Raw genomic sequence first — 51595 nt, forward strand, 5'->3', positions numbered from 1 at the left:
ATGCACAATCTTCCTTTTTTCCCTTTCGCTTAAACGCTCGTAAGGTTTTCGATTTTTGACCGTAACTTTCTTCCCTTTTGTTTTCATCCTGAGTTGCTTTAATGTAAAGCTATATCAGGACAATACATATTCTTAAAATTGAAGCAAGGCACGGTTGTTGCAAGTTGAATATTATAATACTCGTACTTGTGAAAAACGGTCTTTTATATACTGAGGAAGAGCTTGCTATTGGTCTAAAAGACAATGAGAGAACTGCTTATGAGTACTTCTATGACAGGTATGGACCTGCAATGTATGGGGTAATTTGCAGGTTAGTGCTTAAAGATGAAATTGCAAATACGGTTATGATTGAGGCGTTTTTAGAATTTAAAATAAAAATGTGTAAATGTGAGTACAAAAGCGGGTCTATCCTTTCGGTGGCCTTAAATATATCGAGGAATAAGGCCCATCAATACATGGAGATGCTTTTGATAAGTAATGAAGACGAATTATAGTAAACCCCTTATCAGCTAATTGCTCCTGGAAGTACTAAATGAAGAACCATTAGAAAATGATTTAAGTAATTAGAAATGGAAAAAACGACTATCTGTATGCTTATTGACGATGATGATGATGAACATGAAATTTTCAGGGAAGCCCTTAGTCAAACGCTCTTGCCGGTCAGATGTCTTTTTGCGTTCAACTGCCCTACGGCAATCAAATTAATAAGCTCTGACGAAAAATCAATTCCTGAGTTCATATTTATGGATTGGAACCTGGGCGGCATCCAGGGAATGGACTGCCTAAACCAATTAAACAGGGTAATACCTGATAACTGCCAGCTTATTGTATATTCTGGCCTTATTTCACAACAAACACTCGATGAGTTGAAACAATACAATTATCATTTCTTCCAAAAAACGGGATCAATAAAACTGTTGGCAAAGGAACTTAAATTAATCTTTGAAACAGCAAGCGCATGACTTCATCTTTAATTATTATTTACAAATCAGCAGGCATTTTACTAAATTGAATTGTGAACTTACTTCCCTTTTTAGGCGCACTCTCGACGGTAATGGTGCCACCTGATGCGTTGACTATCTTTTTGGCCAGGTATAGCCCAATCCCATGACCATCAATCTCGGTATGGAGCCTGCTATATTTATCAAAAATTTTATCTACATGACCATTATCTATCCCCATTCCGTTGTCCTGGACTGAAAGTATGGTTTGGTCATTTTCGTCTGAAATACGCACATCAATGATTGGCGAGCGTTCTGATCTGTACTTAATTGCGTTTGAAATAAGGTTGTAAAGTATACTTCGCAAGTTTTTTTTGGAAAATACGACATGTTTCACTTGAAGGTGCCTTTTAATTACTGCCCCGCTGGATTTGATCTTCTCACTCAGGCTCCACTCGATGTTATCCAACAGCTCATCCATGTCGACCAATTCGGTTAGCAAAGAATCGTTTTCAATTTTAGCCACTACGGCAATTTCACTGATCAGGGAACGGAATTTTTTCACCGAGGTGTTTATGATACGCAAAAATTCGTTAAGCTCCGGATCATTTACATTGATTGCATTCATCACGTTGATACTTCCTTCTATGCTGTTTAGCGGGTCCAGAAGATCGTGTGAGGCCGTATGGACAAAATTTTCAAGGTCAGAATTGATACGCATCAGGATCTCATTTTTTTTATCGAGTTGCTGCTGCGTTCTTTTAAGCTCAGTGATATCGTTGAATGTAATGATAGCCCCTGAGGTTTTGTTGCTGCTGTGACGGATATAAGGCATCGTCATGACCTGGTACCAGTTGCCATTTTGGGCTTCAATTTCTTTTGTTACCACCAGATCATCACTGGACAGTACCTGCCTGATATCTTCAATAATGGTCTCGATCCTGAAATTGGTAGAAATGTTGCCCAACGGCCTTCCGATATCACTGTCAACAAGGTTAATCAGTTTGACTGCGCCAGGGGAAAATTTTATCAGCCGAAGTTCACTGTCTATAAACAGCTGTCCGTTGATGTTGCTGCGGAAATAATTATTGAGATCGTCATTGAGCTCTAGAAGCTCCTTATTTTTAAATTGGTAATCGGAATTGATGGTGTGCAGCTCCTCATTGATTGATTGCATTTCTTCACTTGTACTCTGCATTTCCTCGTTTGCAGACAACAGCTCCTCATTAAATGACTGCATGTTCTCATTCATCGAGTACAATTTCTCACTCGAAACAGCAAGTTTTTCCTTTTGCTCCTTGTTTTCCTGCTCCAGGCTGAGTGTGTACTTATTAAGATAAACTTCTTCATCAAAAGCAAGATCGCTATCTGCGGTTAATTGATGTAATTTGTCCTGGTGGATACAGACTACCAAAAATCCATTGGGCCGGCCTTTAAAAATCATTGGGATGATCGACAAAGTCACTTCAACGATATCCTGGTCCTGTTTTATTTTTATTCCGTTAACACAGGAAGATTCTCCGGTTTTGATTACTTGATTGATCATTGTTTTATAAGCTATGGACAACGGACCTGGAAGCAGCTCCGTTAAATCGCTTGTCATGATTTTCTGAAGTAGGAATTTTGTATTATCCCCATAGAATTTCAGGACCCTTTCATTTTGATCAATACATATGACTAGCTCGTTCTGATTTTTGCTCAAAGTCTCGCTGACCGCATCGCCAAGGGTACGGTCCGGGCTTTTCAAAATTTCTTCTTGTGTAAAGGACGGATCAGCAGGTCTTTTATAAGAAAGTTCGGGCAATGAAAATGAATCAAACCTGATAGCCTGATTGGCTTCCAGGTTCTTATACACTTTTAATTTTTTATTTACCACTTCCAGGCTCTGCATGATCGGCAAGGGATTTTCGCTGGACCCCAAAAACAGGTAGCCATGTTGTCTGAGGCCAAAAAGCAGCATCAGGTATATTTTCTTTTGTAGTGCCGGTGTCATGTAGATCAAAAGGTTACGGCAGCTGACAAAATGCATATTGCAGTATGGTGGGTTTTTTACCAGATCATGCTGGGCGAAAATCACCATCTTACGAAGCTCAGGTTTTACCCTGTACTTATCGCCTTCCAGTAAAAAAAACCTTTCAAGACGGTCTTTTGATACATTGCCCATGATCCCGGAATGATACATCCCTTTACCAGCATGTGCCAATGCTCCATTATCGATATCGGTAGCGAAGATCTTGACAACACAATCATTGATTTTATCACCTAACTGCTCACTGATAAGCATAGCCAGCGAATAGGCTTCTTCCCCGGTAGCGCAGCCTGCTACCCACATCCTGAGCTCTTGTTGCGGTTCAAGGGCTTTAATAATAGCAGGAATTACCTGGGTTTCGATGAAATTAAAAGCCTCCGTATCGCGAAAAAAGCCTGTTACGCTAATTAAAAAATCTTTGGCAAGTGCTTCTAATTCCTGGGGATTTGCTTTAACAAATTCAATGTAGCTTTCCAGCTCGCCAAAGTTATTGGACGCTGCCCTTCTTTTTATTCTTCTCAGGATGGTGGACTGTTTGTAATCAGAAAAGTCAAGAGGTAACTGCTGATTGATCATTTCGATGATTTCGACCAGGTGCTGCTCATCATTAATACCCGAAGCCATTAAATCCAGGTCCCGTTTTACATAATCTTCTATTACCGCAGGCATGGATGCGGGGTCAAGAATAAAATCAACCATCCCGGTTGCGATCGCGTTAGCAGGCATGCTGTGAAACTCTGTACCTTCCGGCTCTCGGGCGATGACCAGGCCGCCCGCTTTCTTTATGGCCTTGATACCGTCGGTGCCGTCCGATCCCATTCCCGAAAGGATTACCCCAATTGCTTTTGGGCCATAATCTGCTGCCAGCGATGAAAAAAAAGTATTGATTGTCATATGGGGACTGCGGTCATTTTCTCTGCCCCTTAAAAAAAGACAGTGCCCTCGAACGGTCATAAACTTGTCATTTGGAATCAGATATACCTGATTGCCCCGTATTGACATGCCGTTTTCGGCCTGCTGGACGACGAGCTTACTATGCCTGGAAAGCAGCTCAACCATACGGCTTTTGAACTCGGCAGATAAATGCTGGACAATGACATAGGAAACACCATCGACTGGGGTATGGTCGAAAAAAGTATTAATTTCCTCGAGGCTGCCCGCCGAAGCACCTATTGCAATGATATGGTGTGGTTCTGGTGCAAACATATGGTAGGCGGATTGGTACAATATCTACAAGGTAGCCCTTAATGGCACCAAACTCTAATAAACGAAGGCATCAGGGTAGTTAAACCTAGAAAACAGCGTCTTGTGTTCAGTAAGTGGCAAAAACTATTTATACGATCAGAGTTGATAGCGGCCGCCGTTGCGGTTTCTTAGCGTATGTTTTCGCCCATTTGTAACGAAAACCTCATTTACTATTATGGACGGTTCGCCGCGCGTTTTAAAATGCATTGGTCATTTCCAAAACTGGCTTCCCTTTTGCGACTAGCCTAACGACGGCAACAATGCGCAACTCTCAGTATATACCGCTCCTGAAAGAGAATCAACTACTTGAATATAAGTTGATTGCGGATAACTAATATATTTCCACCGGGCAACAATATGTATCATTTTACCATCCAGGAACCTGAATTTTTCTTCAACCAAGTTATCGCCTAATCCCATACTATGAGAAGCTTCCGAAATACTGCGACCAACTGATCATCATCGTATCGGCGGCCCCCGTTATTACCTTAGGAATGATTGTTTTCTTTTCCATTGCAACACAAAATTAGTTTAGTGTGCGTTTTTGAAAGTGTCATTTGTCCAAGTAGTTTTGAAGAGAATAGTAATTACTCATATTTAAATAAATTATATGGACTTAAAATTACTACTCAGTGATCGTGCAATGACTATGCTTCTTGAGCATAGCTTTGAAGTTATATCATTGTTGAATGCATCTTTTGAAATATCATACAGAAGTCCCAATGCGGTTCGAATCACGGGTTGGGCTGACGAAGATATGCTAGGGAAAAACTTGAAAAATCTGATTCACCCCGAAGATGCAGCGGATATTATCCAGATACTTCACAATCTTTTAAAGACCAAGGGACTTTCAAAATCCACTGGTTTCCGGTTACTTGGACCTGGTGGAATTTATATCTGGATAGAGGCCACTTTTACAAATCTGCTTGAAGAGCCGGATGTACATGCTATGGTATGCCAATATCAGGATGTTTCTGCAATCAAAAAATCAAGTCAGCTACTCGATAAAAGCAACAGGGAGCTATACGCGTACAAATATGCCCTGGACGAATCGGCGATTGTCGCCGTTACAGACCAGAAAGGTATTATTAGGTATGTAAACGAGAATTTTTGTCATGTGTCGGGATATAGCGCTCATGAGCTTATTGGTCAGGATCACCGGATCATAAATTCTTCTTTTCATGATGAAGTTTACATACGTGATCTCTGGACAACAATCGCAAATGGGAAAGTATGGAAGGGAGAGCTCAAAAACCAGGCCAAAGACGGGCAGTATTATTGGGTTGACACGACAATTGTTCCTTTTCTGGACGAAAAACAAAAGCCTTATCAGTATGTGACAATCAGGTCTGATATTACCGAGCGTAAACTCGGTGAAGAAAAGCTTAGACAGGAAGCAAATCATTTACGGCTTCTCGAATCGGTCATCACCAATACCAAGGATGCCATTTTGATTACTGAAGCTGAACCGCAGGACGAGCCGGGTCCAAAGATTTTATTCGTCAATGATGCTTTTACAAAGATGACTGGTTACTGTTCGGAAGAAATACTGGGCAAAACACCCCGGATTCTTCAAGGACCAAAAACAGACAGGAAAGAGCTCGACAGGCTCAGGGGCTGCCTGAACAAATGGGAATCATGCGAAATCGCAGTTATTAATTATAAAAAAAATGGTGAAGAATTCTGGATCAACCTTGCAGTGACGCCCGTTGCCGATGAAAACGGCTGGTATACGCACTGGATTTCAGTGGAAAGAGATATTACTGAAAGCCGAAAACTCGAACAAGGGTACGATCAGATATTTCATCATGCTCCGGACATTATCTGTACTGTGGGAATGGACGGTTATTTTAAAAAGATCAATCCGGCCTTGTCGGAGTTGCTCGGGTACAGTGAAAAAGAGCTGATGGACAATCCCGTCGTGAAATTTATTCACCCCGATGACAAGTTCAAAGTAATGCGGGATTTGCAGACCAACAAAAACGGAGGGGGCTCTTTTTATTTTGAAAACCGTTGTATAACGAAGTCAGGGCAGGTCAAATGGCTTGCCTGGACTTCTACACCCGCGACTGAAAATGGTCAGATTTTTGCAGTAGCAAAGAATATTACCGAAAAGAAGGAGCAGGGAGAATTATTGGATAATGTGACCAGACTTGCCGTGATTGGTGGATGGGGAATAGATCTTGTAAAAGGGACCGTTTTCTGGTCTGCAATTACAAAGGAAATCCATGAAGTAGATACTGATTATGAGCCGGACATGGCATCCGCCATCAACTTCTATCGAGATGGCCCCAAGGCGGAAATTACCAAACAATTAAACCTGGCCATCGAAAAATGCTCATCGTTCGATATTGAAGCTCAAATAGTAACTGCAAAAAACAATGTAAAGTGGATACGGGTGATTGGGGAACCCGAATTTGAACTTAAAAAATGTGTCAGGATACGTGGTAGTTTCCAGGATATAAATGTTCGAAAGACTGCCGAACTGATAGCCATAAAAACATTAGCAGAGAAAAATAGCATTCTTGAAAGCATTGGAGATGCATTTTTTGCTGTAGATAAAGATTGGGTTGTAAATTACTGGAACAAAGAAGCCGCAAGGCTATTTGCGCAGCCAAAGGATCATGTCTTAAATAAAAAGCTATGGGACGTTTTTCCGGATGCGGTTGGATCTACTTTGTATAAGAAACTTACGCAGGCTGTAAAAACCAACGAGGCGGTTCATTTTGAAGATTTTTATCTTCCGTTTCAAAGGTGGTATGATGCCAGTGCATATCCGTCTGGAAATGGACTATCAGTTTATTTCAGAGATAATACCGAGCGCAGGAGAATCACTACTGCACTCGAAGAATCAGAACGTAATTATAGCTCATTGTTCCAGCTAAGTCCTTTGCCCAAGTGGGTTTTTGATTTACGAACCTTGCAATTTCTAGAAGTCAACCAGGCGGCAATTGCAAATTATGGATATAGCGCAGCGGAATTTTTGAATATGACGATCAACGATATCAGACTTTCTGAAGATTTGCCGCATTTACAGCAGGTACTCAATCTCAACAATATTACAGATGGAAATATGCAACAAGGTATTTGTCGGCATGTAAAGAAAGATGGCAGCGTTATTCATGTAGACATTCAAAGTAATCTCATTCAATTTAAGGGAAAACCTGCTAAACTTATGATTGCCCAGGACATGACTGAACGGTATCATTATGTCATGGCAATAGAAGACCAAAACAACAAATTACGTGAAATAGCATACCTGCAATCGCATGTGGTCCGCGCACCGTTAGCCCGAATTATGGGACTCGTGGCTATGTTACAAGATGGGGAGACCTTCATCGAAGACCGGGAGCAACTTCTGGACTATCTGCTCATATCAGCCAGAGAACTCGATGATGTAGTTAAAAATATATCTAACAAAACAAGGAGAGCATAAAAAAGCCTGGGGTCGATCCAGTTAAGCAGCCCTGGGTGTAAATTTTAACAATTTTTGGCCGGGTTTCTTCAAAATTAAATTGCCGAAATTAATTCAGTTACGAGTGTTCCCTAGGCCATTAATAGACACTTGCGGGCTGCTTCGACCACATCCTTACTAATAAATGTCAACTGGTTAACCTTTATTATTCTGGTGATTTGACTAAAAAGCCGATCAATTAACCGGAAGTTACCGCCGGTAATGCGAATGATCGTATTTAGTGCTTCCACATCCGAGTAGTATTCTGGATTGAAGTTGAACCCCAAATTTTCCCAAATCTTTAGTTGCAACCAAAGCTGCCTTTCAACAAAATCCCTAATCGATTGCTGTGCATCTACCAAAACTTTCTCGTCCGTGTACATCAGCCGCGCTTGACCTATTGCAAGGTTAATGAAGTCTTCCGGCTCCATCCCCAGTCCACCGACAGCGCCAGTAAATGCATTGGCAGCTTTATTTTCGTCACTCTCATGAAATGCAAAAAAACCATTTCCATCAAAGCATAGACGTAGTGAGTCGATAATCTCATTTAACCAAATTTCCTTTTTGTCGTTTTCCATAGCTGCGCATTTTGATTTCTTGACAATAGCACTGAATTTTTACTGTGTCTCACAAATCGCTCTTTCACGATACAGGTCTCCCCTACTCATTATAGTTTAGATCCGCTACACCAATCGGACGCGCCTGGGATTCTCCTGGTCGAGCGTGACATCAGTATCATTCCCTCTTGCCAAAATGACCGTTTACACGTAGATTAACGTTAAAAATAACATTAAAAGAGACACTAATTTAACATTAATAAAAACATTAATTTAGGCATATTTTTTACTTAAAAAAATATGCCTAAATTGGCATTAAATTACATGTTTAAACTAACGTTATATGGTTTTTACAACAGCAGGTGAAAAAGGTGGGAGTGGACGCAGCACTATCGCGGAACATTTCACCGTATGGTTATCTAAACAGGGTTTTGACGTCTTGTTTGTTGATGCTGATGAACAGGGTACCGCAAGCGACTTTACCGCTTGGAGAGAGCAGACCCTCGAAGGAAATGTAGGTTACACACTGGTGCAGCTTGTAGGGGCAAATCTGAGAAAGCAAGTTGAATCAATGAAGCCAAAGTATGACCATATCGTTATAGATACGGGTGGAAGAGACACAACCAGCCAAAGAGCATCTTTATTCGTTTCTGATGTGGCTATCATACCAATTCAGCCCCGTAGCCATGATATCTGGACGCTGTCGAAATTCACGGAAATTCTAGAAGAGATACAGTCAGGTCGTACCACGCCTTTAACCGCATACACGTTTTTAAACCGCGCAGATATTACAAGCGCAGATAATCGAGAATCAGCAGAAGCTTTGGCAGGCATAGAGCAAATGACCTTTGTTGATTGCCCCATAAAGAACCGCAAGGCATACCCAAACGCAGGCGCGTCCGGATTGACAGTGTTTGAAATGGGGGAGAAGTCAGACGCGAAAGCTATTAACGAAATCACAGAACTTTTTAAACGCATAAGCCATGTCAATATCCCTGTCACCGCCTAAGAAAAAGGTATCGGAGCAACAGATCGACGCTATAATAAACAAAGGCGGAAAAACCACGGTCGAGAGCATTGATAGACCTTTGGATCCTAATACCACCAAGAGCATCAAGTTAATCATGACGGTTTACGAAATGGAAACGATCAAAGAGCTGCGAGACAAGCGCCCTGCCAAAAGCCGCAGCCGTAAAATCACGATATCAGTTCACGATTGGGTAATTGAAGCCGTTCAGGAAAAGATCGAGCGTGAGCGCCGTAAATACAGTGTTCAGTGATCAGAGGACTGGCTCGTACAGATCAGTTAAAATCAAGTGCAGCGGAGCCAGCCATATAACGTCGATTATAACACCAATTTTAACGTTAAATTAAACAGTAAATGAGTGCCAAAGTAATCGAAAGATTAACGCTTTTTGAGCTGGACTGTAAGTACGGCAATGGCGATTGGGCTTACAATCCAAAGTATAGTCAGGTGTGGTTTAATGATGACCTGATTACCTGGGAACAGCTGCGCAAGTGGTTTGGCGACCAAAACGCCGAACGCCCAGTAGATGTAGATTATGAACCCGAAACAACGGTTTTGAAAATTAAAACAATATCGACCTATGGCCGCTAAAAAACCGAAACCAGATGGAACATCCAAAGTCGCCATACGCCGATCCAAGCTGATTTACGAAGCATACCAGGAAGAACCGGACGACCGGGAAATCCTTTTCCAAGCAGCCGCCATGTGCCAGGTGTTTCTACCGCGTCGGGAGCCATTGACGCCAAATGAGGTCTGGGAGACAGACAGTGGCAAATTTACTATGACCGTGATCCCACTGCCGGTGATGAACCCGGCCACGCATAAGCAGGAATATTTGGGACTGCCATACGGCACTAAGGCGCGGATTATCCTTGCCAACCTGAACGCCATAGCCGTACAGAGCCAGAGCCGCATTATCGACGTGTCCAGCAACAACCTGACGCAGTTTGTCAAGGAAATTGGAATGACGGACGGAGGGAGCCAAATATCGGCTGTACGCGATCAAATAGCCCGGCTATCTAATTCCATCATGCGGCTATCATTCGACGGCGCAGAGTGGCAGGATAACACCAACATGCCTATCGTTAGCCGATTTACTGTTTTTAAAGGGTCGGAAAACCAACAGCGCTGGCCTGAGCAGATCGAACTGTCAGAGCAATATTTTACAAATCTGGTTGAGCATGCTGTACCGCTGCCTAAGCTACACCTTGCAGCCTTGAGCAACAATGCGACGGCCATCGACCTGTATTGTTTTCTGGCGCACCGGTTACACCGCATACCCAAGGGTAAGCCGCAGTTTTTGGCATGGAAGACACTTAAAGACCAGTTTGGCGGAGAATACACCCGTATGACGGACTTTCGGACGAATTTTAAGAAGACATGGGATCTTGTGCGTTGTCTATACACTGATGCCCGGATCGAGCAGAAAGGCACCAGAGGCTTAATGCTTTACAACAGCCCGACGCCTATACCAAAACAGCTAGGTTTGTTCGGCAACTGATTGATTATAAATACATTAGATTGATTTTTGCGAGTAAATCACGGTATGGGTATATTTTTATAAACAACCATCTCATTATCAAGTAATTGAATGCTAATATTACGACAAAATTACGGTAAAATGATTTTTTGTGTGGATAAACATGTGGAAAACCCTGTGTATAAGGTAGTTATGCACCGTGATTTTGTCTCAAAATTAACCGTGATTTTGTCGCGAAAGTTACCGTGATTTTGTCCCGGAACCCTTTAAAATAAAAAACAATTAATTCTTTACTACTATTAGCGGAAAAATTTGTGGAAAACTCATTTATGCGAATGAAGGGAGGAGTAATTTAAACTAAGAAATTAGTTAATAACTACAAATAGTTCTATATTAAATAAATATTTATTAGAAAAAAATTAAAAAATGAACGTAAAGGACGCAAAATCCATCCCGCTTGACGAATTCCTTGAAAACCTTGGCCACGCATGTGCCAAAATGTCAGGGGGACGTAAGTGGTATCGTGCGCCTTATCGGGAAGAGAATACGCCCAGCTTCGTATTGACTAAAGACCGGTTCGCTTGGTATGACCACGGAGAGGGTAGGGGAGGCAGCATAATCGAGCTGGCCATGAGGTGTGGCGACCTACGTGACGTTTCCGATGCACTCAGTTATATTGAGCGCACAGTCGGCAAAGGATATGCCATCCCCACCATCCGCATGGAGAATAAACCAATGGATCCTGAATTGCCGTTTTACGAGTTAATCACGGCAAATAATTTTCGGACGTATGTCGGCCGTGGAATGTCCAAGGGAGTGCAATATCTGGTCAGCCGGTGTATCAATCCGGACGCGGTCACGCCGTACATTAAAGACGTTAAATTTAACGCTATAAATAACGTTAAAAGAGCCTACACCGGAATCGGCATACGCAACAATGAAGGCGGCTTTGAAGTCCGGTTTGACCGGGGTAGGGGATACGAAAAAACCACGGTCGGAGCGAAAGCTGTGAGCTTCTTTCCAACTACCGTGAAAGGCTCAGAAAACGGCACCTTGCATATCTTTGAAGGCGCACCAGATTTTTATACATACCTGACTTGGAATAGCAAGAAACCGAACTCTATCAACCCAGCATCACAGAGCTATCTAATCCTGAATGGTACTGGAATGACTACTCAGGCAATTAAATTATTACAAGATCACCATTTTGCTTTCGTTGCCATTTGGTCACAATATGGGAAGGGCGGCCATCAGATGGAAGATGAGTTACTAACATATCTTTCCATGATTAACTGCAAGGCCGGCACCACAAAGGACATGTACGCTCCCCCATCTGATACGCCGGAAGATCAGTTAAGCAAGTGGGATTTCAATGCTTGGTATGTGGCACAGAACATGATTTTGAATACAGACTTATTGCCACAGAACAAAGCGGGGTTACGCGTGACGCCGAAGCTCTATAAGTGAGTAAACGTACTGAAATAAACTGTAGGTTTTATTGATACAGAAAGTGCTACTCTTAATCATCAAAATAAGCATCGTAACCACCCAAGGATCTCCAAAATTTACCGTCACCCTTTTTTTGGATACATTTTTGCCAAGGCCTGGTTCATTTTTTCCTTGTCGAACACTTCACTGCGATGCTTAAGATACCACCAGGGGGCATTATCCAAATCAAGGTCCGGAACTTCTCCATTCTCAATACTTTCCAGTACGTTTGATAAGGTTTCCTGGATCCAGCTGAATTGGCCTATCAAAGCATCCTGATATGCATAAGGGCCACCGACATCTTCCGGAGGGCAAGCCCTTCGACCAGCTGTGCAAATTGGGTGATGATACCCTGGCCTGATATTCTCAACTTTCTCTACACGGATTTCGTGTTGCCAGTAATCGCCAAAATCATAAACATATGAAAATTTATCTCCGGCCCTCAAACCTAAATCTCCGATAAAAATTTCACTGGGGTCATCACTATAATAGTTACCTCCTTCATAAGCAATACCATAATCCACTCCCCAGATATGGAAAACATGTAAATGTTGGTTTTCCCAGCCCATCATCATCTGTATCAAATGATGCAGCTCTGCAATATGCGTATTGCCGTCAATGATAAAGCGCCGGTAGATCATTGGCGAAATATTCAGAATGTGTACCTTCAAATGATAGACCGCGGATCTGGGGTCAATGACAGATGGATGGACAACGTTTTTTACTTTCATGACAAGGTGGAGCCGCCAAGGTTTTCAAATCCTTCTCAAGTTATCAAAGAATCAATTGCCCCACACTTTTTGATGCTCTCCTATTGGCAGTCGGCCTAACATTCCTCTGGCTCAATAATTTTGGGGTTCACTTGACATGTTCTAAATGCCTTGTATAATAGATAATCACCATATCATTCATTGAGGAAATTGCGGATAGCTTTTTTTGTATTCTTCTCGAAGGATTAGGTTATTTCCAAAGATGTGTTTGAAATAAAACCTCTTAACCTGATTATTATATTCCCTGACGTAATTCAGATATGCCAGATAATCCGGTAGATCAGTACTGGCCTGTCTGCAAAACAGCTGCTGCATAAACATGGCGGGATCCAGACAGGCGACAGTACTTAGCAAGTTACTTTTCTGCTGCATCCTTGAAGCAAGATTGTTAAACAGGCTATCTCCATGTAAGTCGTTAAATTCACCTTGTGCCAAATAGGCGCGGGTAAACATGATATCTTCCGGATCGGACAGCTGTTTATATTCAGGATAGTGTTTATAAAACCTTTCAAGAATCTGTTTCATTTGCGGCTCACCACCTGTAAGCTGTACGCGCCTGATATTCTGGGTCAGTTTCTCGGTCTCGACCGGATATTTGTAAATCGTATACTGATTAGCTATGGAAGGAAGCAATACGGTAAAGAACAGCCAAAAACTCAGCAGAAGACTGATATTTTTCACAGCTGACCAGCCAGCCATATTAACAAAGTAGGAAAGCGCCAACCAAAACCCCAGGTATAATAGGCTGACCAAATAAAGTAATACCAATTTATCAGCAGAAAATTCTTTGGGAAGGAATAATACAGCAGAAACAAAAAGGACTGCCAGAAGCAGTGCAGATATTAGCATGTAAAATCCAAATCGCCATCCGTAGTGCACATATAAATTAGACGCATCCATTCTTATCAATGGCGCAACGCCAGTCTCGTTATCAAAAGCTACCAGATTAAAAGTGAGCGCAATCAGAAAAAGCGGGACTAGAAAAATGATGATGTACGAAAAATCCACATTGCCGCTCAGAAGCGTCATCGGGTTTGATATCTCGTTTTTAAACAAACGCATGTAAAGACTGATCGGCAGGATTTCCTGATAGTAAGGATACAAATCCCTGTTTCCAATACTGAGCACGCTTAGTGCAGATGGCTCCCAGAATACGTTCAACCGGGAATTGAAAACAGCATGCGATGCTTCGGCTGTCCCATAATAACTTTTCTGTCCTTCCGCAGTTGTGGTATCTGCGCTATAACTGCCGATTGCTGTTTTCAGGGCCTCCTCATTTTTCAATTTTAGCTCCGCAATGGTAGCAAGCTGCTTGTCATAATATCTGCGCCCGTTATCCAGGCTGTAAATCGTTGCCAGAAAAATGCAGCAAAGTAAAATCCAAAAAATCGGACTTGATTTTAACAGATAGAATTCATGTCTGAACAAATTTTTCATGAGGCTGTTCTAAATATTAGGACATGAATGAAAAGCAAAAGTGAGAGCAAAACCAGGATATCTGTAAGACAGCGGAATATACTTTCTGGAATTCCTGCCTGAGAAAAATCGAAGTCTTTAATACTGCCAAATACAGCGCTGCCGACTTTGTAGGTCTGGAATTCAGATTCTTTGGAATGTAGCGTCATATTTTTATTCAGCTCCTGCACATAATAGTTTCTGTAAATCTCAGCCTCGTTGCGAAATGCGAACTCGTCGTAAATGCTATTGCGGGAAATGGCAAAGCTGATGTTGCGAATCAAAAGAAAAGGGTCAAATATACCCAGCAAACTACTTAGCTTTTGCTGTCGGGCAATCCTTTCTTGAAGGTCTTTAAAATGATTATCGTAAACCGAAGAACTATATGCCTCGCTTTTCGTGAGCAATATTCCGTCAATGTTGACAGGCAGCTTGCTGGTAGAATCTACGTTGTACTTTTTTAACATGGAGTCGATAACCGCTTCTTCCCTTTTTCCCATACTATGACCGTCGATACCATTCACAATTTCCTTACGGACAGCTTCACGGAATACCAGGCTCGTAGGCAATGGAAACAGCCGGTCAGCAAAGTTTGCAGTCAGCTTTGGAAACCAAAAAAAAAGAAAAATGCAGGTAAAACAGCTTATAAGGAAAGCGGATTTGAAACTTTCGACGGCAAATGAAACTAGCAATGAAAGACTTGTCAAACACCAATAAAAAAGAAGATAAGATAAAAACAATGCGATAATGGCCATTATGTGGCCCACAGACCACTGTACGCCAAAAATAGCTGAGACTAAAAGAGTCCCGGCAAATATTGCCAAAGTAAGTGCAGCAGTAAACCCGAGCAGAACAGCTGATTTTGCATAAAAAATGGGCCTGGCACCGATCGAATTAGCGGTCATGAAGCCCAGCGTACCGTCTTGCTTTTCCTTACTGAACATTCCAGCTGCGAGGCTAATGATCAAAAGAGGGATCGCAAACTGAAGCAGGAAACTGATATTGAACTCGCCCATCCGAATGAAACTGGAAGAATTCTGTGCCGGGCTGCATACAAAATCGTTCTGCCTGTGGGCCTCCAGGTAAATGAAGGTTCCGGAAAAATTACTGATCCCTTTGTCAAGCAAGCTTAGCGGATTGGCTGGCTTGAAAACAAATGTACCATAATGGGCGGCCATGTGCGGGTTTTTAGGGGTCTGCTCAACCCAGGTCTGCCTTTGCTGCTTTTTATAGAAAGCACGCATCTGGCTTTCGTATTGGTATTCATTCAAACTAATGCCTAAGGCGACCAGCCAAAATATCAGCACAGATCCGGTCAGCCATTTCAAAACAGCACTCCCGGCCAGCATTTTCCATTCATTTTTAATGAGTAATCGAAGTACCATCTCCGGACCTTTTCGTTTAATGCTTTCTTAGCAGTTTGATATTTTCTTTGCTATACATGATCGGATAAACTTGGAACCATTTCGTTACTGTCTCTTCACCAAAAGCATCATAGCAATACTCCATCGTGACTTTGAGACTTTCCAGATAACTCTGCTGGGCTTTTTCAGGATTTTGTGCCGCCAATTCCTTCACGCTCTCTTTCTCTGCCTTTGTATTAGGTAAATGGTGCAGAAATTCACCAAAATAGGCTTCCCCAAAAGCAGCATATTCACGTGTGAAGCAAATGAAGTTATGCCACATTTCGTCCAGGATCAAAATATCATCAAACATAAAAACGCCTGGAAGCCTTCCCATGACCAGAAATTTTTTTGTTTCCTGAAATACATCTTCGGCTTGCTCCCAGGTAACGTCAAAACTGTCGACGAACCGGCTGATAATGTTCTCATCCTGGTATGAAAGAATTGCCTGCAGATCAGGCTCCTTTTTATAAAGCGTTTTTAGTGCTTCCATAGCTTTCAATTTAGACAAGCGGGCTAAACAGTAGCCCGCTTGCTTGTTAGAATTATAGACCTACTTTGCAATGACCACCGCAGCATGGCTTGGTTTTCACTGTATTGCTCTTTACCATTTCAGCTTCTTTCAACATCAAAAGGGCTGCAATGAACTCACTTTTTGAAACCTGAACATTGTTCATTTTCTAAGGATTTAAACATTTCTGCTTACTCTCTCCTGGGTTTTCAGCCTCCCCCAATTGTTGTGCACACAATGTTTTCGGCAATCTTGATGAATGCCCAATGTTTTTATGCTAATTGAAAATCAGCGATCAGATAGCGTTTCAGATGTCTATTGGATAGCGCCTTAAACGACTTTCTCCCATGTAAGAATTTGGTGTTGTCCAGCACAAAAAAATCGTTGTCTTCCAGTTTAATAATGAGTTTCGGGGCGAGCTCAATAGCTGTTTTAAATGCAGCAACTGCCAGCTGCTGTTCCAGCGAATAATTTTGAAGCAGCAGCGACGGGCTGTAAAAAAATTTACCATTATCATAAAAAGGGTGCGTTTGGTCCCCACGCTGGAAGTCCAGTTTCAGCTGGATCTCTGCAAGCGCATTACGGTGTTTTGCAGGCAGGTAATCAAAAGCAAGTTGAACGTCCATCAGAACCGTTTCACCTCCTGTTTCGGCTTGTTTTAAGCAGTGCCAGATCAGGTAGTGGGCATCTGGCTGATCGGTGTGAAGAAACATATCCGTTGACGAGTTCAAAACGCGTCCATTATCCCTTTCAATAATGTCTGTAATAAAAAGTGTCGTCCCAAGCTCATAGACAATCTTGTCAACGAAATGCTGACTAACATTTTTTAAATGATAAAACCCGTTCTCCGAAACATTCTTTTTAATTAGCTCAACTTCCATATACCTGGTTGTTTAAAGTTTTCACAGATAGCAAAGAATTCATTTTTATACTGGCAAAGACGTAAATCAATGATGTGTAAATTATTACCTCCGTCACAATTGCGATGTATACCCCGTTTGCCAGGCCGGTTTGATTCAAGAGCAGCAACAAGGGCAAAAGCAAAACCACCTCTCTTCCGCTGGAAATTACTACCGCTTGCTTGTGATTGCCTGACGATTGGAGTAGCACAAACGAAAGCGCTGATAACGGATAACACAAAACCAGCAGCAAGCACATCCGGAAAGCTGTAAATGCCTGCTTAGGTATTTTTAGCTCCGGAAAAAAAAGGATAAAGATATTTTCAGCCAAAAAGAAGGCCGCGGCGCAAAGAATAGTAGCAGCAATGACCGAATACCTTTTTACAGCCAAGATTGCCTGTTGGCACCGCATTTGTAAACCTGCTCCTAAATTGGCAATAAATGTCGGTTGGAAGCTTTGAAACAACGCCTGTGTCGGAATTACCATCAAGGCAATTACACGGCTTATGATTCCATAAAAGGCCGTATCACCAGCTGAATGTATGCTGATGAATTTTATGATCAGTGCCTGCCTGAAAATATTACTTGATTGAAATATAAATGATGAAAAGCCTATCGAAAAGATCTCTGTGATCACCTCTCTGCTTATTCTTCCCCTAAAATTGATTCGATATGTGCTTTGGATTTGACTAAATGCAAGAAAGCTATAAACCAAAAGGGAGGTCAGCATTGCCCAGCTACACCCGGCGATTCCTATTTTTGGAATTAAGATAAGGGACAACAACACATTGATTAAGACAGAAAGCAGCAGCAGCATGCTTACTTTCCCAAACTGTCCGCTGCTACGCATCAGCGCCCCATAACCCTGCGAAAGAATGACAATCAAAGTCCCTGCGGAAAAAATGCTATAGAACTCATGCGCATACAAAATTTCCTGCTCGTCTGAGCTAAGCGTATGAAGCGTCCAATCACCAACAATCAGATAAGCTAAATGACACATTACTGCGAGCACTACAGCGAGAATATGCATGTTTTTAAAAATGCTCAGAATTCTCAAATCATTATCTTCCCCCACCGCCCTGCTGATTAAAACAGATGCGCCGGTAGCTACAAGACTCGCCAAAGCAGATTGAAAGATCATAAAAGGGGAAAGTAGCGTTACTGCTCCAAGCGCCTGATGCCCCAGAAGCCGGGAAAGAATAATCCCGTCCAGAAACGCATCAATGGACAGCAATGCAACTGCACCTAACGACGCAAATGCATTGGACAAGATCAGCTGGCCGACATCCCCTTTTATAAATCTTTCCTTTTTCACGGCTAATTCATGTAAAGCATATACTTCTCTTCCAGCAGCTGAAAACTCAGGCTTTCGGGATTTACGATTTCAAGCAGTTTCCCTTCCCTCATAATCCCGATTTTATCTGCGTCCTGCATGGTGCGGAACAGGTCATGGGAAGTCATTAAAATCGTCATCCCTGCTTGCTTGAGATTTTTTAAAAGCAAAGAAAACTCTGCGATACTTTTAGGGTCCAGACCGGAAGTAGGCTCATCCAGAAAAAGGATTTTCGCCCTTTTTGCCAATGCGAACGCAATACCGACTTTCTGACGCATGCCTTTCGAATAATTGTCAAGCCGTTTGTTAAAATGCTTTGATTCCAGTCCTGCCTGCTCAAGGTAGAGTCCAAGCTCTTCATGGGTGTAATGAAGACCGGATATCCCGCAGAAAAACTCAAGGTTCTGGATCCCGGTCAAATAACCATAAAGCATCAAGTTTTCCGGCAGGTAAGCGACCAACGGCCGTATCTGTTGATAGTTGCCGCTAATCTCAAAACCATCGATGACAGCTGAGCCCGAAGTAGGCCGGAGCTGATTGGTAAGGATTTTGATCGTAGTCGACTTCCCTGCACCGTTAGCTCCTACCAGGCTAAAAATTTCTCCCTTTTCGACGTTGAAAGAAATGCCTGCAAGCCCTTTATGATCCTTATATTCCTTGGTCAGATCTTTTACCTCAATCATGGAATGCTCAATTTAATTTGGTAAAACCATTGCAGATGCCTGAACTTAAATCGAATACTTTTTTGACGCTGCCATCAGCTATCGTAAGCGAATAAACCGAGTTGGCCGTCGCACCTGGTGAATTGATATAAATGATATTGTTATCCCATTTGCTGATAAAAGCAGAAGATCCAAACACATCCGGGATGCCGGCAAGTGCCCCCTGAGAAGTCTTTGCAGCCAGGTCGATCCTATAATACTTGTAACTAGGCACATCACCATCAAACGGGTAATTGTCAGCAACATCTGCCCGGCAGGTCAGCGCTTTTCCATTGCCATAATACATCAGGCCAAGGCAATCAGCTCCGGTAGCAGTTTTCAGGTTTAGGAAATAGTCTTTGTCAAATGTTGTAGCCCCCTTCTTAATGCGGATTACACCGCTGGGCACGCCAGTTCCGTTGCCTGTTCCATGCACATAAATATCCCCGCTTTCATCGAGTACAAGGCTCCCGCCCGAAAACCCGCTTGCGGTTCCACTGCTCCATATCATACCTGTCCGGCCGTCGGAAATAAGTTTTTCAACTTTTCCGGATGTCCGTCCGATCACGGCCACATATACCGAATCCGCAAGATTGTTAAAGCCAGCCTGGTAATTGCAACCCATAAAAATCTGATCGTCGCGGTGGGTCATCCCCAGGTAAAATATTTGCGTCGCTCCTGTTTTCTGAAGTGCTGTCAGGTCGATCGTTGACGTAATCTGCATGGTGGTGGGATTAAACTTTACCAGTTTGGGCACACCACCGTAGCTGTTGCTGGCCGCATACGCTTCTGTTTCACTGATAAAATCGACCGCACCGAAAGTTTTCAAGCCCTGCACGATAAACGAAGCAACTTCGGTAGGCTTTGCTGCCTGATCAAAACTATATTTTCTCAGCGTTGCCGGTGCTCCGAATGTAGTCACGTAAGCATAACCGCCGTAGCTGAACATCATGCCGTTACTGGCAAGCTCAGCCGCCGAAGCCGTTCCCACTGTTCCGGAGGGAAGATCCTTGGTCCCTAGAAAGTATGTAGTCTGATCCGGGTAGGTTCCGCCTGTCACAGTCATTGCATAGTTGATCGCCTTTTCTGCTTCGGGTTCTTCTTTATCGTTGTCACAGCTGCTGATTATAATAGAAGTACCCAGCAAGAGCAATGTGGCTAAATTGTAAATCTTGTTTTTCATCTTATGTTCTGTTTTTTGATATATAATAGCGAAGTTTTAAGCTGTAATTCCGTCCGGGCAGTTGCACTTTAAAATTGTCATAGAGCATGTTGTTAAAGATATTGCTGGCATCCGCTGAAAATGAGAGCCCAGATTTGTGATGGGTTAACGATAGCCCAAGGTTGTTGACAAACTGCGTTGGGATGATGTTTTTCAGGGTTTTGTCTCCGTCTACCGCCCAGTATAAAAAGTAACTGTTGGTGTAATTGCAGTTCCAGTAAAACTGGATTAAACTGGATTTATTAAGCACATTATCCTTTGTGAAAGTTATTGCCGCGTTGGCAAACAGATAGGGAATATTGGGTAGCCGGGCCCCCATGTAGCGCTCATTGTTGATGCCTGCATTTTCTACCGTAGACTGGTTTCTGATATCTTGAAAGGTTAGGTTTGATTCGACCTTAACCATTTTATGCGGCCTGATCCTGGTTGAAAATTCAAATCCTGTAATGTTTGCTTTCAATAGATTTTGGTACTGCGCAGAAAACTGGGTGGATCTCAGGTAAATGATGTTTTCAATGCTCCGGTGAAAACCAGTGGCTTCAAAATCCACGAACTCTGAATTTAATACCACATTAAAATTGAAATTATCGGAGAGCTCAGGCACCAGGCCAGGATTTGGTTTTAAGAGCATCAGATCGCCAAACGCCTCTGTTTCATCCGGCAAACGGACCGCCTTTTCATAAGACGCTTTTAAAAACAACTGCTCTTTGAGAAAATACGTAAATGCGGTGTTGTATCCCGCTTTGTGAATGGATTGGCTGATCGGAATACTTGCATCGTCAACCAGCTTGTTTCCCCCAAATGATGCGTTATAAAATTTTAATGATGTAATATTGATAAGCCTTCCTTTCAGCAGCTTGGATTCCGCGCTGACCCCACTGACATTTTTTCTCATTTTCTGGGGATTACCGTAAAAGTCAAACCCATAGAAGGAGCTCGAAAATGGGTCGTTACCATTGCGGAAATACTGCTGGTATGTATTGGAAGCAGACAGTATCACATGCTCCACAGCCTGCCAGCTGACAGACTGCTGTGTGTTGAAAACATTGCTGCTGCTGGTAAGCAGGTTCCCTGAAGTCGATATCTCGCCACCCATTGCCCTTCTGTCGACAATTTTTCCCTCCCAGTTATAGACGTTCAAAGTAGTGTCGGCAAAAAAGCCTTTGACTCTATAAAACGAGCCGTAACCATTGATGTGCACGTTTTTGAAGACATCCCGCTTCTTGTAATGCAGCACGCCCCCCGAAAGGTTATCCTCGTTATAAGCCTGCCCGTAAGGCTGGGTCATGATCACATTATTTTGTATCTGATCATAAGTATGCGACAACTGCCCGGTAACAGAGAGATCATCAGCCCATCTGGTATTGATCCAGCCCGTCTGAAATTTTGCGTTATAGAACTTAAACTGGTTATGGAAACGCCTGACATTTCTTGTCTGCGGATTGCCAAATTCATTTGGCACCTCAACAGACACTCTATAATCGTTGGCCGATCTGTTATAACTACCGCTTATTCCAAGGTAGTAATGCTGGGTTAAAAATTTTCTGGCATTGATGTTACTTTTTGTCGTACCATAGCTGCCAATGGCCGTCGAGATGTCCAGGAAGTTTTTATTCTCGTTGCGCGAAACCATATTGATCGCACCTCCGAGCGCATCTGACCCCAAAAAAACAGGTATAACACCTTTATAGATTTCAATACTGGATGTTTGTTCTAATGGTATCAGGTTAATCCCCTGAGTCTCCCCGAGTGCACTGAGCGGCACGCCGTCAAGAAAAAATTTGATCTGTTTACCACTGATACCATTGATGTAGAAATCGGCTTTCGCCCCGAAACCTCCATTTGTCCGTATTTTAATACCACTTGTTCGCCTTAAGATATCAAGAACGCTCTGATTGGTCTTATAATACAGCCTGGTGTTTATTACGGTGATATTTTGAGGGGATTTCTGCATCTGTGACTCCTTTGATGGCGCGGTTATGTGAACCGTTTGGAGCTGTCTGGCTGTATCTTTAACTGCTAAACTCTCTTGTTGGCCAACATGGTTTGGCGGCAAACTCGACTGAGCAATTGCTGTTTCCGATCCTGCAAAAAGAAAGATTACCGCTAAAGATTTAAGCATGCAAGTCCAGGGAATATTTTGTAAAAACGCACCACAGCAAAACGCTTATGCAACGACGTTGCAAATATAGAAAACATTATATCATTATTGCAACGAGGTTGCAAATAAAATCTTTGATAGAGAATTTATTGTTATTGGATATTGGGCCTTACAATCGATCTTGCTCCTCAATTCTTCGTGACTGTGAGGACTGTAATTTCCCACCCAGGTGATACCTGAACGAAATTGCCAAACGGTGCGAGTCGGGACGGTCTTGATAATAATAATCTGTGAAGTCGCTCAGAGAGGCTCCTTTGTATAAATTCGTCCGCAAGAAGTCATTAAAAGAAAAACGCGCATCAACTTTGCCTTTAAACAGCGATTTTCTCAGACCCACGTCCGCAAAAAAGACGCTTCTCCTGCGATAAATGCCCCAGAGCTCATCCGAGGTATAATTAGCTGAAACTTCCATGTTAAATCCAGCAGGCAATTTGATCTGCTGACTAATGATCAGACTGCTTGCCCATAGACTGAACGTTTTTTCCTTTTCGAGCAGCGGTATCGGGTAACGGGTATGATTGATGCCACCCGTTATTTGGACTTCCCAAAAAGGGAAAAGCTGTATGGGGACTGATGCAAGCAAATCCAGGCGCTGCATATTATCGTAGTTGGCACTTTGACTGATAATTGCATTCGTATTTTCCTCTATGACCAGTCTTCTTGAAAGATAATTGGTTCTGCGCCCGTAGCTGGCCGTCAATACATATTTATCTTTGAAGGTGTAATCGGCGGAAAAAAGCCAGGCCATTTCAGGCTTTAAGTATGGGTTTCCTGAATAGTAAAAGAACTGGTCGGCATACCATCTGACCGGATTAAGGCTTGCATAACCAGGCCTGTTGATACGCCGGCTGACTGAGATATTAACTTTATTATGGGAGTCAATCGTGTGGTCAATGGTTAAAGATGGGAATAATGTGGTATAGTCCCAATGGTTTTCTATTCCCTGTTTTACGGTACGCCCGGCAGCAACGGTTGACTCTAAACGCAAGCCGACTTCAATGCTCGTCCTTTCCAATTTCCTGGCGGCTGAAATATACAATGCGGCTATTTTCTCGTCGTATTTAAAATGGTTTGACATCGAAGACGCTTCAATAAATTGTCCGTTGGAAAGCGAATCAAACGTAAACTGATTATCATTGGTTACGTAGGCATATTTGGCCCCGGCCTTCAAAGTGACCATATCGAAAGGCAATTCGATATCTGCTTTAATGGAGCGGATTGTAACGATGCCGGGCTGGTGCACTTGCAGCTTATTGACCACAGAAGCCTGCTCGCCATAATCCTGAATATCCGTCGATAGTACTCCATCCGAGTTATTGCGGTAAGAAATATAATGCCCGTCGACAGTAACCTTCTTTCCCAGACTATCAATGTCGAACTTGTAGCTCAGGTTGGTCGCATTGTAATAATAGGGCTCTTCCAGATAATTATTGGACCTGACTACTCCCAGTAACTTGCCATGAGCATCCAACTTTCGTACAGTCGAACTAGCATTGTCTTTAACAAAATCATCCAGGTAGCCGCTATATCCCGCGCTGATCTGGTGTTTGGGGGCAATTTGCCAGTCAGCACCCAATTTGTAAGTGTAAAAATTGATTTTATGCGGTGTCCTGAGTTCTCTTTTCAAATACACCCTTTCGCCATGCTCAACAATACTGCTGCCGCTACTGCTCTTCATAAAAGTGTGGGGCGTATTGAAGTCCAGGGTGCCAAAAATATTTAGCTTTTTTGTTCGGTAACTCCCGGTTATGTTTTCATTCACCATCCAGAATTTACCTTTTGAAACGCCGCTCCTGAAATCAACGGAATAACCGCTCTGCGTGTTTTTCTTAGTGACAAAATTGATAATACCCGCATTCCCTGCGGCGTCAAACTCAGCTGTGGGTGCAGAAATAACCTCAATTTTACTGATATTTTCAGCATTCATCCCTTTTAAAAGCTGGATCAGCTGCTGCTCTGAGAGATAGGTCATTTTTCCGTCTACCATCACATTGAGCCCGCTGGATCCTTTCAACATGATTTGCTCGTCCTGTCCTAAGCTTACGCCCGGCACCTTACGGAGCAGGTCCAGCGCCGAAGAGCCTGAGGTTAATGCGCTGTTTTGTACATTGTAGATAAGCTTTCCATGCTGCATCTCAATAGTCTGCTTTTTTGATGTAACGGTCACCGCCTGCAATTCAGAGGCTGTTTCGTTTAGCACTATATCAAAAAGGATTTCTTTGGAAGCATCGCCATCGGTCGAAACCGTATCTGTGACCTGGTTAAACCCCATCAACGTTGCGGTGATAACATATCTTTTATTACCACCAAGCACTATACTGAACCGTCCGGCCGAATCGCTCACAATTCCCTCAGGTGCCGTCCCATTTTTTATATGGCTCAGCTGGATGTTCACACCTGCCAGCGCTTTGCCGTTTGGATCTCTGGTGTGCCCGGTAAGCTTTTTCTCTACTGTTTGCGCAGACAGCCGAATAGAGTTAATGCTCAAAAAATGGAGTAAAATGATACAGACGAAAATATGGCGGATAAGTTTTATCATAAGTCGAAATCGTTAGTGCATAGGCCTCATTCATTTGCATCAATGTTGCAAATATATAAAAATCTTCATTTTGCAACTACGATGCAAGATGAAGATTTTTGTTGATCTACATAACTTGGATTTCAGCACCCGCCCCGGATATTTAAATTGCGATATTAGCTTCAGCTGGCGCTAATTAATTCAAGCTGGAAAAGGCTTCAAAGCACTTTTCGGCACGACAATTTGTAGATGCTGACTGATTTGAAATGGAAGAAACCAAGCAACTTTGGTCAACAGTGATAAAAGTCATTCTGAAATCAGCACACTTGCAGGATACCAATATCCCAAGCACTTCCCCGCTACGTTTCAAGAGAAAATATGGAATACCGCCGGAAAAAAAACTGACGCTACGCGTGGTATTTAAAAAACGGGGAACGGATCTTCAAACCGCGTGCCACTTTCCATGAGCTTGATTTCCCGATCGCTGCACAGACATTGCTCGAATTCCTCCAAGATTACCCCCCGGTCCAGGTCCTGCCCTATCAATACCAATTCATTAATCCGGTCACCGAACCTACCCCAACGCAAATCGATCGACTCACGGTTTTCTATATACGATGAATGCCGTAATCGCTGCGCGAGAGGCATACTGGCCCACCAGACGCCTACGGATTCTGCCCTAACTGATCCGCCTGCCTGGCTCCAGTTGAGCGCGTCGGCTGGCCGCGATGCGATCCAGAATAGTCCTTTGCTGCGGATTATGCCGGCAGGCCAGTTCTGCTGGATGTAGTCCCAGAACCGCCTTGGATGCAAAGGCCGCGCATCACGGAACACAAATGAGCTGATCCCGTACTCCTGGGTCTCAGGCACATGGCCGCCACTTTCTATTTTGTCGAGCTCCTGGATCCATCCGGCAGATTGCTCTGCTTTTTCGTAGTCAAATAAACCCGTATTGACCACGCTGCTGATATCCACCTTTGAAAATGAGCTTTCAATCACTTTGGCGGCAGGGTTCAAGGCAGAAATGATGCCGCGAAGTTCTTTCAAATCGGTGGCCGATACAAGGTCGGCTTTGTTCAGGATGATCACATCGGCGAATTCGACCTGGTCAGTAAGCAGATTGACGATCGTACGCCGGTCAGACCCGTCATCATTGAGCTTTCTGCTAAATACAGTATCCAGCGAGCCAAAATCCTTTGCAAAATTGAAAGCATCCACGACAGTCACCATGCAGTCGATGGCCGCCCACCGGGATAAATCAATACCGCTCTGCTCATCGACAAAACCGAATGTCTGGGCAACCGGGACTGGCTCTGAAATACCGGTGCTTTCGATCAAAAGGTAATCAAAACGGTTTTCCCTGGCCAGCTTCTCAACTTCGATCATTAAATCTTCACGCAGCGTGCAGCAGATGCATCCATTGGACATTTCTACAAGCCGCTCCTCGGTACGGCTCAATGTGTTCTGGTCTTTGACGAGCTGCGCATCGATATTGACCTCGCTCATATCATTGACGATCACAGCTACTTTCAGGCCCTTCTTGTTGTGTAGGATGTGATTGAGCAAAGTGGTTTTCCCTGCGCCCAGAAATCCGCTAAGCACGGTCACAGGCATCTTCTTCTGGTTCATAGTGAAAAGTTTATATTTGCAACAATGTTGCAAATATAAACTACTTATCAATAAATGCAACGATGATGCATTTATTGATCTGATAATGCAACATCGTATCCTCGCTTCTGCAAGAGATATACTATTTGGACCGAACTTACCTTATCGCTTTTAAAGGTAGCCGACACCTGAGATCCTTCAATTTTAACAGAAGCAGGTTTGACCCCTTGTATTGAAACTATATCCTCTTTGAACTTCTCAGCGTCAAAGCCGCTGTAAACACTTAGTTTGATGTGCCGGTGGGTCCTAAACATTTGAAACTGCCTTTCTGCCAATATTTGCTGCTCGCTGCGAAAAGGCTCAGACACTCCAATAACCATTCCAGCCAAAGCGATAGCAAAGGCTATGTGGTAAGACCAGATTTCCAATTGGCCATGAAAAGAAAATATTCCCAGATAAAACCTAACCAGTGAAACGCTCAAATATATTAACAGCAGCACCTGCAGCACTAAAAAAAACGGTTTATAGCGGATCAGGACATCAAAATTTGAAGCTAAGCCTGCTATGCTCAGTAAAGGTAAAAGGCAGCATCCGACATGCAGTAATGACACCAATAGGGATAAGGGCAATGGAAGCGCAGACTTTTTAAACATAGGTAGCATAAAAAAAGAATTCAAGAATTTTTACTGATGTTTGCAACATTGTTGCACATAGTAAAAGTTCATCAAATGAAAACAATTATTTTTCTTATCCCCCTGGCATTGATGTTTGGCTGTGGTGGCCCCAATCGAAAAAGCGAAGCACTTATACAAGCCAATCAGGTCCACATGGAATCGGTTACCGTAGCCAGCAAGTTGGAAAAATTATTAGACAGCCTTCGTAAAGAAAATACTGAAACTGCCCAAATAGCCAGGCTAGACAGTATTGCCCGGCAAATAGAACTCTGGGAAGAATCCGTCATTGAAGTGCCCGGCTTTGAGCATGCCCACCAGCACGGGGAGGGCCACCACCATAAACCCGCGCCGCAAATGACCGACGAGTCAATGCTCGACTATCAGCTGAACGCAAAAAAAGCGATCGAATCCATCCGCGACCAGGCTGCACGGCAAGTTTTATAAATCCAGCTCAACCATGAAAAAATTACCCATAATGGTCCTGTTGGCCATCGTTCTCTTAGGATTTACCAACAACAAACCGGTTGCAATTACCTGGAAACATCTTTCCGATGTCCGCTTTTCCAGAAAATTCAACAAGCAACTGGGCATGCATTTCCTTTACCCTACATTTGGGGAAAGCATCCTGCAACTGGAAGGAAAACAAATCCAGATCAAAGGCTATCTAATTCCTGCCGATCCGGACAACAACATCTATGTGATTTCTGCGCAACCCATGTCGATGTGCTTCTTTTGCGGTGGCGCGGGCCCCGAATCCATCGTTGAATTGCAGCTTCGCAATAAGAATCAACGTTTTAAAACTGATGCTGTCAAAACGATCGGCGGGAAGTTACGGCTCAATGCACAAGATATCGAGCACCTGAATTACATCCTTGAAGATGCATTTTTAATTGAAAATTAATAGCCAAATAATTGCAACTTGGTTGCAGTTGAAATATCTTGCAACAAAGTTGCAATTTTCAGTTGACCAAACCAAACACCTATGAAACTAAGGATGCATTTACTTTATGGCACATTGCTTTTCACGGCCATTGCGTTCGTCCAATGTAAAGACTCCGGGGATGACGTTGTGCCGGATGACGAAAACGAACTGATCACCTCGGTCACGCTTAATTTCAAGGAAGCCGGCACAGGCACGGTTAGCTCATTCAGCTACAAAGATGCCGATGGTGATGGTGGCAATGCAGCGACAAGATTTGATACCGTATCGTTAAAGGCTAACACTGAATATACATTGACAGTCGAATTTTTGGATGAAAGCAAATCGCCGGTTGAAGACATTACAGAAGAAGTCCAGGAAGAATCTGACGAGCATTTGCTGATCTATACAGCTTCACCCGATGCTTTGCTGACCTACACTTATGGTGATAAAGATGCCAACAACTACCCGATCGGCCTGACAGGGACTGCAAAGGCTGGCGCAGCTGGCATGGGAAAATTGAAAGTTCAATTACGCCACCAGCCAGGGGCAAAAAACGGCACGCCAACTCCCGGAAGCGATGATGTAAATCTGGATTTTAATTTGAAAATACAATAGACCAGAAGTTTTAGTCTGATTGATCAAGGTGACTTTGCAGGATCTGCGTGTTACCTTGATTCAAACTATTTTTGGATTTTTACCTGTGAACATTCAAGACAAATTCCTTCCAGCAAAAGCCTGGATTGCTCGATCTGCCCACAATTTGATATTTGCCGAACATAGCTGGGTGGCAAATCTGGTAAGGCAGTAATTTCTTCACACGTCCTGCACCGAAAGTGTGGCATTAACAAGCTCTCGCTGGTTGTATTTTGACTCAGGTGGAATTGCGCAACCCCCTCACTGTCAACCAACCTGGACAATACCCCGGCATTTACCAGGTCAATCAAAGTCCGGTAAAGGCTTACGCGGTCTATGTGCTGGTCAAGTAACGATGACAAACGCGAATGGGACAATGATTTGTGGTCCCGCATGAAAATATCCAATACCGCAATTCGGTTCCTGGTTGGGCGAACCCGGCTCTTGATTAATATTTGTTCAGTCTGACTCATCTGGATCGCATTAAAGCCTGCACCGTTTTTCACAAGCAAACATAACAAGTAAAAAGCTCAAATGCAACAGTGTTGCATTTGAGCTTTTTACTTCATTGTCGTCAAATTGCCCAGTACCATTTCAATACGATCCGACAGTAGGTTAGTCCAGAGCTATTGATCAGGTAATATGATGTTTGACAAGCTTAAAAGCCGGCGAGTTTGAGATCAATGTAATAATGTGCACTCATATTGGTTGGAATAGTCTATTCGGGCCAAAAGTAAAATAGCCTCTTAAAATTAAATCTCACTAACTTATAAAATCTTAAAAATGTCGTATTTTGATTTATGAGACGGCTGTGTAGAAATTTGGGATGGCTTTTCGGGACGAATTCTGAGCTCTCACATAACGACCGTTAAACAGGATTGATTTTGCCTATTCGTTCATAATTTTCTCGTTGTCAAAAAGTTATGCTTTCCATTTTACTTTTGGCCCGAATCGGTAGTTTCAGCCGTAAATCCAGATTGGCTTTGCACTGCAACAGCTGCGACACTGATTTTGAAGAGCAGTAAGCTAATTTGTCTAATCAAATCTGAGGTTAATCGGATCGTGTCGCAGTAAAACGCATCTTTGGAAGATACAAGAATGTGTTTTTGCTATAATAGCCTTGTTTTACTAAATCTAAAAATGAGCATGATTTTTTGCAGTAATTTTGCACTTATATGTAATACAGAAAGAAAAATTCGCCTAACAGCGTATGAATCAACTGAATTTATTATATTCTTTGTTGCAGAATTAATTAGCAGGAAGTTATGTCAGTAAAAAAATACGATACTGATCAGGTTAATCCAGATCAATATAAGGGAGCAGATTTTTATGATCACTATAATATATTTGCATCTGATAAATTTATAAGCACCGGCAAAAGTGGAATTTTTGAGCTGCATATTGTAATATTTCAAAAGAAAGGATCCAGGCGGAGAAATTTATATGAATTGGGATTTGGAAAGTGGAACCCCGATACGAAGGAAATTGATGATCTGTTTGAAACCAAAAATGGGGATGTAGGTGAAATTCTTGCAACCGTTGCAGTGAAGGCACTTGAATTTCTTCAAAACCATCCCAGTGCTGCCATTTATGCAGTGGGTAGTACAGAGACCAGGACCAGATTATATCAGCGCCAGATCGCCAAGAATTTGGATATTATTCCGGGATCCCTAAGGATTCAGGGTGTTAGTGTCAAAAACAATCTGGGCTGGTCAGATTTCGAGAAAGGAATAAATTATGATGAATTTTTGTTAACAGCCAAATGATTAGTAAATTTGGTTATAACTAAAATAAAAAGGTATGTCTCATACAGTTGTGAAAGAGAAGTCAAAAAAGACAGAAGCTGTTGTTGCGTATACAGAACAGAGTTCATCACCGAAGCGTGTAATATCTTCGGCATGGGCAAAAAAAGACCTTTCGAAAATGAACATGTTTGATAGAAAGACTGCCCAGATGGAAGAAACACTTAAAAAATTTCCACTACCTTCAAGGAAGTAATAATTCCAGTTGTTTAATCAGCATACACCCATATTCTCTGTTTTCGCGGGTTGCGTGTTAAAATAAAGCTGAAAGAGTATTTTTTATCATTCAGTTCAACGTCGGTCGAGAAATCATTGGTGTCATCGTCTTTAGGAACTTGTTTTGTTCTCTCAAAGGAAATCCCGTTGGCTTGTTCGAAATCAGCGCTGTGGTCAAGTTTACCGGCATAATAATTAAGCTGCTGGGCCTGCAGGCGCAAATAGAAGGATAGCTGTGACACTGATTTTGAAGAGCAATAGACCGGATCCTAAAAAGCTGTCACTTTAACTCCGGTTGTAATTACCTATGTAAGAAATTGATGGCGGGAAGGATTACCTGATCACCATCGTTTTTGTGAAAAATCAGCGGCCAGATCCGACTTAAGAATATGCAAACTCCAGGAATCATGTGCGATGGACTTTACGAAAGCCAATGTATCATGATGGATCCAGGCTGATGGATTGAGCGTATCCATACAGGTACCCAGAAAATTCATTCGGTCCCCAATTGGCATATGTCTCACAAATGCCAATTCAGTCATGAGCAATAAACTTTCGATGTATTCTCCCTGATAAAGCCCCAAACCGGGATACAAAAAATGGCTGATGGGCATATTACATTCCGCCTGCAACTTGCGAAGTTGCTCGCTTGCCTGATCGCAAAGAATCGTAAGTGCTTCTTTTTCTGTCGACAGCTCAGACAGTGAAGGGTTGATATTTTGAAGTACATGCAGTAAATAAAGCAGGTGTGGCCAACTGATCTGGATCGTATAAGTGGGCTTAATCCGTTTACTGTGAGCGTACTGCTTCAGGTTAAAGCCAAAATTGGCGATTATTTCACCGACAGCTGCTTGGGGATGGCTCTTGGCAACATGTATAAACCTATTGCCCAGCTTGTTAAGCTGCCCGGAATCACCTGACAAACGAACCCCCATGTTCAATGAAGTTGGCTGGAGTATTAGCATATTTTCTCATATAAGGATTAAATTAAAAGAAGGGACAGCGGCGACTGACGGCAAAATATTTTTTTATTATAAAATAGCCTTTGATGTAGTATTTCGGACATTGGCCACACCCTTTTAAGATGTAAGCTCCCGATGTTTTTTTATAACCTATACCTTGCCATTAAACCCGGCAAATACCCATTTTTCAATTTGCTGCGCAGCAAATACGGAACGATGCTTTCCACCGGTATAACCCAAAGAAACAGACAGGCAGCTGTACCCTTTTTGAAGGTAGTCATTAATGGCCAGCGCGAGAACCGTTTGTATGGCGGCCAGTAATCGGGGCATTTCGGTTTCTATCTCCAGATAATCAGCCACCGGTTTATCCTTTCCCGTGAGTGAGCTAAGGCCGTCTATTAAACCAGTGTTTTTAATGCACCTGCAATCAGCCTGGGCGGCCCCAAAACAAAACCACCGCCATGTCCGGATAAATCTGTGGTTACCCCTTGCTATATGAAAAACTTGTGATCTGTATGGTCAACATATTTGATTTTCCAATTGCTATATCCTGAGCATGGCCAAAGTTTCGGATTTAATCCAGGATTAGCTTGATCCCTTTTTTGTCGGGCAAGACCTTATAATGATTTTTCTCGAGGTAAAAGTTGCCCTGGTCATCGTGCGTGAAATGTTGTAAGACATAACTTGCTTTTTGATCTTTTAGCTCTGCTTGCTCGATTAGTTCGGGATCTGTAAGAAATTTATGTATACCATACCATGAAAGTAGTGCAACCACGATGATCGCCACCAGAGGAGCAATGTTTTTACCTGCCGCAGCTGCAAAAACTGTCCATGCAGATGTACCATGGTTATAGTGGTGATTTGTCACTATCGGTTTAACGGAATCGTTTATTTTTGTAGCTGCCTGGTCAACCTTAGTAGCCGCCTGCTCCAACACCAGCATAAGCGGGACGAGCTCCTGATCAATATCTGATTCAGGAAGATTAAACTTGCCAGCGAGGCGATGGAGCTCTTGTTTTAATTTTTGTGATTTTTCCATCATGCAATGATCTGGTCAATTTCCTTTTGCTTCTTTTTATACATCATTCTTGAGATCATACCCATGGTTGCCGGATCCGGATCTGGCTGACCAATCAGGTCAATGATTTCTTTGACGGCCCCACCGTTGCCCAAGTCCCCAAACTGTTTGAGGTCAACACCAAGTTCTTTGAGTTTTTCTACTGCCTTTTCCGCTGTTTCTATTCCACCAAAAGTACCCATGTTCACGAGCATGGTTAAAGGGAATTGCCCGGAAAGTTCCTTGGATAAAGCGGTATAATAATTTACACATGAATTTAATGCATCACGACCAGCGACGACGACAAAGATGCGCAGGGCAATACCCAGATCAGCGAGTTCCTGCCGGAGGATATCGGCAGTCACATCATGCTGTAATAGGCTAAGAAATTCCGCTGATTCAGGGGCGCCAAAATCGACATAATATTTTTCTGATTTGGCACCGGCAAGCCCTTCAAATAGACTAATGATTTTTTCACGCTCGAGCTTTTTATACTCGTTGAGTATTTTAAAGCTCCGTACGCGATCTTTTCCAACGACCGCGCCAAGACGGGCAGAAGAAGTTTGTGTAGATTCGTCCAGGTCGATAAAATTTGTTTTTTCTTCTTTCTGGTTTTGTGCTACAAACCAGATGAACAGGGATTTTCCAACGCCCCCTTTTGACTGTAAAATAAGATTGACCTGCTTCATGCTAATAGTTGGTTGATATAATAAAAGTACAATTTTGATTAAAAGTTTGTAAAGTCTAAATCAGAACCTTTTTTCCCTTTTGGTTCTTTGGTTGCATTTTCAACGATTGTCCCCCAATCCTGATCAGGCTGCACGAGCAGTTTTTTGCTTTCGGAAGGGGGGAGCACAGAAATGACAGGATGCTGTGGCAGCTGTGAAGCCTGGTTGTTTTCAGCAGGTGGCAATGTGCTTGCAGCAGTGAGCAATTGTTTTCTAAGCCTTCTTTTGAGATTGTATATGGAATGATCAGAAATGGTAATGCTCAGTTCATCTTTTATCTGTTGTATCATGATCTGTGCGGGTATGGCAAAGAGATCCTTGCCATAGTATTTAGCCAGGACATCAAAGCGCCCTTTCAGATTGAGATCAAATGCTTGTATGACATATTTTTTATCCATAATACAAATAAGAAAGGGTTATAGCACAAAATTAAATCAAAAGTACAAACAAGCAACAGGATAGATAAATATTTTTTGAAAAGTTTGCTAAATGCTATATATTCGTTTTTTGATGGTACTGTTAAAGGGAAGCAAGCCATGTGTTTGTATATACAAATTCTCCGCTTCGCTTCAAATTTGCACATACAAACACACCGGTCGTGCCTCCCTTGACTTGGGTGGCCAGCCACCATTTTGAGCCGGGGACGCGTCCCCTTTTTAAGTTTATACTATGGAAGACGAGAAGAACCCGCATTATGAAGCCCGCAAGGCTAATGCAGCCAGGCGGGAAAATAAAGGTAAAATGATCCCTGTCCGGGTCACCGAACAGGAGCATGCGCAGATCAAAGCAAACGCAATCCTGGCCGGCCTGAGCGTGTCTGAATACCTGCGCCGGCTGAGCACCGGCCACCAGGTGCAGGCACGGTTTGAAAAGGAGGAAAAGCGCAACCTGCAAGGCATAGGAACCAACCTGAACCAGCTGGCAGCATATGCCAATAAAGGTTTCTTTTATGAAAAGCCTTTGCTTGAAGTTTTGGAGCAACTTAAAAAAATACTAAAAGCATGATCGCCAAAACATCGATCGGGTCTAATTTTTCCGGAGCGATCCATTACGGCGCGGGCTATACGGTTGAAGGGAAAGAGGTCATGGGCAAGTCCGATCTCCTAATAACGCATAACGTGGTTTCCCGTGATCCGGAAGGCATCGCCGCCGAGATGCAGCAGGAGGCGTCTTACAGTCGGTGCAAGACACCAGTGTGGCATTCGTCGATTAGTTGGAAGCCGGAAGAGAAGCCCACGCGTGAGCAGATGATCGAGACGGCAAACCGTTATTGTGAAAAAATGGGGGCAGACCCGAAAGAACACCAGATTGTGGTCTATGAGCACCATGACAAACCCCACCAGCATATCCATGTTTACATCAACCGCGTGCCAACAGATGGGAGCAAAGCACTGGAAACTTCGCACAACTACGCGCGCAATGTCCGGATCTGCAAAGAGATCACCCAGGAGCTAGGTTTTTCCAAACTGGAAAAACTGGAAGAAGGCAAATTACGTCATGTGGCCGTTAACCAGGAGGATGCCCAGAAGGCGGTCAACATTGCTATCAAGGCTGCTTTAAAAGAAAAGTCCCACGATCCGGATGACATGGAGCGGCGGTTAAAAGAAAAGGGGATCGAGTGCAAATACAAAGTAGAAGAAGGTAAGCTGAAATATTCGAGTTACAGCTATCAGGGCGTGCCCATCAAAGGGCAAGACGTTGGTTTTACCGCAAAACAGTTACAGGCCAGGCTCGATAAAAACCTGGAATTTAAAAAGGAACAGCAAATCAAACCGGAACAAGAGAACCAGCAAAAACGCAGGCGCGGTATGGGCTTTTAAAGCTGTCATTCCTATCTTGACAAACAGTCAAAGGCAGCAAACAGGAACGGAATGGAAGAAATGAGCGTGCTACGGCAATGCGTTAACAGCCTTTGGACGCATATACTATATATCCACCTAATCAGGATTTGATGACAAACATCCTTTTCTTTTTGTTGGTCCCATTTGTGCTGGGACTCGCCCTTCACTGGCTGCTGGTCCTGTTTTATAAAGTCGGCCTGGGTTTTATCACTCGCTTCTTTTACCGGGGCGTGTTTATTACTGACGACACGCTTTTCAAGCAAGATATTCTCTGGAACAAGCCACAGATCAGGTTTATGTTGGCACTATTGCCATGCCTGGTACTGGGAGTCCTTTTTCCCACTATTTTGACCGACCCTATTACCAATAGCAGCTTTTTAAAATTGACCATGCAGGCCACAACTGGCATTTTCCTTGCATTTGTGTCCTATATTAATTTCAGGGGCAGAAAGAAGGAGACTAGCAGTGCGCCTGCAGCACGCAGGCCGGGCAATGGTTTTGTACTGGATCCCATTGATACAACTTCACCGGGCGGTCTTCTGGTATTTCAGATATTTTGTGCACTTGCTGAGCATGAACGTAATGTTATTGTTCAACGGACAAGAGCCGGCCTGGATTCTGCACGGGCGCGGGGAAGAAAAGGCGGGCGACCAAAAGGGTTAGCTGTAAAATATCAGAAGATGGCACCCTCTGTGAAAAATCTATATGAATTAGGTCAACAATCTACGACTGAGATCATGAACTCGTTCCAGATCGGAAGCAGAAGGACATTTTATAAGGTATTGCGCCATGCAGGAGTGATCATCAAACCGATTGATCGCTCAGGGCGTAAGGATAATGAAAATCCCTTAGCGTAATTCTTTGTCCATTTGCTAAAAGAACCCCTACTGCAAACCGTGAGCGGTAGCACCATAGAGATTGATAACCCGACGCGCGGGATCTTTATTTGCGGCGGGGCTGGATCTGGCAAGAGCAAAAGCATCATTGAGCCCATTATCCAGCAATCCGGACAGGTTTACAGGCCTTGTCTATGATTTCAAGTTTCCGGTCTTGGCATCGGAGGTAAACGGTGCTTACCAAGGCAGCAGGGTCAAGACCTGGTTTGTCAACTTCACAGATTTAACATACAGCCACCAGATCAACCCGGTCAGTCCGAAGGTAATCACCAATGCCAGCTACGCGCGGGAAGCGGCCAAAACAATCCTTTCCAACATTGATTTTAAAGCATCGCAAAAGCGGGACTTCTGGATCCAGTCGAGCGAAGCAATCCTGACAGCAGCAATCTGGTACCTTAGAAATAACCATCCCCAATATTGCACTTTGCCACACGTGATCGCGCTGATGTTAAAACATGAGCCGAAAGAGCTGATCAGGCTTTTTCAACAAGACCTGCAGGTTAAAGCGATCATTGCCAGTGTGGCCAGTGGATCAGAGAGTGAGAACCAGCTGGCGGGTGTCTTTGCGTCAATACAGAACTACCTGTCTACACTGGCCACTCCTGAAATTTTCTGGGTACTGTCCGGAGATGAAGTACCGCTGGATTTGAACAATCCGGAAAACCCTGGTATTCTAACGGTCGGTAATGACCCTACGTTATCTGATACATTAAGCCCTGTGATTTCCCTGATTGTCAGTATGGCGACAAATGCCTTGCTGTAAAATTCTATGGCGACTGAACCATTGCTCACTGTTAGTGTAGGGACAATGATTGCCGGACTATTGCTATTTTGATACAAGCTCATGTCTTTTTAGGTACAATAGTATGTTAAAAAAGCTGAAACTCGGCGTATCAAATTTTTGCAAATGCGACTTTGATCGCACGCACTTCACGGATCCATCTAGCGGGCTTTTTTTCACCAGGAGTAATAATGCGGAATGGGTCTTCGCCTACGGCAAGTGGCTGGCCGTCTTTTGTGGTTGCCAATAGGATCACCCGATCTGTAAACTCGGGATCGATTTCGGCCAGGGAGTAAATCACTTCGTAACCATCAGCAGCAGTGATCAATACATATTTTGCCAGGTTTTCGCCCCGCAGCTCGGCTCCGGTTGTAACACCTGCTTTTTCAAGGATCTCAATCAAGGCAACCCCGGAAAATTCATGCTCTTTTCCATCGCGGTCTTTAACTTTTGATTGTTAGAAGCATTTGTTTAATGCTCTTTCCGGAATGCCAAGGTGTCCATCCGGTTTGTTTTCAAGCATTTAGCTGCTTAATTGTTGGCTATGTAATGCTGGCAGTCGTTAGTAACTGGATGGAAATCGTCGCATTAACAGATACTTTGCACCCAAGGGATTGTGCCAGCAGAAGATGCTCACTGATATGGAGCCGCGCCTTTGATAACTCCTGGATCCTGGATTCGCTTTTGGCTTCAACGATACCAAATCTTTCCTGCATACTAAAATTTTTTAAATGGTGATACTGGATCTTTTGGTTTATGAGGCTTAATAATAGATCACGTGCATCGTCACATTCAAAGGTGCCTGAGATTAAAGGAATGTCAGCATTTTCCATATTTGGGCCTGATTAGGTTAGTTTGTAATATTGAAATCTTCTATCACACGGTATCTTATTAATTATCCAACATTCATGTGCGATATCATTGCGACATTACCCGGAATGCTTTGTACATATTTTTTCATTTCTGATAGATCGTCTTGTAACTTTTTTATCTTTTTTTCGCGACTCTTTATATCCTCCTCGTTCATGTCGCTGCTTATTTTCTGCTCATGGTACTTTATCTTCACCTGAACCAGCTGAGAAATGAGCTCCATGGCATCACTTGCGGGAAATTCACCTTTGACCAATTGAATTGTCATGATTGATGTGGTTATGATGTTAAGTTGTTTTTTTCACTTTGACTTAGAAGCTTGACTTATTGCCCCTGGCCCAATGAGAACCCTGGTGTTCCATCGAACGTATATAGGTTCTCGGTCTTGATGGAATCGATCTTTTCGTTTATGCATTTGGAAAGAAGCTCGACGATAAAAGATTTGCTCATCGTAACCCCGGACTCTGCCTGGAATCGGCACCGCCAATGATCGGTGCAAAAAGTTTCTTTGAATCCATCGGGCCATACCTTGATCCCCCTGTTCGTGATCATTTTAAGTTTAATGCCGTCCGCTTCAATTTTGCTGACTATGCCTGCGAGCTCGTCCGGATTTGATCCACTCCAATGGACAAACACATCTACACCGATCAGCTCCTTGGCTAGTTGCGGTTTGCGCTGATACCGTGGGAGTGTAAGCGCTGCATTCTGCGCATAGGTAACCGGCTTTAATTCCGAAGGTTTCTTCCCAAGATTTGTGATGACTGCATCAGCGAATTCACTGGTACCCACTTTCAACTTGCTGGTCCCCTCTTTAAATATGTCATAGGTATGTATGCCGTCTTCAATCGTTTTCAACCAAGCATTCTGCACCTTTTCGGCCACATCTGTCTGACCTATGTGATTTAGCATCATCACTGCCCCCTGCAACAAACCTGAGGGATTAGCCATGTTTTGACCTGCCCTTCTTGGCGCTGAACCATGGATTGCCTCAAACATGGCGCACTCTTCCCCGATATTGGCTGACCCGGCCAAACCAACTGAGCCTGCAATCTGTGCCGCCACATCGCTGAGCACATCCCCGTATAGGTTAGGCATCACAAGCACATCGAAAGCCTGTGGCGTGTCCGCCATTTTCGCTGCGCCGATGTCGATGATCCAATGTTCATTTTCAATGTCAGGATACTCTTTTGCGATCTCATCAAAGACGCGGTGGAATAATCCATCGGTCTGTTTCATGATGTTGTCTTTGGTGAAACAGGTAACCTTTTTCCTTACCTGCTGCCGGGCGTATTCAAAGGCGTAGCGGACAATTTTTTCACATCCGGGCCGGCTGATCAATTTCAGGCATTGCACTACTTCATCTGTTTGCTGATGCTCAATGCCTGCGTAAAGGTCTTCTTCATTTTCACGTACGATGACAAGGTCCATAGCCGGATGCTTTGTGCTTACAAAAGGATGAAGGCTCATGCAAGGCCTTACATTTGAATAAAGCCCCAAGAATTTACGCGTAGTGACATTTAGGCTTTTATACCCCCCGCCCTGTGGCGTTGTGATAGGGGCTTTTAAGAAAATCTTATTACGCCGGATGGTTTCCCACGCCTCTGGTGCTATCCCGGCCGCGTTGCCGGCCAGGTAAACGGCCTCTCCTACCGTAATTTCTTCAATGTTAATCGCGGCACCGGCTGCCAAAATAATTTTTAAGGTCGCATCCATAATTTCCGGGCCGATCCCATCGCCTTTTGCTACTGTAATTGTTGTCATCCTTGTTAGTTTGATTTACAGCTGCAAAGCTATTTTTAATAATACATATATTTTTATTTATATTTACTATGATTAGCATAAACGATTTTTATGAATTATACTTTAAACCAACTTCGGATATTCGTTGCTGTTGTGAGAGCTCGAAGTGTCACCAAAGCGTCAGAAGAGCTTCATTTGTCACAGCCAGCAGTGTCTATTCAGCTCAGGAACTTTGAAGCACAATTCGACATCCCCCTTACTGAGGTAGTCGGAAGAAAGATCTACATCACTGATTTTGGGCGAGAGATCGCTGCGGCGGCCGAAAGCATTATTGAACAAGTGCATGCCATTAATTACAAAACACTGGCTTACAAAGGACAATTGGCAGGTAAATTAAAAATCTCGGTGGTGTCTACCGGAAAGTATGTAATGCCGTTTTTTTTGTCAGAATTCTTATCCCAGCATGCAGGGATAGAGCTTATAATGGACGTGACTAATAAAAGTAGTGTATTAGAAAGCTTGGAAAACAACGAGGTTGACTTTGCCCTTGTGTCTATATTACCTACTACTATAAATATTGATTGGCTGGAACTTTTGCCAAACAGGCTCTTTCTGGTTGGCAAGACCGGGCAAAATGTCAACACTAAAAATGTTGTCAATGAACAGCTGCAAATCTATCCTTTAATTTTCCGGGAAAAAGGTTCTGGTACCCGCCTAGCCATGGAGCGCTTTATTTCCGAACAGAACATTACCGTCTTCAAAAAAATGGAGCTTACGTCCAATGAGGCAGTCAAGCAAGCTATCCTGGCAGGACTAGGTTATTCGATTATGCCTTTGATAGGTATAAGGAATGAGTTAAGTAACCGTCAATTGGAAATCATAGACGTCCAGGGCCTGCCAATACAGACTACATGGAGCTTGGTCTGGCTTAAAGAAAAAAAGCAGTCCCAAGCTTCTCTATCTTTTTTAGAGTTTGTCACCAGCCGAAAATCGGCAATCATTGAGCAGAATTTTAGTTGGTGCGAGCCATACGAAAAATAAACTACTGCATGGATCAATTAATAGATCATACTATTTGAAAATGACAGGGGACTATGTAAGCCGATTATCACGAGCATCCAGAACACTAAATAAGAGATTACTCAAAAAATGGGCTGTAAAGTTATTCTGATCAGTACTACTAACATCGGTTAGTTTGGGGAGGTAATTACTGAAAAACTGTTGAAAATGGGACGTTTCTATCAAGGTACTGCTCAGTGACCTAGGATACTGATATGCGGGATTGTATTCACTTACGATCTCAGCAATCTTTCCGCATAAATCCTTATAGGCTTTGAAAACCTCAGCTTTATTAATCTCCTTCACATCTTTGACCAGATACACTTTACTGCTTTCCGAAATCACAATCTGATTTAAAAAGCTCTTGTTGTAATCCATTTTCCCGGAACTCTGGGGAAGCTCCTGCGTGAGCAGTTCAATGATGGTTTGCAATTTGACCCTAGCATCCTGGATATTCTGAAGCCTGAAAATAACCAAAAATTCCATGTAGCTCCAATACCAGTTTAGAATATAAAGCAGAAGACGGTGCTTATTCTCAAAATAGCGGTATACCGTGGCCTCAGTCGAATTTACCTCTGCTGCGAGCTTTTTAAATGTAAAATGCTCGAAACCCAATTCGAAAATTAGGTCAATAGCGCTCTTTACCAATTGTTTGCCCAATTCGCTGCTCTCAGGGTCCTTCAAATAGACCTTCTCATTCAAATGAAAACTCAACTGAAAATCCATAAAACGTCATTTATACCTCGAAAATAGCAAAATAACGAACATCGGTAGTAAATATTCCAATAAAAATATATTTACTTTGTCAAATAATGGTAATACTATTGACATTAGGCTTAACGTTTAACTTGAACTTCAATTCAAAGTTTATGGAAAAAGTAACCCCTTTTAGAAGAATATGGGACTTGATACTTCTAGACCGGTCGGACGCAATAGCAATTTACTTTTACGCCATCTTAAGCGGTTTGGTGAATTTGAGTCTTCCACTAGGCATCCAGGCCATAATAGGGTTTGTATTGGGGGCATCCATGGTAACATCTATTTATGTATTGATATTCTTGGTTGTCATCGGAGTTGCTATGGTTGGAGTGATGCAGATCAATCAGATGAAGATTATTGAAAAAATACAGCAGAAAATTTTTACTCGCTATGTTTTTGAGTTTGCAGACAAGATCCCTCGATTTGACCTAATAAAAACAGACGGATTTTATCTTCCTGAAAAAGTCAACCGCATTTTTGATGTGATCAGTGTTCAGAAGGGCTTATCAAAATTGATGCTTGACGTTCCTGCGGCAAGTATCCAGATCATATTTGGATTGTTGCTGCTTGCAATCTACCATCCTTTCTTTATCGTTTTTGGCCTGACATTACTCATTATACTGCTTGTGATCTTTCGGTGGACCGGTACAAATGGCTTAGAAACTAGTCTAGAGGAGAGTGTCAATAAATATAAAACAGCTGGCTGGCTTGAAGAAATGGCACGGGTCATCGACCCCTTCAAACTCAATTATGATGCCCACTTGAACCTAACAAAAACGGATGTATATGTTACCCGCTATTTACAGTCGCGCACCGACCACTTTGCCATACTACTAATACAATACAAAACACTAATCATCACAAAAGTCGCTATTACTTTGGCGATGCTTGCAGGCGGCTCTTATCTTCTGCTGGGCCAGCAGCTCAATGTCGGTGAATTTATTGCTGCTGAAATTGTGGTGCTCATTGTGATTAATGCGGTGGAAAAGCTGATCGTCAACTTGGACAGCGTATATGATATGGCAACAGGGCTTGAAAAGCTTGCCAAGGTGACCGAAAATCTTTCTGAACGCGAAGGCGATATCACGCTCGAAAAAGTGCATACAGGTGTAGATATAGACCTGATCAGTTTTTCCTTTACATTTCCCAACAATAAAAAGATATTAAAGGATGTCAATATGCATATCGCTGGTGGTAGCCTTGTCGGTGTCTTCGCAAACGGCATGTCTGGTAAATCTACCTTTTTAAAAATCCTGGGGGGGCACTTCCAGCAGTTCTCAGGGTCTTTGATGTTCAATAAAATCCCGCTGAGCAATTACCGGCTTGCCTCGCTGCGAGAGAAAACCGGTATGTACCTGAATCAGAAAGATATTTTTATCGGGTCGGTATGGGAAAACATCATCGTTGGCAGAAACCACATTAGCACACAAGAAATTATCAGTCTTGCCGAGAAAACAGGGCTTTCCGGTTTCCTTGATTTGTTACCGGAAGGGTTCCAGACCCAAGTTGACCCTAACGGCAAGAATCTTCCCAGTCAGTACATCAAGCGCATTTGTCTGCTTAGGGCACTATTGGACAAGCCGATCCTTTTACTGCTGGAAGATCCCTGGGAAGGAATGGCCGGGCCAGACAAGCAAAAAATGATGGAATACTTGTTGGGTAAACCAAACAATGCTACCGTCATTGTTATAAGCAATGAGGATGAATTCCTGGAACGGTGCGATTACCGTATTCTACTAAGTAACGCAGCAGCCACCATAACCCGCAATATAGAAAATGGATCCGGTAAAGTATAAAATCCCACTCAAATCCCTGGATGTAATTTACTTGCAAGATCAGGAAAGCAAGGTCCGCTATTGGTTTTATGGCATCGTTCTCCTACTCGGACTCGCGCTCTTTTTACCCTGGACACAAAATATCAAGGCCCGGGGCGATATTACCTCCCTTTACCAGGAGCAGCGCCCCCAGAACATTAATTCCCCCATTCCCGGCAAAATCCTCAAATGGGCTGTAAAGGAAGGCGACTTTGTTAAAAAAGGCGACACGATCATGCAGATATCAGAGATCAAAGAAGATTATCTGGATCCAAACCTGGTAGGCCGCACCCAGCAGCAGGTGGACGCCAAAAAAGGTTCGATCAATTTATACAAGGGAAAAGCGGCCACCTCAGTTTCTCAAATGCAAGCATTGCAGGCAGCTAAAATTTTAAAAATCAGTCAGCTTGAAAATAAGCTAGGACAGTTAAACAACAAGCTGACCGGTGAGCAGGCAGAGCTGGAAGCCGTCACCAATGAATTTAACCTGAGCAAGGATCAATACGAACGCCAGCAGACAATGTTCGAGCAGGGGCTGGTTTCCCAGACCCAGCTTCAGCAACGGAACACCTCCTTTCAGAATGCGCTGGCTAAAAAAATAGCCGCCGAGAACAAGATTGCCCAGACAAGGCAAGAACTGCTCATTGTCGAGATCGAACAAAACGGCGTGCGTCAGGAGTATGCCGAAAAGATCAGCAAAGCAGAAGGTGACCGGCTGCAAAGCCTGAGTAATATCGCATCCGGACAAGGGGAAATGGCCAAGTTGGAAAACCAGGTGGCAAACTATACGATCCGCAATGGCATGTATGTAATCCTGGCACCACAGGACGGTCAGATCGTGCAGGCAAACAAGGCGGGAATTGGCGAGATCCTTAAAGATGGCGAACAGGTCACGATGATCGTCCCGACGCGCGTGAATTATGCCGTTGAAATGTACGTGCGCCCGGTGGACCTGCCTCTGGTCAGCATCGGTCAAAAAGTCCGGTTTATGTTTGACGGTTTCCCGGCCATCATTTTCAGCGGCTGGCCTCAGAACAGCTACGGAACGTTTGGCGGAAAAGTGGTCGCCTTCGAGCATACGATCAGTGCCAACGGGATGTTCAGGGTGCTTGTGGCAGAAGATAACGCTGACCGGCCCTGGCCACAGCAGCTAAAATTGGGAACTGGCGCGCAGGGCATCGCTTTGCTCAAAGACGTGCCATTATGGTATGAGCTTTGGCGGAACATCAATGGGTTCCCACCGGATTACTACACCTTGAAAGAACCGGGGCTGAAAAATCCGGGCAAAGGGAAATAACATGGCCTCCAATATGAAAATCTTAGTAATCCAATTGAGCCTGACGGTAGCGCTGGCAGGTCTAGATGTGGCCATCGCGCAGGATTCCACAAAGACGCTAAACCCGGTGCAGGTGATGGAACTAGTCCGAAAGTTTCACCCTGTCGCCAAACAAGCCGTTCTCCATATTGAAAAGTCTCAGGCCGACCTGCTTGTCGCGCGTGGCGGGTTCGACCCTGTCGTAGGTGCATATGTTTCAAGCAAACGCTTTGAGGGGACCAATTACTATCGCAGCACTTCACCGGAAATCCTCATTCCTACCTGGTACGGGATCGAGGTGCATAGTGGTGTGGACAACTACACAGGCGAGCGGCTTGACCCGACGATGACCAAAGGACAATCTGCTTTTCTGGGTGTAAGCGTTCCACTTGCACGGGACCTGATCATGGATAAGCGGCGTGCATCCTTAAAACAGGCAAGAATTTTTAGGTCGCTGGCTGACACCGAGCAAAGACAGGTAATAAATGATTTGCTAATGGATGCTATGGATGCTTACTGGCAATGGGTAAACTACCATAACCAGTTTCTGATCGTCCAGGCCAACGTGGTTATTAATGCACAGCGGCTAGACTTTGTACGTAAGTCGTTACTGAATGGTGAGCGTGCAGCCATTGATACCATTGAAACGCTGGCTCAATTACAGAGCTTTCAGTACCAGCAAAATCAGTACAAGCTGGAATTCCGAAATGCAGGCCTAAGGCTTTCAGCTTTTCTGTGGAATGATGCAGCAGAACCCTACATCTTACCAGAAACGGTTTTGCCGCCCGCAGACTGGGACAACCAACAAAACATGACGGATTTCGAGTTGGACCTGGCTAGCCTGCTTATAGCAGCCGCCCAGACACATCCCGAACTTAGAACCTACGATTTTAAACTCCGCGCCCTGGATATTGAAAAAAGGCTCAAATTTCAACAGCTTTTGCCCAAAGCCGATTTTCGCTACAACCATCTGAGCAAAGGCTATAATGCACTGGCCAGCGCGGGGGAGCACGCAATCTTTGATAACAATTATCAATACGGCTTCAAGTTTGAAATCCCACTACGGCTATCGGCTGGCCGCGGAGAATACAAGATGGCACAGCTCAAAATTCAGGAAACACGACTTGACCAAACGCAAAAGCAGCTGGACCTGGAAGTTAAAGTCAGGCAATACCATAACGAATTCAATACGCTCAGGGAGCAGATCAGCTTACAGAGTTTAAACTATGCTAACTATCAGCAACTAGTAAAAGCTGAAGAACTCCGGTTTTCTAACGGAGAAAGCTCACTATTTCTGATCAACAGCCGGGAAAACAAGGCATTGGAAGCCAGGCAGAAGCTGGTCGAACTTAAAACAAAATACTTCAAAACAGCGTATGCTCTCCAATGGAGCGCCGGGTTATTGGATTAAAAGCCTAATCCAAAGAATACTTCAGAATAATATCATCGTAAATTTATTAATTTAGGATGATTACGTACTAAATTGGAAATTTATACTTTTCATAGGGTCAAATTAATTTAGAAACTAATGTTTAATCCTCCCATTATGACCTTTGCAACCTAAGCAGCTTACCTGGTTTTTAACCTGCGGAACCGGGCTTAGCGACTTTTGGTGCAGGAAGTCATTGGCAAAATTGGTGCTTAATGTGGCCAGCGCCTGGTCATAGTCCGGACTGCTGGCTGATGGCAAGGCTATGCTATTACCGAAGGTGTCCGGAAAAAACTGGATGGATAGCGGTTTGCGCCGGAGAATCTCAATGAAGTCATTTCGATGGTCCGTAATGACGGTTTCGTCATAGCAGCGCGCGAGCGTGCCGGCCATGTAAGCAGCCGTTTGCACCAGCACATCATCCTGGAAACCGACAAAGCCGAAGCTGGATTCATTGAACAGGTTCGAAATGTGGTTCTGCTCGATATACCGAACAAACCCTTTCATAAATGTTTGGTCGCCAAGCTGGCTTGAGACCAGGTCGAGATTAGGCAGCAGTCGGAACAGCTCCCGGTCAGCCAGGCTGTGCAGGAACTTGTAGAAGGATCCTATGTAGCCAAGCCCCTCCCCTATCAGTTGTCGTTTGTCGACGATGACAGAGAAAACCTTAAATGGGTTAAATTAAAGAAAGGGAGAAAAACCGTCACGACCTTCGCATAGGAATTTGGCATCCCTACAATACGGTATGGCGAATGTCTTTTTCTTTCTGGTGGTTCCCTTTTTTATGGGACTTGCACTTCACTGGTTGTTAGTACTGCTTTATAAAGTCGGTTTGGGCTTTATAACACGGTTCTTTTACCGGGGTGTGTTTATCTCTGATGATACGCTTTTCCGCCAGGATATCCTCTGGAACAAACCACAAATCCGGTTTATGCTCGCCCTGTTGCCATGCCAGGTGTTGGGTGTTATTTTTGCCACGCTACTGACCGATACGGTCACAGATAGCAGTTTTTTAAATTTACCATGCAAGGGACGGCTGGGGCCTTTGTGGCCTTTACTGTGACAGAATCGCTGCCAAGCTTTAATGCTGCTAAATATTGAGACCTACCTAATAAATATCGAAAGCCCCAGCCTGTATTTAAGATTTTCATTGGAGTCTAAGATCCTGGAATTGTTATCGAAACGAGCATTATATAACGCCTCAAGAGCAACATGCCTGCCAATACGGAAACTCAACCCAAATGCACCGGATAAGGCAAAATTCTGAGAATCAGATGAAGCTTCTAGGCTGCCCTTCTGCTCGTTACCCCATTGAAAGTTATATCCTGAGGAGAGTTGCACAAATGGTTTTAGCTTGAAATCCAGAAGGTAATAGCGGGAATATATTTCCGGAAGAACCGAATAAAATTCATATTCAGGAATCATATAAACAGCCGGGGTGCCTGTCTTAAGTCTTTGGGAAGATTTGCCTATCGATAACTGGAACCCTACCACCAAACGATTAGCTACCAGATAACCTACCTGGGGTGCGAGCGACCAGTTCTTGCCGGAATGGTTAATCGTATTAACGCCAGATCCAGAAGCATTTAAGGCCAAAGTGAAGCTGCCCTTTCTTAACTCTTTAGGGGAAAGTCTGCCAGAAAGGGCTTTTGATTCATTCACCAACGAATCTGATTGTGCATGAGCATGGCCATGCATAGCAAGGATAAAAAAGCAAACAATAAGGAGAAAATATTTGGGTCTTAACATGGTTTTTTAATATAATATGTCTAAAATTTTAGTGTATAACCTATGTAAGGTAGTACTGGAAGAAATGAAACCTGCTTAATTGAAATTGCTGTTGGCTTGAAGTTACTCCGCTGGATCTTCAGGTCGAGATATAAAGGATTATTTCTGTTATAGGCATTGTACAATCCTAAGCTCAACTCAGCCTTGCGTTTACGGGCGGTGGTTAAAGATTTGACTGCACCAATATCCAGCCTATGGAAGCTGGGCATTCTTCCATTGTTGCGATTGTTGTATATAAACTTTGGGTCAAAACCATTCTCGGTAAGGGTAGCGGCCTCGGGCAATGTGACAGTATGTCCCGTCTGATAAACAAAAGTGGTATTGAGGCTCCATTTCTTGCCAAGCAAATATCCGGCGGTAAGCGACAGATTATGTCGTCTGTCGTACTTCATTGGATACCAGTTTTTGTCATTTATTCCTGAAAATTTCCTTTCAGATTTGGACAAAGTGTAAGCAAAAGAACCTTTGAATTTGCCTAAGTTTTTACTGATCATAAACTCCATTCCTTTTCCCCGTCCGATACCATTTTTTATAACAACATCATCCCAGGAACCGGCAAGCAGGCCGGTAAAATTAGTACCATCAGGATAGTCTATGAGGTTTTTCATCCTTTTGGCATATACTTCGAGAGAAAACTCCCAGCCTGAGACGGGAAAAGTTTTATATAGTCCGACTGACAATTGATTAGCCCTTGACGGGACCACCTTATCCGTAGAAGGTAGCCACGCATCATACCCAAATCCAAAGCCGTTGTTTGTAAGCAGATGAAGGTATTGGTTCATCACAGAGTAACCTGTTTTCAACGACCAGTTGCCCGGAAGTGACCAATTTATCCCTAGTCGCGGTTCCGGGTTGTAGAATGTACGACCCTTGACTTTGTAAAGACTATTACGTAGACCGGCATTCAACCGGATCCGAGATGTTAAAGCAATATCGCTATCAACATACAAATCCAGCTGATATGCGGGAAGCTGCCCTTCTTTGGTATCATCAAATAAGCCATTATAGTTGCTTTTCGTAACAAACGGGCTGAAGGAATGCCTGGTAGCGTCGAGACCGAATTTTATATTCAATTGATTTGTGGGAAAATAATCAAACTGAATTTTACCTCCCCAATCGCTTACACCTGCATTGGTATTACGATAAAGACTAGCGGGTTGTCCATTTACACCTTGATCTTCGAAATTATTGGTGTATTCACTGGTGTATTTCGAATAGAGCAGGGCAAATCTTGCGAAAAGTTTTTGAGAAAAAACCTTACTGTATCTAAGCGTTGCCGTGGTATTGCCCCAATTGTTCCCAACGGCTGTTTCAGTTTCTTTTCCATTATTGGTGATACTCCACTCAGCATATTTAAACCGGTCATAGCCATTGTATACACTAACATATACCTGATCCGTTTTATTAATCTGATAATTAAACTTTGCATTCAGGTCATAAAAACGATAAACACGGTCCTCTCCTGTGCCGGAGCTGGGTTTCTTTCGTAAACTGAGCAAGGAAGTAAGCCCCAATGTAGAAACCCGTCCGGATATGATAAACGAAGCTTTGTTTTTAATGATTGGCCCCTCCAGTGTAAGTTTCTGGTTGAGTAGGCCCAGTCCTACTTCTCCACCAAATTTTTGGTTATTCCCATCTTTCATAGTCAGATCAATGACTGAGGCCAGTCTGCCTCCGTACCGGGCAGGGAATGCCCCTTTATAAAGATCCACCGATTTTAAAGAATTTGGATTGAAGACCGAGAAAAAGCCACCCAGATGCATCACATTGTAAACAGGCGCTTCATCAAGCAGGATCAAATTTTGGTCCGGCGTTCCGCCCCGAATATATAAGCCTGCACTCCCTTCGGTACCGGTGGAAACACCCGGTGTGTAGCTTAATGCTTTTAAAACATCGACTTCGCCCAGTAAGGCCGGCAACGCTTTAATCCTGTCAATAGGAATTGACAAACTCCCTATTGGAGAGCGCAGGATTTTATTTTCCCTGATATTTATCTCATTTAGATTATTGGCCTGCGACAATTTTATCTCCAGCGGAACGCTAAGCGTTGAAAGATTTTTTATGTATACAGGCAAATAACCAACGTAACCGACTTTAAGATAATGATCCGGCGAAGGCACTTCAATGCTAAAAAAGCCATATGCATTGGTATGCACACCGGTCCCCGAGATGCTATCACTTATAGAAGCCCCAATGAGCAATTCTCCGCTCATAGCATCACGTACCGTTCCACTTATTGTAAGTTTTTGAGAAAAACTACGCTGTGCGATCAGACCAAATAACAAAGCAAATACAATGGCAAATGGCTGGTTCATGGTAACTCTATGGTCTTTTCGTTGGACGCAAAAATAAGTCCATAGCCATTTTTGATGTTGGTTAATGCCTTCTGGGGAGGAAGTACCAGATGATCAACACCCTCAGGTTGCTTATTTTCTATTTTCGCATATTCAAAAAAATCTTTTGAAATAACCCCAACACGTACTACTACTTTCAAGGCTCGGATGGTAGAGTTGTAACCAGATTCGTTTTCCACATAAAACTTGAGTGGAACGGCAGGCGCAGGTAAGCACTGATTTGACATCAGGAAAACACGGCTTTGAGGATAAACAATGGCCTTTAGAATGTCATTATATTCGGGCTTCTCTACTTCTATTCCCCAGGTATGGCAATCTTCTTCATTGGCGGGTATATTGTCTGCCGAAGCATAGGGATAGCTGGAAAGTGTATCGTTTATATAGTAATTTGTCAGTTTGATGCTAAAGTATCTGTCAAGCAAGGCATCTTCTTTTGTAAAATACAAACTGATCAGATCTTGCGAGGTTTGATGGTTCATTTGACCAACAACATCACGAGTTCTTATCGCAGTCATATCAGGCAATGCCAATGGGACAGTGACAAGGGCCGACTCCGCAGTGGGGAAAGAAGGTGTCGATACCTGCACCAGGTAGGTAGCTCCCGCCTGCACGAGGCTGTCAGAAGTATAAAATCCTGGCTCTTTTCCGGAATGCAGAAGTGTTATATATTCTTTGCCGTTTTTATATAATACGACGGTAGCATTGTTAACTGTGGCATCGGCAGGAATTTTTCCGACAGGGTTAAAGGTTTTTGTCACTTGTATTCTGACCGGTAAACTTGCCTGAAGTTTGCCCCATAACACGAGTTTGTCACCCGCGTAAGGGATTTTCAGGTCCAAGTCCTGTTCTTTACAACCGACGAGAAACATTAGTATTAAAATAGGAAGGTATTTCATCGTCATAGTGAGATATATTTAAGCCAAAGGTATATACAAGTCCAAAATTAGGCATATATATAGCTTTGGCTCGCGTTTACCAATTTACATATTCATAACCTAAGTATGTAAATACACAATAATGGCTCATTCAGGATAAAAATACTGGCCATAGTATTTAGATGGGGTAACTTGACAATTCATCTTCCCACTTGTCCCGTTGAGCCAAGACATCGAGGACGCACCTGAAACCTCACCAACGAACAAACTAATCTCTT

The 51595-nt window shown here is 43.3% G+C and carries 50 protein-coding genes and 1 pseudogene; 22 read left to right on the forward strand and 29 right to left on the reverse strand.

Going from position 1 to position 51595, the window contains the following annotated elements; translation table 11 throughout:
- Positions 1–188 precede the first annotated feature (188 nt).
- Positions 189–494: a hypothetical protein gene (locus ABIO93_RS03235; protein ID WP_348064381.1), complete on the forward strand. Its 306-nt coding sequence runs from the start codon at positions 189–191 to the stop codon at positions 492–494.
- A gap of 75 nt (positions 495–569) precedes the next feature.
- The gene (locus ABIO93_RS03240; protein ID WP_348064383.1) at positions 570–962 is read left to right on the forward strand and encodes a response regulator; all 393 of its coding nucleotides are present in this window, start codon (positions 570–572) and stop codon (positions 960–962) included.
- A gap of 19 nt (positions 963–981) precedes the next feature.
- Here the strand turns inward: ABIO93_RS03240 and ABIO93_RS03245 are convergent, their stop codons facing one another.
- On the reverse strand, positions 982–4176 hold the full coding sequence (locus ABIO93_RS03245; protein WP_348064385.1) for a chemotaxis protein CheB: 3195 nt from the start codon (positions 4174–4176) through the stop codon (positions 982–984).
- A 649-nt stretch (positions 4177–4825) separates the two neighbouring features.
- Here ABIO93_RS03245 and ABIO93_RS03250 point away from each other — a divergent pair.
- Positions 4826–7651, forward strand: a complete 2826-nt coding sequence (locus ABIO93_RS03250) for a PAS domain S-box protein (RefSeq protein ID WP_348064387.1) — start codon at positions 4826–4828, stop codon at positions 7649–7651.
- Between the two features lie 110 nt (positions 7652–7761).
- Here the strand turns inward: ABIO93_RS03250 and ABIO93_RS03255 are convergent, their stop codons facing one another.
- Positions 7762–8247: a hypothetical protein gene (locus ABIO93_RS03255; protein ID WP_348064389.1), complete on the reverse strand. Its 486-nt coding sequence runs from the start codon at positions 8245–8247 to the stop codon at positions 7762–7764.
- A gap of 322 nt (positions 8248–8569) precedes the next feature.
- Between ABIO93_RS03255 and ABIO93_RS03260 the strand changes: the two genes are divergently transcribed.
- The 5 genes from ABIO93_RS03260 (at position 8570) to ABIO93_RS03280 (ending at position 12200) form a co-directional block, all read left to right on the forward strand.
- The gene (locus tag ABIO93_RS03260; RefSeq protein WP_348064391.1) at positions 8570–9235 is read left to right on the forward strand and encodes an AAA family ATPase; all 666 of its coding nucleotides are present in this window, start codon (positions 8570–8572) and stop codon (positions 9233–9235) included.
- Positions 9210–9506: a hypothetical protein gene (locus tag ABIO93_RS03265; protein ID WP_348064393.1), complete on the forward strand. Its 297-nt coding sequence runs from the start codon at positions 9210–9212 to the stop codon at positions 9504–9506. Before ABIO93_RS03260 ends, ABIO93_RS03265 begins: the two co-directional genes overlap by 26 nt.
- Positions 9507–9607: 101 nt before the next feature.
- The gene (locus ABIO93_RS03270; RefSeq protein ID WP_348064395.1) at positions 9608–9844 is read left to right on the forward strand and encodes a hypothetical protein; all 237 of its coding nucleotides are present in this window, start codon (positions 9608–9610) and stop codon (positions 9842–9844) included.
- Positions 9834–10754 carry a replication protein RepA gene (locus ABIO93_RS03275; RefSeq protein WP_348064397.1) on the forward strand — a complete coding sequence of 307 codons (921 nt, stop codon included), beginning with the start codon at positions 9834–9836 and terminating at the stop codon, positions 10752–10754. Before ABIO93_RS03270 ends, ABIO93_RS03275 begins: the two co-directional genes overlap by 11 nt.
- Positions 10755–11159: 405 nt before the next feature.
- A complete protein-coding gene (locus ABIO93_RS03280; RefSeq protein WP_348064399.1) occupies positions 11160–12200 on the forward strand; it encodes a hypothetical protein in 1041 nt (346 codons plus the stop codon).
- A 104-nt stretch (positions 12201–12304) separates the two neighbouring features.
- On the opposite strand, the gene ABIO93_RS03285 is transcribed toward ABIO93_RS03280, so the two are convergent.
- From ABIO93_RS03285 to ABIO93_RS03340, 12 genes are all read right to left on the reverse strand, one after another.
- Entirely contained in the window at positions 12305–12952 is a 648-nt protein-coding gene (locus ABIO93_RS03285) for a plasmid pRiA4b ORF-3 family protein (RefSeq protein WP_348064401.1), read from the reverse strand.
- Between the two features lie 177 nt (positions 12953–13129).
- Entirely contained in the window at positions 13130–14428 is a 1299-nt protein-coding gene (locus ABIO93_RS03290) for a DUF3526 domain-containing protein (protein ID WP_348064403.1), read from the reverse strand.
- Entirely contained in the window at positions 14425–15831 is a 1407-nt protein-coding gene (locus ABIO93_RS03295) for a DUF3526 domain-containing protein (RefSeq protein ID WP_348064405.1), read from the reverse strand. Before ABIO93_RS03295 ends, ABIO93_RS03290 begins: the two co-directional genes overlap by 4 nt.
- 16 nt (positions 15832–15847) lie before the next feature.
- A complete protein-coding gene (locus ABIO93_RS03300) occupies positions 15848–16342 on the reverse strand; it encodes a hypothetical protein (RefSeq protein ID WP_348064407.1) in 495 nt (164 codons plus the stop codon).
- A gap of 290 nt (positions 16343–16632) precedes the next feature.
- A complete protein-coding gene (locus ABIO93_RS03305) occupies positions 16633–17241 on the reverse strand; it encodes a TauD/TfdA family dioxygenase (RefSeq protein ID WP_348064409.1) in 609 nt (202 codons plus the stop codon).
- Positions 17231–18529, reverse strand: coding sequence for an MATE family efflux transporter (locus ABIO93_RS03310; RefSeq protein WP_348064411.1), 1299 nt, complete (start codon positions 18527–18529; stop codon positions 17231–17233). Before ABIO93_RS03310 ends, ABIO93_RS03305 begins: the two co-directional genes overlap by 11 nt.
- Before the next feature lie 47 nt (positions 18530–18576).
- Positions 18577–19275 carry an ABC transporter ATP-binding protein gene (locus ABIO93_RS03315; protein ID WP_348064413.1) on the reverse strand — a complete coding sequence of 233 codons (699 nt, stop codon included), beginning with the start codon at positions 19273–19275 and terminating at the stop codon, positions 18577–18579.
- Positions 19276–19282: 7 nt separating this feature from the next.
- Entirely contained in the window at positions 19283–20476 is a 1194-nt protein-coding gene (locus tag ABIO93_RS03320) for a hypothetical protein (protein WP_348064415.1), read from the reverse strand.
- Position 20477: 1 nt separating this feature from the next.
- Entirely contained in the window at positions 20478–22469 is a 1992-nt protein-coding gene (locus tag ABIO93_RS03325; RefSeq protein ID WP_348064417.1) for a TonB-dependent receptor, read from the reverse strand.
- A gap of 316 nt (positions 22470–22785) precedes the next feature.
- Complete coding sequence (locus ABIO93_RS03330; protein ID WP_348064419.1) at positions 22786–25215, reverse strand: outer membrane beta-barrel protein; 2430 nt, start codon at positions 25213–25215, stop codon at positions 22786–22788.
- Positions 25216–25614: 399 nt separating this feature from the next.
- Positions 25615–26823 carry a GTP-binding protein gene (locus ABIO93_RS03335; protein WP_348064421.1) on the reverse strand — a complete coding sequence of 403 codons (1209 nt, stop codon included), beginning with the start codon at positions 26821–26823 and terminating at the stop codon, positions 25615–25617.
- A 71-nt stretch (positions 26824–26894) separates the two neighbouring features.
- Complete coding sequence (locus ABIO93_RS03340; RefSeq protein ID WP_348064423.1) at positions 26895–27455, reverse strand: hypothetical protein; 561 nt, start codon at positions 27453–27455, stop codon at positions 26895–26897.
- Positions 27456–27530: 75 nt separating this feature from the next.
- Between ABIO93_RS03340 and ABIO93_RS03345 the strand changes: the two genes are divergently transcribed.
- From ABIO93_RS03345 to ABIO93_RS03365, 5 genes are all read left to right on the forward strand, one after another.
- Complete coding sequence (locus ABIO93_RS03345) at positions 27531–27920, forward strand: hypothetical protein (protein ID WP_348064425.1); 390 nt, start codon at positions 27531–27533, stop codon at positions 27918–27920.
- A 13-nt stretch (positions 27921–27933) separates the two neighbouring features.
- Entirely contained in the window at positions 27934–28377 is a 444-nt protein-coding gene (locus tag ABIO93_RS03350) for a DUF3299 domain-containing protein (protein ID WP_348064427.1), read from the forward strand.
- A gap of 81 nt (positions 28378–28458) precedes the next feature.
- A complete protein-coding gene (locus ABIO93_RS03355) occupies positions 28459–29013 on the forward strand; it encodes a hypothetical protein (RefSeq protein WP_348064429.1) in 555 nt (184 codons plus the stop codon).
- A gap of 1283 nt (positions 29014–30296) precedes the next feature.
- On the forward strand, positions 30297–30797 hold the full coding sequence (locus tag ABIO93_RS03360) for a hypothetical protein (protein WP_348064431.1): 501 nt from the start codon (positions 30297–30299) through the stop codon (positions 30795–30797).
- A 34-nt stretch (positions 30798–30831) separates the two neighbouring features.
- Positions 30832–31029 carry a hypothetical protein gene (locus ABIO93_RS03365; protein WP_348064433.1) on the forward strand — a complete coding sequence of 66 codons (198 nt, stop codon included), beginning with the start codon at positions 30832–30834 and terminating at the stop codon, positions 31027–31029.
- 13 nt (positions 31030–31042) lie between these two features.
- On the opposite strand, the gene ABIO93_RS03370 is transcribed toward ABIO93_RS03365, so the two are convergent.
- From ABIO93_RS03370 to ABIO93_RS03395, 6 genes are all read right to left on the reverse strand, one after another.
- Positions 31043–31291: a hypothetical protein gene (locus ABIO93_RS03370; protein ID WP_348064435.1), complete on the reverse strand. Its 249-nt coding sequence runs from the start codon at positions 31289–31291 to the stop codon at positions 31043–31045.
- A gap of 99 nt (positions 31292–31390) precedes the next feature.
- Entirely contained in the window at positions 31391–32014 is a 624-nt protein-coding gene (locus ABIO93_RS03375; RefSeq protein WP_348064437.1) for a hypothetical protein, read from the reverse strand.
- Between the two features lie 147 nt (positions 32015–32161).
- Positions 32162–32506 carry an RNase adapter RapZ gene (locus tag ABIO93_RS03380; protein WP_348064478.1) on the reverse strand — a complete coding sequence of 115 codons (345 nt, stop codon included), beginning with the start codon at positions 32504–32506 and terminating at the stop codon, positions 32162–32164.
- 79 nt (positions 32507–32585) lie between these two features.
- On the reverse strand, positions 32586–33053 hold the full coding sequence (locus ABIO93_RS03385) for a hypothetical protein (protein WP_348064439.1): 468 nt from the start codon (positions 33051–33053) through the stop codon (positions 32586–32588).
- Positions 33050–33757 (reverse strand): hypothetical protein, encoded by a 708-nt coding sequence (locus ABIO93_RS03390; protein WP_348064441.1) that lies wholly within the window; start codon positions 33755–33757, stop codon positions 33050–33052. Before ABIO93_RS03390 ends, ABIO93_RS03385 begins: the two co-directional genes overlap by 4 nt.
- A gap of 38 nt (positions 33758–33795) precedes the next feature.
- Positions 33796–34194, reverse strand: a complete 399-nt coding sequence (locus tag ABIO93_RS03395) for a hypothetical protein (protein ID WP_348064443.1) — start codon at positions 34192–34194, stop codon at positions 33796–33798.
- A gap of 271 nt (positions 34195–34465) precedes the next feature.
- On the opposite strand from ABIO93_RS03395, the gene mobC reads away from it, so the two are divergent.
- The 4 genes from mobC to ABIO93_RS03415 all read left to right on the forward strand — a co-directional run bounded on the left by mobC (position 34466) and on the right by ABIO93_RS03415 (position 37296).
- Positions 34466–34801 carry a plasmid mobilization relaxosome protein MobC gene (gene mobC / locus ABIO93_RS03400; RefSeq protein ID WP_348064445.1) on the forward strand — a complete coding sequence of 112 codons (336 nt, stop codon included), beginning with the start codon at positions 34466–34468 and terminating at the stop codon, positions 34799–34801.
- On the forward strand, positions 34798–35616 hold the full coding sequence (locus ABIO93_RS03405; RefSeq protein ID WP_348064447.1) for a relaxase/mobilization nuclease domain-containing protein: 819 nt from the start codon (positions 34798–34800) through the stop codon (positions 35614–35616). The genes mobC and ABIO93_RS03405 overlap by 4 nt, the downstream gene beginning before the upstream one ends.
- Before the next feature lie 131 nt (positions 35617–35747).
- Positions 35748–36494 (forward strand): recombinase family protein, encoded by a 747-nt coding sequence (locus ABIO93_RS03410; RefSeq protein ID WP_348064449.1) that lies wholly within the window; start codon positions 35748–35750, stop codon positions 36492–36494.
- Positions 36495–36555: 61 nt separating this feature from the next.
- A complete protein-coding gene (locus ABIO93_RS03415; protein WP_348064451.1) occupies positions 36556–37296 on the forward strand; it encodes a type IV secretory system conjugative DNA transfer family protein in 741 nt (246 codons plus the stop codon).
- 130 nt (positions 37297–37426) lie between these two features.
- Here the strand turns inward: ABIO93_RS03415 and ABIO93_RS03420 are convergent.
- The 4 genes and pseudogenes from ABIO93_RS03420 to ABIO93_RS03435 all read right to left on the reverse strand — a co-directional run.
- Positions 37427–37729: pseudogene (locus ABIO93_RS03420) on the reverse strand (molybdopterin-binding protein); the annotation flags it as partial.
- A 127-nt stretch (positions 37730–37856) separates the two neighbouring features.
- Entirely contained in the window at positions 37857–38030 is a 174-nt protein-coding gene (locus ABIO93_RS03425) for a hypothetical protein (RefSeq protein WP_348064453.1), read from the reverse strand.
- 179 nt (positions 38031–38209) lie between these two features.
- Complete coding sequence (locus ABIO93_RS03430) at positions 38210–38452, reverse strand: hypothetical protein (RefSeq protein WP_348064455.1); 243 nt, start codon at positions 38450–38452, stop codon at positions 38210–38212.
- A 56-nt stretch (positions 38453–38508) separates the two neighbouring features.
- Positions 38509–39945, reverse strand: a complete 1437-nt coding sequence (locus ABIO93_RS03435; protein WP_348064457.1) for an NADP-dependent isocitrate dehydrogenase — start codon at positions 39943–39945, stop codon at positions 38509–38511.
- 90 nt (positions 39946–40035) lie between these two features.
- On the opposite strand from ABIO93_RS03435, the gene ABIO93_RS03440 reads away from it, so the two are divergent.
- The gene (locus tag ABIO93_RS03440) at positions 40036–40965 is read left to right on the forward strand and encodes a LysR family transcriptional regulator (RefSeq protein WP_348064459.1); all 930 of its coding nucleotides are present in this window, start codon (positions 40036–40038) and stop codon (positions 40963–40965) included.
- 51 nt (positions 40966–41016) lie between these two features.
- Here ABIO93_RS03440 and ABIO93_RS03445 read toward each other — a convergent pair whose 3' ends face one another.
- The gene (locus tag ABIO93_RS03445; protein WP_348064461.1) at positions 41017–41709 is read right to left on the reverse strand and encodes a TetR/AcrR family transcriptional regulator; all 693 of its coding nucleotides are present in this window, start codon (positions 41707–41709) and stop codon (positions 41017–41019) included.
- Between the two features lie 143 nt (positions 41710–41852).
- On the opposite strand from ABIO93_RS03445, the gene ABIO93_RS03450 reads away from it, so the two are divergent.
- From ABIO93_RS03450 to ABIO93_RS03460, 3 genes are read left to right on the forward strand one after another with little or no spacing between them, the layout of a single operon-like run.
- On the forward strand, positions 41853–43538 hold the full coding sequence (locus ABIO93_RS03450; protein ID WP_348064463.1) for an ATP-binding cassette domain-containing protein: 1686 nt from the start codon (positions 41853–41855) through the stop codon (positions 43536–43538).
- Entirely contained in the window at positions 43519–44853 is a 1335-nt protein-coding gene (locus tag ABIO93_RS03455) for an HlyD family efflux transporter periplasmic adaptor subunit (protein WP_348064465.1), read from the forward strand. Before ABIO93_RS03450 ends, ABIO93_RS03455 begins: the two co-directional genes overlap by 20 nt.
- Positions 44854–44866: 13 nt before the next feature.
- On the forward strand, positions 44867–46282 hold the full coding sequence (locus ABIO93_RS03460) for a TolC family protein (protein WP_348064467.1): 1416 nt from the start codon (positions 44867–44869) through the stop codon (positions 46280–46282).
- A 114-nt stretch (positions 46283–46396) separates the two neighbouring features.
- Here the strand turns inward: ABIO93_RS03460 and ABIO93_RS03465 are convergent, their stop codons facing one another.
- The gene (locus tag ABIO93_RS03465) at positions 46397–46807 is read right to left on the reverse strand and encodes a hypothetical protein (RefSeq protein ID WP_348064468.1); all 411 of its coding nucleotides are present in this window, start codon (positions 46805–46807) and stop codon (positions 46397–46399) included.
- A 238-nt stretch (positions 46808–47045) separates the two neighbouring features.
- Here ABIO93_RS03465 and ABIO93_RS03470 point away from each other — a divergent pair, with 238 nt between their 5' ends.
- Positions 47046–47363, forward strand: coding sequence for a hypothetical protein (locus ABIO93_RS03470; RefSeq protein WP_348064470.1), 318 nt, complete (start codon positions 47046–47048; stop codon positions 47361–47363).
- A 41-nt stretch (positions 47364–47404) separates the two neighbouring features.
- Here ABIO93_RS03470 and ABIO93_RS03475 read toward each other — a convergent pair whose 3' ends face one another.
- The 3 genes from ABIO93_RS03475 to ABIO93_RS03485 are packed head-to-tail and all read right to left on the reverse strand — an operon-like array spanning position 47405 to position 51344.
- Positions 47405–48049, reverse strand: a complete 645-nt coding sequence (locus tag ABIO93_RS03475) for a hypothetical protein (RefSeq protein ID WP_348064472.1) — start codon at positions 48047–48049, stop codon at positions 47405–47407.
- Between the two features lie 20 nt (positions 48050–48069).
- Positions 48070–50403 (reverse strand): TonB-dependent receptor, encoded by a 2334-nt coding sequence (locus tag ABIO93_RS03480; RefSeq protein WP_348064474.1) that lies wholly within the window; start codon positions 50401–50403, stop codon positions 48070–48072.
- Complete coding sequence (locus tag ABIO93_RS03485) at positions 50400–51344, reverse strand: DUF4249 domain-containing protein (protein ID WP_348064476.1); 945 nt, start codon at positions 51342–51344, stop codon at positions 50400–50402. The genes ABIO93_RS03480 and ABIO93_RS03485 overlap by 4 nt, the downstream gene beginning before the upstream one ends.
- Positions 51345–51595 lie beyond the last annotated feature (251 nt).

Origin of the sequence: Dyadobacter sp., from assembly GCF_039919315.1 — a bacterium.
In the GTDB taxonomy this organism is placed as follows: domain Bacteria; phylum Bacteroidota; class Bacteroidia; order Cytophagales; family Spirosomataceae; genus Dyadobacter.

Coding starts and splice junctions, on each gene's coding strand:
- ABIO93_RS03240 (WP_348064383.1), top strand. CDS start 570: ATGGAAAAAACGACTATCTGTATGCTTATTGACGATGATGATGATGAA.
- ABIO93_RS03245 (WP_348064385.1), bottom strand. CDS start 4,176: ATGTTTGCACCAGAACCACACCATATCATTGCAATAGGTGCTTCGGCG.
- ABIO93_RS03250 (WP_348064387.1), top strand. CDS start 4,826: ATGGACTTAAAATTACTACTCAGTGATCGTGCAATGACTATGCTTCTT.
- ABIO93_RS03255 (WP_348064389.1), bottom strand. CDS start 8,247: ATGGAAAACGACAAAAAGGAAATTTGGTTAAATGAGATTATCGACTCA.
- ABIO93_RS03260 (WP_348064391.1), top strand. CDS start 8,570: ATGGTTTTTACAACAGCAGGTGAAAAAGGTGGGAGTGGACGCAGCACT.
- ABIO93_RS03265 (WP_348064393.1), top strand. CDS start 9,210: ATGTCAATATCCCTGTCACCGCCTAAGAAAAAGGTATCGGAGCAACAG.
- ABIO93_RS03270 (WP_348064395.1), top strand. CDS start 9,608: ATGAGTGCCAAAGTAATCGAAAGATTAACGCTTTTTGAGCTGGACTGT.
- ABIO93_RS03275 (WP_348064397.1), top strand. CDS start 9,834: ATGGCCGCTAAAAAACCGAAACCAGATGGAACATCCAAAGTCGCCATA.
- ABIO93_RS03280 (WP_348064399.1), top strand. CDS start 11,160: ATGAACGTAAAGGACGCAAAATCCATCCCGCTTGACGAATTCCTTGAA.
- ABIO93_RS03285 (WP_348064401.1), bottom strand. CDS start 12,952: ATGAAAGTAAAAAACGTTGTCCATCCATCTGTCATTGACCCCAGATCC.
- ABIO93_RS03290 (WP_348064403.1), bottom strand. CDS start 14,428: ATGAAAAATTTGTTCAGACATGAATTCTATCTGTTAAAATCAAGTCCG.
- ABIO93_RS03295 (WP_348064405.1), bottom strand. CDS start 15,831: ATGGTACTTCGATTACTCATTAAAAATGAATGGAAAATGCTGGCCGGG.
- ABIO93_RS03300 (WP_348064407.1), bottom strand. CDS start 16,342: ATGGAAGCACTAAAAACGCTTTATAAAAAGGAGCCTGATCTGCAGGCA.
- ABIO93_RS03305 (WP_348064409.1), bottom strand. CDS start 17,241: ATGGAAGTTGAGCTAATTAAAAAGAATGTTTCGGAGAACGGGTTTTAT.
- ABIO93_RS03315 (WP_348064413.1), bottom strand. CDS start 19,275: ATGATTGAGGTAAAAGATCTGACCAAGGAATATAAGGATCATAAAGGG.
- ABIO93_RS03320 (WP_348064415.1), bottom strand. CDS start 20,476: ATGAAAAACAAGATTTACAATTTAGCCACATTGCTCTTGCTGGGTACT.
- ABIO93_RS03325 (WP_348064417.1), bottom strand. CDS start 22,469: ATGCAGAAATCCCCTCAAAATATCACCGTAATAAACACCAGGCTGTAT.
- ABIO93_RS03330 (WP_348064419.1), bottom strand. CDS start 25,215: ATGATAAAACTTATCCGCCATATTTTCGTCTGTATCATTTTACTCCAT.
- ABIO93_RS03335 (WP_348064421.1), bottom strand. CDS start 26,823: ATGAACCAGAAGAAGATGCCTGTGACCGTGCTTAGCGGATTTCTGGGC.
- ABIO93_RS03340 (WP_348064423.1), bottom strand. CDS start 27,455: ATGTTTAAAAAGTCTGCGCTTCCATTGCCCTTATCCCTATTGGTGTCA.
- ABIO93_RS03345 (WP_348064425.1), top strand. CDS start 27,531: ATGAAAACAATTATTTTTCTTATCCCCCTGGCATTGATGTTTGGCTGT.
- ABIO93_RS03350 (WP_348064427.1), top strand. CDS start 27,934: ATGAAAAAATTACCCATAATGGTCCTGTTGGCCATCGTTCTCTTAGGA.
- ABIO93_RS03355 (WP_348064429.1), top strand. CDS start 28,459: ATGAAACTAAGGATGCATTTACTTTATGGCACATTGCTTTTCACGGCC.
- ABIO93_RS03360 (WP_348064431.1), top strand. CDS start 30,297: ATGTCAGTAAAAAAATACGATACTGATCAGGTTAATCCAGATCAATAT.
- ABIO93_RS03365 (WP_348064433.1), top strand. CDS start 30,832: ATGTCTCATACAGTTGTGAAAGAGAAGTCAAAAAAGACAGAAGCTGTT.
- ABIO93_RS03375 (WP_348064437.1), bottom strand. CDS start 32,014: ATGCTAATACTCCAGCCAACTTCATTGAACATGGGGGTTCGTTTGTCA.
- ABIO93_RS03385 (WP_348064439.1), bottom strand. CDS start 33,053: ATGATGGAAAAATCACAAAAATTAAAACAAGAGCTCCATCGCCTCGCT.
- ABIO93_RS03390 (WP_348064441.1), bottom strand. CDS start 33,757: ATGAAGCAGGTCAATCTTATTTTACAGTCAAAAGGGGGCGTTGGAAAA.
- ABIO93_RS03395 (WP_348064443.1), bottom strand. CDS start 34,194: ATGGATAAAAAATATGTCATACAAGCATTTGATCTCAATCTGAAAGGG.
- mobC (WP_348064445.1), top strand. CDS start 34,466: ATGGAAGACGAGAAGAACCCGCATTATGAAGCCCGCAAGGCTAATGCA.
- ABIO93_RS03405 (WP_348064447.1), top strand. CDS start 34,798: ATGATCGCCAAAACATCGATCGGGTCTAATTTTTCCGGAGCGATCCAT.
- ABIO93_RS03410 (WP_348064449.1), top strand. CDS start 35,748: ATGACAAACATCCTTTTCTTTTTGTTGGTCCCATTTGTGCTGGGACTC.
- ABIO93_RS03425 (WP_348064453.1), bottom strand. CDS start 38,030: ATGCAGGAAAGATTTGGTATCGTTGAAGCCAAAAGCGAATCCAGGATC.
- ABIO93_RS03430 (WP_348064455.1), bottom strand. CDS start 38,452: ATGACAATTCAATTGGTCAAAGGTGAATTTCCCGCAAGTGATGCCATG.
- ABIO93_RS03435 (WP_348064457.1), bottom strand. CDS start 39,945: ATGACAACAATTACAGTAGCAAAAGGCGATGGGATCGGCCCGGAAATT.
- ABIO93_RS03440 (WP_348064459.1), top strand. CDS start 40,036: ATGAATTATACTTTAAACCAACTTCGGATATTCGTTGCTGTTGTGAGA.
- ABIO93_RS03445 (WP_348064461.1), bottom strand. CDS start 41,709: ATGGATTTTCAGTTGAGTTTTCATTTGAATGAGAAGGTCTATTTGAAG.
- ABIO93_RS03450 (WP_348064463.1), top strand. CDS start 41,853: ATGGAAAAAGTAACCCCTTTTAGAAGAATATGGGACTTGATACTTCTA.
- ABIO93_RS03455 (WP_348064465.1), top strand. CDS start 43,519: ATGGATCCGGTAAAGTATAAAATCCCACTCAAATCCCTGGATGTAATT.
- ABIO93_RS03460 (WP_348064467.1), top strand. CDS start 44,867: ATGAAAATCTTAGTAATCCAATTGAGCCTGACGGTAGCGCTGGCAGGT.
- ABIO93_RS03465 (WP_348064468.1), bottom strand. CDS start 46,807: ATGAAAGGGTTTGTTCGGTATATCGAGCAGAACCACATTTCGAACCTG.
- ABIO93_RS03470 (WP_348064470.1), top strand. CDS start 47,046: ATGGCGAATGTCTTTTTCTTTCTGGTGGTTCCCTTTTTTATGGGACTT.
- ABIO93_RS03475 (WP_348064472.1), bottom strand. CDS start 48,049: ATGTTAAGACCCAAATATTTTCTCCTTATTGTTTGCTTTTTTATCCTT.
- ABIO93_RS03480 (WP_348064474.1), bottom strand. CDS start 50,403: ATGAACCAGCCATTTGCCATTGTATTTGCTTTGTTATTTGGTCTGATC.
- ABIO93_RS03485 (WP_348064476.1), bottom strand. CDS start 51,344: ATGACGATGAAATACCTTCCTATTTTAATACTAATGTTTCTCGTCGGT.